The 55392-nt window shown below is 70.3% G+C and carries 55 protein-coding genes and 3 pseudogenes (2 of these 58 running past the window's edge); 30 read left to right on the top strand and 28 right to left on the bottom strand.

Annotated features, from left to right (window positions below; translation table 11 throughout):
- Positions 1–1126, bottom strand: the 5' portion of a protein-coding gene (locus IEY89_RS01115) for an acyclic terpene utilization AtuA family protein (protein WP_229695025.1). It extends 518 nt beyond the left edge of the window; only the first 1126 of its 1644 coding nucleotides appear in the window; the start codon lies at positions 1124–1126; its stop codon lies off the left edge, out of view.
- A 65-nt stretch (positions 1127–1191) separates the two neighbouring features.
- Positions 1192–1986 (bottom strand): TIGR03084 family metal-binding protein, encoded by a 795-nt coding sequence (locus IEY89_RS01110; RefSeq protein ID WP_189145292.1) that lies wholly within the window; start codon positions 1984–1986, stop codon positions 1192–1194.
- A gap of 205 nt (positions 1987–2191) precedes the next feature.
- Here IEY89_RS01110 and IEY89_RS01105 point away from each other — a divergent pair, with 205 nt between their 5' ends.
- Positions 2192–2995, top strand: coding sequence for a class I SAM-dependent DNA methyltransferase (locus IEY89_RS01105; RefSeq protein WP_229694984.1), 804 nt, complete (start codon positions 2192–2194; stop codon positions 2993–2995).
- A gap of 81 nt (positions 2996–3076) precedes the next feature.
- Here the strand turns inward: IEY89_RS01105 and IEY89_RS01100 are convergent, their stop codons facing one another.
- Entirely contained in the window at positions 3077–3259 is a 183-nt protein-coding gene (locus IEY89_RS01100) for a hypothetical protein (RefSeq protein ID WP_189145290.1), read from the bottom strand.
- A 14-nt stretch (positions 3260–3273) separates the two neighbouring features.
- Complete coding sequence (locus tag IEY89_RS01095) at positions 3274–3813, bottom strand: hypothetical protein (protein WP_189145289.1); 540 nt, start codon at positions 3811–3813, stop codon at positions 3274–3276.
- Positions 3814–3982: 169 nt separating this feature from the next.
- On the opposite strand from IEY89_RS01095, the gene IEY89_RS01090 reads away from it, so the two are divergent.
- From IEY89_RS01090 to IEY89_RS40295, 3 genes and pseudogenes are all read left to right on the top strand, one after another.
- Positions 3983–4441, top strand: a complete 459-nt coding sequence (locus tag IEY89_RS01090; protein ID WP_189145288.1) for a TIGR03618 family F420-dependent PPOX class oxidoreductase — start codon at positions 3983–3985, stop codon at positions 4439–4441.
- Between the two features lie 54 nt (positions 4442–4495).
- Positions 4496–4723: pseudogene (locus IEY89_RS40300) on the top strand (transposase); the annotation flags it as partial.
- Between the two features lie 150 nt (positions 4724–4873).
- Entirely contained in the window at positions 4874–5137 is a 264-nt protein-coding gene (locus IEY89_RS40295) for a hypothetical protein (RefSeq protein ID WP_229695036.1), read from the top strand.
- 267 nt (positions 5138–5404) lie between these two features.
- On the opposite strand, the gene IEY89_RS01080 is transcribed toward IEY89_RS40295, so the two are convergent.
- Positions 5405–6478: an EamA family transporter gene (locus tag IEY89_RS01080; protein ID WP_189145286.1), complete on the bottom strand. Its 1074-nt coding sequence runs from the start codon at positions 6476–6478 to the stop codon at positions 5405–5407.
- Positions 6479–6650: 172 nt separating this feature from the next.
- Here IEY89_RS01080 and IEY89_RS01075 point away from each other — a divergent pair, with 172 nt between their 5' ends.
- The 3 genes from IEY89_RS01075 (at position 6651) to IEY89_RS01065 (ending at position 8213) form a co-directional block, all read left to right on the top strand.
- Entirely contained in the window at positions 6651–6983 is a 333-nt protein-coding gene (locus tag IEY89_RS01075; RefSeq protein WP_189145706.1) for a hypothetical protein, read from the top strand.
- The gene (locus tag IEY89_RS01070; protein WP_189145285.1) at positions 6980–7480 is read left to right on the top strand and encodes a hypothetical protein; all 501 of its coding nucleotides are present in this window, start codon (positions 6980–6982) and stop codon (positions 7478–7480) included. The genes IEY89_RS01075 and IEY89_RS01070 overlap by 4 nt, the downstream gene beginning before the upstream one ends.
- A gap of 76 nt (positions 7481–7556) precedes the next feature.
- On the top strand, positions 7557–8213 hold the full coding sequence (locus tag IEY89_RS01065; RefSeq protein WP_189145284.1) for a class I SAM-dependent DNA methyltransferase: 657 nt from the start codon (positions 7557–7559) through the stop codon (positions 8211–8213).
- Positions 8214–8313: 100 nt separating this feature from the next.
- Here IEY89_RS01065 and IEY89_RS01060 read toward each other — a convergent pair whose 3' ends face one another.
- The gene (locus IEY89_RS01060) at positions 8314–11148 is read right to left on the bottom strand and encodes an FAD-binding and (Fe-S)-binding domain-containing protein (RefSeq protein ID WP_189145283.1); all 2835 of its coding nucleotides are present in this window, start codon (positions 11146–11148) and stop codon (positions 8314–8316) included.
- Positions 11149–11402: 254 nt separating this feature from the next.
- On the opposite strand from IEY89_RS01060, the gene IEY89_RS01055 reads away from it, so the two are divergent.
- From IEY89_RS01055 to serC, 6 genes are all read left to right on the top strand, one after another.
- On the top strand, positions 11403–13385 hold the full coding sequence (locus IEY89_RS01055) for a sensor histidine kinase (protein ID WP_189145282.1): 1983 nt from the start codon (positions 11403–11405) through the stop codon (positions 13383–13385).
- Positions 13382–13837: a roadblock/LC7 domain-containing protein gene (locus tag IEY89_RS01050; protein WP_189145281.1), complete on the top strand. Its 456-nt coding sequence runs from the start codon at positions 13382–13384 to the stop codon at positions 13835–13837. The genes IEY89_RS01055 and IEY89_RS01050 overlap by 4 nt, the downstream gene beginning before the upstream one ends.
- Positions 13834–14205 carry a DUF742 domain-containing protein gene (locus IEY89_RS01045; RefSeq protein WP_189145280.1) on the top strand — a complete coding sequence of 124 codons (372 nt, stop codon included), beginning with the start codon at positions 13834–13836 and terminating at the stop codon, positions 14203–14205. The genes IEY89_RS01050 and IEY89_RS01045 overlap by 4 nt, the downstream gene beginning before the upstream one ends.
- Positions 14186–14848, top strand: coding sequence for a GTP-binding protein (locus IEY89_RS01040; protein ID WP_373287168.1), 663 nt, complete (start codon positions 14186–14188; stop codon positions 14846–14848). Before IEY89_RS01045 ends, IEY89_RS01040 begins: the two co-directional genes overlap by 20 nt.
- A complete protein-coding gene (locus IEY89_RS01035; protein ID WP_189145279.1) occupies positions 14845–16053 on the top strand; it encodes a cytochrome P450 in 1209 nt (402 codons plus the stop codon). The genes IEY89_RS01040 and IEY89_RS01035 overlap by 4 nt, the downstream gene beginning before the upstream one ends.
- A gap of 173 nt (positions 16054–16226) precedes the next feature.
- Entirely contained in the window at positions 16227–17345 is a 1119-nt protein-coding gene (serC, locus tag IEY89_RS01030; RefSeq protein WP_189145278.1) for a phosphoserine transaminase, read from the top strand.
- A 63-nt stretch (positions 17346–17408) separates the two neighbouring features.
- Here the strand turns inward: serC and IEY89_RS01025 are convergent, their stop codons facing one another.
- Positions 17409–17798 (bottom strand): VOC family protein, encoded by a 390-nt coding sequence (locus tag IEY89_RS01025; RefSeq protein ID WP_189145277.1) that lies wholly within the window; start codon positions 17796–17798, stop codon positions 17409–17411.
- Between the two features lie 381 nt (positions 17799–18179).
- On the opposite strand from IEY89_RS01025, the pseudogene IEY89_RS41810 reads away from it, so the two are divergent.
- Positions 18180–18272: pseudogene (locus IEY89_RS41810) on the top strand (LuxR C-terminal-related transcriptional regulator); the annotation flags it as partial.
- Positions 18273–18364: 92 nt separating this feature from the next.
- Positions 18365–18652, top strand: a complete 288-nt coding sequence (locus IEY89_RS40290; RefSeq protein ID WP_229694983.1) for a hypothetical protein — start codon at positions 18365–18367, stop codon at positions 18650–18652.
- Positions 18653–20165: 1513 nt separating this feature from the next.
- Here the strand turns inward: IEY89_RS40290 and IEY89_RS01015 are convergent.
- The 3 genes from IEY89_RS01015 to IEY89_RS01005 form a co-directional block, all read right to left on the bottom strand.
- Complete coding sequence (locus IEY89_RS01015; RefSeq protein ID WP_189145275.1) at positions 20166–21737, bottom strand: cellulase family glycosylhydrolase; 1572 nt, start codon at positions 21735–21737, stop codon at positions 20166–20168.
- A gap of 156 nt (positions 21738–21893) precedes the next feature.
- Positions 21894–22727, bottom strand: coding sequence for an ABC transporter permease (locus IEY89_RS01010; protein WP_189145274.1), 834 nt, complete (start codon positions 22725–22727; stop codon positions 21894–21896).
- Positions 22724–23716: an ATP-binding cassette domain-containing protein gene (locus IEY89_RS01005; RefSeq protein ID WP_189145273.1), complete on the bottom strand. Its 993-nt coding sequence runs from the start codon at positions 23714–23716 to the stop codon at positions 22724–22726. The genes IEY89_RS01010 and IEY89_RS01005 overlap by 4 nt, the downstream gene beginning before the upstream one ends.
- Before the next feature lie 98 nt (positions 23717–23814).
- Between IEY89_RS01005 and IEY89_RS01000 the strand changes: the two genes are divergently transcribed.
- Positions 23815–24591 carry a TetR/AcrR family transcriptional regulator gene (locus IEY89_RS01000; protein ID WP_189145272.1) on the top strand — a complete coding sequence of 259 codons (777 nt, stop codon included), beginning with the start codon at positions 23815–23817 and terminating at the stop codon, positions 24589–24591.
- Positions 24592–24729: 138 nt separating this feature from the next.
- Here IEY89_RS01000 and IEY89_RS00995 read toward each other — a convergent pair whose 3' ends face one another.
- On the bottom strand, positions 24730–25716 hold the full coding sequence (locus IEY89_RS00995) for a WD40 repeat domain-containing protein (RefSeq protein WP_189145271.1): 987 nt from the start codon (positions 25714–25716) through the stop codon (positions 24730–24732).
- 210 nt (positions 25717–25926) lie between these two features.
- Here IEY89_RS00995 and IEY89_RS00990 point away from each other — a divergent pair, with 210 nt between their 5' ends.
- Positions 25927–26610 (top strand): GDSL-type esterase/lipase family protein, encoded by a 684-nt coding sequence (locus IEY89_RS00990; protein ID WP_189145270.1) that lies wholly within the window; start codon positions 25927–25929, stop codon positions 26608–26610.
- 113 nt (positions 26611–26723) lie between these two features.
- The gene (locus IEY89_RS00985; protein ID WP_189145269.1) at positions 26724–27293 is read left to right on the top strand and encodes a Uma2 family endonuclease; all 570 of its coding nucleotides are present in this window, start codon (positions 26724–26726) and stop codon (positions 27291–27293) included.
- A gap of 3 nt (positions 27294–27296) precedes the next feature.
- Here IEY89_RS00985 and IEY89_RS00980 read toward each other — a convergent pair whose 3' ends face one another.
- Complete coding sequence (locus IEY89_RS00980) at positions 27297–27920, bottom strand: dihydrofolate reductase family protein (protein ID WP_189145665.1); 624 nt, start codon at positions 27918–27920, stop codon at positions 27297–27299.
- Positions 27921–28160: 240 nt separating this feature from the next.
- On the opposite strand from IEY89_RS00980, the gene IEY89_RS00975 reads away from it, so the two are divergent.
- Complete coding sequence (locus IEY89_RS00975) at positions 28161–28640, top strand: carboxymuconolactone decarboxylase family protein (protein WP_189145268.1); 480 nt, start codon at positions 28161–28163, stop codon at positions 28638–28640.
- Positions 28641–28779: 139 nt separating this feature from the next.
- Positions 28780–29772, top strand: a complete 993-nt coding sequence (locus IEY89_RS00970) for an aldo/keto reductase (RefSeq protein ID WP_189145267.1) — start codon at positions 28780–28782, stop codon at positions 29770–29772.
- Positions 29773–29959: 187 nt separating this feature from the next.
- Here IEY89_RS00970 and thpR read toward each other — a convergent pair whose 3' ends face one another.
- The 3 genes from thpR to IEY89_RS00955 all read right to left on the bottom strand — a co-directional run bounded on the left by thpR (position 29960) and on the right by IEY89_RS00955 (position 32620).
- Complete coding sequence (thpR, locus tag IEY89_RS00965) at positions 29960–30550, bottom strand: RNA 2',3'-cyclic phosphodiesterase (RefSeq protein ID WP_189145266.1); 591 nt, start codon at positions 30548–30550, stop codon at positions 29960–29962.
- Between the two features lie 14 nt (positions 30551–30564).
- A complete protein-coding gene (locus IEY89_RS00960) occupies positions 30565–31890 on the bottom strand; it encodes an MFS transporter (protein ID WP_189145265.1) in 1326 nt (441 codons plus the stop codon).
- A gap of 292 nt (positions 31891–32182) precedes the next feature.
- Complete coding sequence (locus IEY89_RS00955) at positions 32183–32620, bottom strand: MarR family winged helix-turn-helix transcriptional regulator (protein WP_189145264.1); 438 nt, start codon at positions 32618–32620, stop codon at positions 32183–32185.
- Positions 32621–32775: 155 nt separating this feature from the next.
- Between IEY89_RS00955 and IEY89_RS00950 the strand changes: the two genes are divergently transcribed.
- A complete protein-coding gene (locus tag IEY89_RS00950; protein ID WP_164317481.1) occupies positions 32776–32958 on the top strand; it encodes a ribbon-helix-helix protein, CopG family in 183 nt (60 codons plus the stop codon).
- Positions 32959–33044: 86 nt separating this feature from the next.
- Here the strand turns inward: IEY89_RS00950 and IEY89_RS00945 are convergent, their stop codons facing one another.
- Entirely contained in the window at positions 33045–34475 is a 1431-nt protein-coding gene (locus IEY89_RS00945) for an NCS2 family permease (RefSeq protein WP_189145263.1), read from the bottom strand.
- A 171-nt stretch (positions 34476–34646) separates the two neighbouring features.
- Between IEY89_RS00945 and IEY89_RS00940 the strand changes: the two genes are divergently transcribed.
- Entirely contained in the window at positions 34647–34895 is a 249-nt protein-coding gene (locus IEY89_RS00940) for a DUF2530 domain-containing protein (protein WP_189145262.1), read from the top strand.
- Between the two features lie 278 nt (positions 34896–35173).
- A complete protein-coding gene (locus tag IEY89_RS00935; RefSeq protein ID WP_189145261.1) occupies positions 35174–37615 on the top strand; it encodes an HAD-IC family P-type ATPase in 2442 nt (813 codons plus the stop codon).
- A 22-nt stretch (positions 37616–37637) separates the two neighbouring features.
- Here IEY89_RS00935 and IEY89_RS00930 read toward each other — a convergent pair whose 3' ends face one another.
- The 8 genes and pseudogenes from IEY89_RS00930 to IEY89_RS00895 form a co-directional block, all read right to left on the bottom strand.
- Complete coding sequence (locus IEY89_RS00930) at positions 37638–38561, bottom strand: hypothetical protein (RefSeq protein WP_189145260.1); 924 nt, start codon at positions 38559–38561, stop codon at positions 37638–37640.
- Between the two features lie 225 nt (positions 38562–38786).
- The gene (locus IEY89_RS00925; protein ID WP_189145259.1) at positions 38787–39626 is read right to left on the bottom strand and encodes a hypothetical protein; all 840 of its coding nucleotides are present in this window, start codon (positions 39624–39626) and stop codon (positions 38787–38789) included.
- 188 nt (positions 39627–39814) lie between these two features.
- The gene (locus tag IEY89_RS00920) at positions 39815–39961 is read right to left on the bottom strand and encodes a hypothetical protein (protein WP_189145258.1); all 147 of its coding nucleotides are present in this window, start codon (positions 39959–39961) and stop codon (positions 39815–39817) included.
- A 296-nt stretch (positions 39962–40257) separates the two neighbouring features.
- Positions 40258–41052 (bottom strand): hypothetical protein, encoded by a 795-nt coding sequence (locus IEY89_RS00915; RefSeq protein WP_189145257.1) that lies wholly within the window; start codon positions 41050–41052, stop codon positions 40258–40260.
- A gap of 228 nt (positions 41053–41280) precedes the next feature.
- Positions 41281–44433, bottom strand: coding sequence for a sacsin N-terminal ATP-binding-like domain-containing protein (locus IEY89_RS00910; RefSeq protein WP_189145256.1), 3153 nt, complete (start codon positions 44431–44433; stop codon positions 41281–41283).
- Positions 44434–44519: 86 nt separating this feature from the next.
- On the bottom strand, positions 44520–44726 hold the full coding sequence (locus IEY89_RS00905) for a DUF397 domain-containing protein (RefSeq protein WP_189145255.1): 207 nt from the start codon (positions 44724–44726) through the stop codon (positions 44520–44522).
- Between the two features lie 13 nt (positions 44727–44739).
- Entirely contained in the window at positions 44740–45456 is a 717-nt protein-coding gene (locus tag IEY89_RS40285; RefSeq protein WP_229694981.1) for a DUF5753 domain-containing protein, read from the bottom strand.
- 50 nt (positions 45457–45506) lie between these two features.
- Positions 45507–46038: pseudogene (locus IEY89_RS00895) on the bottom strand (transcriptional regulator); the annotation flags it as partial.
- A gap of 50 nt (positions 46039–46088) precedes the next feature.
- Between IEY89_RS00895 and IEY89_RS00890 the strand changes: the two are divergent.
- Entirely contained in the window at positions 46089–46763 is a 675-nt protein-coding gene (locus tag IEY89_RS00890; RefSeq protein WP_189145253.1) for a class I SAM-dependent methyltransferase, read from the top strand.
- Positions 46764–46876: 113 nt separating this feature from the next.
- A complete protein-coding gene (locus tag IEY89_RS00885; protein ID WP_189145252.1) occupies positions 46877–47764 on the top strand; it encodes a prohibitin family protein in 888 nt (295 codons plus the stop codon).
- Between the two features lie 86 nt (positions 47765–47850).
- Here the strand turns inward: IEY89_RS00885 and IEY89_RS00880 are convergent, their stop codons facing one another.
- Complete coding sequence (locus IEY89_RS00880; protein WP_189145251.1) at positions 47851–48816, bottom strand: DUF3027 domain-containing protein; 966 nt, start codon at positions 48814–48816, stop codon at positions 47851–47853.
- 539 nt (positions 48817–49355) lie between these two features.
- On the opposite strand from IEY89_RS00880, the gene IEY89_RS00875 reads away from it, so the two are divergent.
- The 4 genes from IEY89_RS00875 to IEY89_RS00860 all read left to right on the top strand — a co-directional run bounded on the left by IEY89_RS00875 (position 49356) and on the right by IEY89_RS00860 (position 52974).
- Positions 49356–50810: an MFS transporter gene (locus IEY89_RS00875; RefSeq protein WP_189145250.1), complete on the top strand. Its 1455-nt coding sequence runs from the start codon at positions 49356–49358 to the stop codon at positions 50808–50810.
- A 115-nt stretch (positions 50811–50925) separates the two neighbouring features.
- Positions 50926–51426: a DUF2771 domain-containing protein gene (locus IEY89_RS00870; protein ID WP_189145249.1), complete on the top strand. Its 501-nt coding sequence runs from the start codon at positions 50926–50928 to the stop codon at positions 51424–51426.
- On the top strand, positions 51396–52133 hold the full coding sequence (locus IEY89_RS00865) for a futalosine hydrolase (RefSeq protein WP_189145248.1): 738 nt from the start codon (positions 51396–51398) through the stop codon (positions 52131–52133). Before IEY89_RS00870 ends, IEY89_RS00865 begins: the two co-directional genes overlap by 31 nt.
- Positions 52117–52974 (top strand): 1,4-dihydroxy-6-naphtoate synthase, encoded by an 858-nt coding sequence (locus IEY89_RS00860; protein WP_189145247.1) that lies wholly within the window; start codon positions 52117–52119, stop codon positions 52972–52974. Before IEY89_RS00865 ends, IEY89_RS00860 begins: the two co-directional genes overlap by 17 nt.
- Positions 52975–53017: 43 nt before the next feature.
- Here IEY89_RS00860 and IEY89_RS41635 read toward each other — a convergent pair whose 3' ends face one another.
- Positions 53018–53401 (bottom strand): cold-shock protein, encoded by a 384-nt coding sequence (locus IEY89_RS41635; RefSeq protein WP_189145246.1) that lies wholly within the window; start codon positions 53399–53401, stop codon positions 53018–53020.
- A gap of 216 nt (positions 53402–53617) precedes the next feature.
- Here IEY89_RS41635 and IEY89_RS00850 point away from each other — a divergent pair, with 216 nt between their 5' ends.
- The gene (locus tag IEY89_RS00850) at positions 53618–53875 is read left to right on the top strand and encodes a hypothetical protein (protein WP_189145245.1); all 258 of its coding nucleotides are present in this window, start codon (positions 53618–53620) and stop codon (positions 53873–53875) included.
- On the opposite strand, the gene IEY89_RS00845 is transcribed toward IEY89_RS00850, so the two are convergent.
- Both IEY89_RS00845 and IEY89_RS00840 read right to left on the bottom strand, forming a co-directional pair.
- A complete protein-coding gene (locus IEY89_RS00845) occupies positions 53845–54543 on the bottom strand; it encodes an HAD family hydrolase (RefSeq protein ID WP_229694980.1) in 699 nt (232 codons plus the stop codon). The two genes, IEY89_RS00850 and IEY89_RS00845, sit on opposite strands and share 31 nt — an antisense overlap.
- 384 nt (positions 54544–54927) lie before the next feature.
- Positions 54928–55392, bottom strand: partial view of a hypothetical protein gene (locus tag IEY89_RS00840; protein WP_189145244.1) — the final stretch only. 576 nt of this gene lie beyond the right edge of the window; only the last 465 of its 1041 coding nucleotides appear in the window; its start codon lies beyond the right edge, outside the window — the gene reads right to left on this strand; its stop codon occupies positions 54928–54930.

Below are 55392 nucleotides of genomic sequence, written 5' to 3'. Positions count from 1 at the left end.
CGTGGAACCCGGGGTAGCTGGCGAGGGCGAGTTCGACGGCGGCGCCGCTGAGGGTGCGGCCCACGGTGTTCCGGTCGGGGTCGCGGACGACGAGCCGGAGGAGGGCACTGGCGGTCTCCTCGGTGGGGGCGTCGGGGTGGTCGGTGCGGGCGAGGGTCCAACTGACCTCGGCGGGGCGGGACGTGGCCGTGTAGAGCACGCTCTCCAGCTGGTCCCGGACGAGCGCGGCCTTGTGTTCGATGTCGAGCCCGGTGAGGACGAAGGTGACCTCGTTGCGGAAACCGCCGAGCCGGTTGAGGCCGACCTTGAGGGTGGGCGGGGGCGATTCCCCTCTCACCCCGTGGATACGTACCCGGTCGGGGCCCTCCTGGGTGAGGCGGACGGTGTCGAGGCGGGCGGTGACGTCGGGGCCGGCGTACCGGGCGCCCTGTGTCTCGTACAGGAGTTGGGCGGTGACCGTGCCGATGTCGACGACGCCACCGGTGCCGGGGTGCTTGGTGATGACGCTCGTGCCGTCGGGGTGGATCTCGGCGAGGGGGAAGCCGGGGTGGCGGAGGGTGCCTCGGTCGCGGCGTGCGTGCTCGGCGAAGAAGGCGTAGTTGCCGCCCGTGGCCTGCGCTCCGCACTCCAGCACGTGCCCGGCGACCACCGCGCCCGCGAGTCGGTCGTGGTCCTCAGGTCCCCAGCCGAAGTGGGCGGCGGCCGGTCCGACGACGAGGGCGGCGTCGGTGACCCGGCCGGTGACGACGATGTCCGCGCCCTCGCGCAGACAGGCGGCTATGCCGAAGGCACCCAGGTAGGCGTGCGCGGCAAGGCTGTTGGGGTGGCCGGCGGTGAGGTCGTCGCCCTCGACGTGGGCGACGCGGACGGGGATGCCGAGTCGGTCGGCGAGTTTCCTGACGTTCTCCGCGAGGCCCGCCGGGTTGAGGCCACCGGCGTTGGCGACGATCCGTACCCCGCGCTCATGGGCGAGCCCGAGGCACTCCTCCAACTGCCGCAGGAAGGTGCGGGCATACCCGGCCGACGGATCCTTGAGGCGGTCGCGGCCGAGGATGAGCATGGTCAGCTCGGCCAGGTAGTCCCCGGTGAGGACGTCGAGTCGGCCGCCGGTGAGCATCTCGCGCATGGCGTCGAAACGGTCGCCGTAGAAGCCGGAGGCGTTGCCTATGCGGAGGGGGATTCCCGGGGCCGTCACCGTGCGTTCCCCTCCGGTGCGCGCCCGCTGCCCGGCGGTCCCGCGAAGGCCTGGGCGATGTCGAGCCACCGGTCGGCGTCGGGGCCTTCGGCGCGCAGGGCGAGGTCGGTGCGGTGGGCGCGCTGGGTGACGAGGAGGCAGAAGTCGAGGGCGGGGCCGGTGACGCGCTGGGGTGCGTCGGACGGGCCGTACGTCCACAACTCACCTGTCGGGCTGGCCAGTTCGACGCGGAATTCACCGGCGGGCGGGGTGAGACCTCGTACGGCGAACGCGAAGTCCCGGGTGCGTACGCCGATGCGTACGACATGCCGGAGCCGGTCGGTGGGGGCGCGCTCGACGCCGAGCGCGTCGGCGATGTCCTGGCCGTGGGCCCAGGTCTCCATCAGGCGGCCGGTGGCCATGGAGGCGGCGGACATGGGTGGGCCGTACCAGGGGAAGCGGGCACCGGCGGGGGCCGCGCGCAGGGCCGCCTCCAGCGCGCCGCGGCCCGCACGCCACTCGGCGAGCAGTCGCGCGGGGGGCTGTGCGGCGCCCTGCGCGGCCCCCTCGTCGACGAAGCCCTCGGGCGACGCGAGCGCCTTCTCGACCTCGCCCACGAAGGCGCCGGCATCCGTGACGGCGAGCAGCGCGGAACGGTCCGTCCAGACGAGGTGGGCGATCTGGTGGGCGACGGTCCAGGCGGGGGCGGGGGTGTCGAGGGCCCACTGCTCGGCGCCCAACTCGGCGACCAGCTCGTCGAGTTGGGCGCCCTCCTGACGCAGGTCGTCGATGACGGCCGACGGGTCGGACACGAGGCGCTTCCTTTCGGGCACGACGACGTGCCGGGCGATGCGGCGTGGTGCGGTCCGTCCTCGAAGGATGGCAGCGCGACCAGAAACAAGCAAGCATGCTTGCATTGAACGAGGGTTGTGGGAGTGGGTGGGCCTTCGTTTCAGTCGGTCGTCCCGCTGCCAAATTCGGATGCACCGCGATGGCACCCCGCAGTACGGTCCCCCGGTGACTGACTCAGACGCCGGAACCGCCCAAGGCCGAGCCGCAGACGACGATGACCATGACGGTGACGGCTACTTCGGGGAAGCGGTGGCCGCGGAGTACGACGACCCCTCCTCCCCCATGTTCACGCCCGCCGCCATCGAACCGGCGGCCGATTTCCTGGCTGGGCTGGCCGGTGACGGTCGGGCCCTCGAACTCGGGATCGGGACGGGACGTATCGCGTTGCCGTTGGCGCGGCGCGGGGTCGAGGTGCACGGGATCGACATGTCCCGGGCGATGGTGGCCCGGCTGCGGGCCAAGCCGGGCGGGGACGCGGTCGGGGTGACGATCGGGGACTTCTCGGCGACGAGGGCGAGTACGACGGGCGGGGACTTCTCCGTCGCCTACCTCGTCTACAACACGATCATGAACCTGACCTCGCAGGAGGCGCAGGTGGCGTGCTTCCGCAATGTCGCGGAGCATCTGGCGCCCGGCGGGACCTTCGTCGTCGAGGTCAGCGTGCCTCGGCTGCGCGGCCTGGCGCCCGGCCAGAACGTCGTACCTTTCCACACGAGCCCGACGCGCTGGGCCTTCGACATGTACGACGTCGCAACCCAGGCGACCAGCTCGAACTACGTCGAGGTGGTGGACGGCCGCGGATCGTACCGCTCGATTCCGTTCCGGTACGTGTGGCCGTCCGAGCTCGACCTGATGGCCCAGCTGGCCGGAATGCGGCTGCGTGAGCGGTGGGACGGGTGGACGCGGGAGCCGTTCACGAGCGAGAGCACGAAGCACGTGTCGGTGTGGGAGAAGCCGACGACCGGCTGAGGCACCGCACCGGACACGGCTCAGCACTCGCCGGTCGCCGGTCGCCGGTCGCCGGTCGCCGGTCGCCGCCAGCTTGCCGGGTCAGTCGCCCGAGTAACCGAAGATGCCCAGGTGGGTCGGCTCGTCGCCGGTGTACAGGATGACGTACACACCCGTCCATCGCATGTGGCACTCGTCGATCAGGTTCCCCTTGGGGTCCGTATGGCCGCCCATCGCCCCGTACGCCTCGTCGAGCCGTGCCTGGAACCGCTCCGGCGTCAGCACTCCACCACGGGCGCTCAGTCTTCGTCGACCGACCTGGACAGAGCCTCGCTGATCATGCGGGTGGCGAAGTCGGGGTCTTCGGTGATGCGGTTGATGTGCTCCGCGAGCAGGAAGGCGGTGGCCTCCAGGGGAGTCATCTCCTTCTCGGTCCAGTCGCCGTACTGCTTGCGCCACAGGTTGGGGCTCAGGCCGGTACCGGCGGCGATGACCAGTCCGGCCATGGTGGGGATCGCCTCGGGGCGGACGCTCTTGGGCATCATGCGCATCGAGGCCACGAGACTGGGGACCACGTACTCGATGACGTCCTTGCCGTGTTCCTCGTGGGCCTTCCGCAGCCACGTCATGAACATGTAGATGAGGGTGCACGCGCCGTCGAGCAGGTCATGGGCCCCCTTGGGGCCCAACGACGCGGTGAACTGGTCGATCAGCTTCTGCTGTTCGGGGTCCCTCCCGGTCTTGCCGCTGTGGACGCTCCTGAGTTGGGAGTCGATGACCAGGAGCGCCGCGCCCACATCACCGACGGGAGCGTGCTGGGGATCGCAGGGCGATGACACAGAGTTCCTCCTCGGACGGCTGCGCTGCGCAGCGCGGCACGTACGTACAGTAAACGGCCGAGGGAACGGGCACCGGCGGTTTGTCACCTTTACGGAGACAGGCCGTTTACGGCTTCCGCGTTCCGGCTGCCGGGGAATGCCGTTCTCCGGGTGGGCAGTTACCCGGTTCATGACCCAACGCCCCGCACCTCGCCCCCTGTCCGACGAGGCCCTCTCCGACCTGCTGGGCAAGCAGCGGTTCGGCACCCTTGCCACCAACAGGCGCAGCGGCCATGCCCACTTGACGACCATGGTCTACAGCTGGGATGCGGAGTCCCGCATCGCCCGGTTCTCCACCACGGCCGACCGCGTCAAGGTCAGGCATCTGCGACACGACCCGCGGGCGGCGCTGCATGTGTCGGGCGACGACGTGTGGTCGTTCGCTGTCGCGGAGGGCGAGGCGGAGGCGTCCGAGGTCACGACGGTCCCGGGCGACGCGGTCGGGCGGGAGTTGCTCGCGATGATCCCGGCGGCGGCCCGGCCGGAGGACGAACAGGCGTTTCTGGAGGAGTTGGTGGCCGAACGCCGCCTGGTGATCCGCCTGAAGGCGGATCGGCTGTACGGAACGGCACTGGACGTCGAGGGCTAGCAGCGTTTCGTTATTCCTGCTGGTCAGGGGCCTGATTTTGAGCGTAGGGTCCTGATGTTCCGTCAGTGGCGGGCTGGGTGGATCTCGTGGGTTGTCGGGCAGGACGCTCGCAGGGTGCGGCGACACGAGCTCACGGTCGCGCGGGGGCAGAGGATCGAGCCCCTGCTGCCCGGCAAGGGCAGGCCAGGCGGACCGTGGGCGGAGCACCGCAGGGTAATGAACGGGGCACTGTTCCGGGCCCGGACGGGGGTGCCCTTGCCGGATCTGCCCGAGCGGTACGGGCTCGACCTTCGCGGCCGCCTCCGACATGCCGGCGACCCGCAGCATGGTGGCGATTTCGGTGAGCTGAACGGGTATGGGCGGGTTTGCGACCCATACCTGAGGGCCATTGCTGAGGACGACCCTTCAACTCATCGATCAGGGAGTCTTTTCATGCGCATGCGTACCATTGTGGCGGCCGCGGTTCTGTCGGCCGGTCTTGTTCTGGGCGGTTCGGCCTCGGCGCTGGCGCACGGCGGGAACGGACAGGGCTACGACGACGGCCACTCGTCGAGCGCGTGCTGGATCGTGGCTGGTGCGGGTCACGGCCAGGGCTACTACGCCCAGGGATGTCAGCGCTCCGACGACAAGGGCGATGAGCGCGAGGGACACGACGGCTTCCTGTCCGGCCCGGACTTCGGCGACCGTCAGCACTGATCGTCCCGCCGCGCCTCCCACCTTGGCGGCCAGCGCCGGGCAGCGGGTGCCACCCCTGGACCAAGCCCGCTGCGAAGCAGCGTGCCAGGGTGGGTAGGCGCACAGGACATCCGCTCCCCGCGGAGGCACAGCACCGGTCCCGTCGCCAGACCGAGGTGCTGCCGGTCACCCGTAGCCGCCTGAAGACCAAGGCGCCTCTTGTGCCTCATCCGGCTCGGGCTGGCTCGGATACGAGCCAGCCCGAGCCGACGCGCCACGACACGGCCTCTACGCCTCCAACTCCATTGGTTTCCTGGCCACTTGAGCCGACCCACCCGCACCCTCGACAGCAACGACCGGATCCTTCTTCCCGCCCACCTGCGTCCGTACCGCCCCCATGCTCGCCACGATGACGAGGGAGATCGCGAGGGCCTCGGGGGCGGAGAGCACCTGGTCGAGGATCAGGAACCCGGCGGTCGCGGCGACAGCGGGCTCCAGGCTCATCAGGATCGCGAAGGTGGAGGAGGGCAGGCGCCGCAGCGCGAGAAGCTCCAGGGTGTACGGCAGCACGGAGGACAGGACGCCCACCGCCGAACCAAGGGCCACGGTGGTCGGGTCGAGCAGCTTCTCGCCGGACTCGACGACCCCCAACGGCAGAAACACCACCGCGGCGACCACCATGGCGAGCGCCAGCCCGTCGGCCTGCGGAAACCGTTGTCCCGTACGGGAACTGAGGACGATGTACAGCGCCCACATGGCACCGGCACCGAGGGCGAAGGCGACCCCTACGGGATCAAGGGTGCCGAAGCCGCCACCACCGAGCAGGAAAACCCCCGCGAGGGCGAGACCGGCCCAGGCGAGATTGAGAGCCCGCCGGGAGACGATGACGGACAGCACGAGCGGCCCGAGCACCTCCAGCGTGACAGCGGGACCGAGCGGGATCCGTCCGATGGCCTGATAGAACAGCCCGTTCATGGCGGCCATGGTCACGCCGAACAGAACGACCACTCCCCAGTCCCCCCGCGAGTACCCGCGCACCCTGGGACGGCACACCAGCAGCATGATCACGGCCGCTGCCACCAGCCTGAGCGTCACGATCCCGAAGGCCCCGGCCCTGGGCAGCAACGTCACGGCAAGCGCCCCACCGAACTGCACGGATATCCCCCCGGACAGCACGAGCCCCACGGCCCCCAGGGTCCCCCACCCCTTGCGCGCCCCCCGGTGCCGCCCTCGAGAGCCCCCGGGGGTGGGAGCGACGAGAGCGGGCAGGTTGACGGAGGGCAGCACGACGTCACCCGCACCGGCGGGCACAACCGGTCCGGCCACGGCGGCCCACGCGGGCAGACGCTCGGCACTGGGCATCTTTACAGGGCCTTCCCAGGATCTACGCGCGATCTCCGTACAATGAGATGCACTCCGCCGTCCAGAGTAATGGACCAGGGAGGGCGTGCGAACCCAGGTATACCCGAGGCACCCCGGCCCACACCCCGGCGGCCGGACAAAGTCATGGCGCAGCGACAGGATCGGCTACGTCATGGGCCACGAAGGTCCCTACATCCAGCTCCGCCCACCCGGCGGCGGTACGGAATGGGATGCAAGCCCTGACCGACTCCGCCCGGCCACCGCCACGGAAGCACTACGCGCCCGGGTCACCGAGCGGAACCGTGAGGGAAACCTCGCGGCGGCTCCACCCGCCGCCGACCGCTCGCCGTCCCCCGAGTGCACGCTCGCCAACCGTCCCGGCTACGAGCACCTGCACACCAACTGCCGCCAGACCACCGACGTGCCGCTGCCCCACGCCGTCGGCATCCTCCTGCAACCGCGCTGCGGCTGCACGTGCCACTCCCAGAGAAAGGACCAGTCATGACCATCGCTCTCGACCGCCCGGTGGGTACCCGCACGCGGGATCCGAAGGAACTGCTCAACGCCGTCCAGCCCCATGTCAGGCACCTGACCGTCAACGTGCTGGACGGCGGCATGACCCTGTGGGACCGCGAGATCGCGTTACTGCTCCGCGACCACACCATGGTCCGGGGCATGGCTGAACGCATCCTCGGCAACGCCGTCATGTACACCATCGGCTGCATCGAGCACCCCGAGGTACATCTCGGAGTCGGCAAGCTCGTGGACATCGGAGTCCATCAGCTCATCCTCGACACCCCCGTGTGGTGGGCTCTGTGCGACGCGTACAACGAGGGCCGTTACAAGCACCACGCCCCGTTCGTCGAACGCCGCCGCGACGGACTGTGCCTGCGCACCGCGGACTTCCTGCGGTCCATCGGGTTCGACGTGGACGAGGAGCTGTGGGCGATCGACGGCACCGACTGCTCGCCGTGCGACAACAAGGTCCCCGACAGCCATTGAACCGCCCTACCCTGGCCCCTGTCCTCGCCCCCCGGAGGGCAGGGGCACGGACCAGACCCTGGGATGAGGGACCGCCTTGCCCGCACAACACGACATCGTCGCCGAGACCGAACTGTGGGATGCCTACGCCGCGTCCGCGTTCCGGGAGGATGCCGAGCCGGTGTTCCGCTGGACCCAGTATGCCGGGCATGGCCCCGGCGCCGAACTGCTCGGCAACCCGCGCTCAGTGCTGGAAATCGGCTGCGGAACCGGGCGGGCCCTCGCTCACCTCGCCCGGCACGGCGTCCGGGCGCACGGAGTCGACCTCTCGCCGGTCATGGTCGAGAAGACGGCCGAGAAGTGGCGGGACACCGGGGCCGTGTTCAGGTGCGCCGAAGTCCTGGCGCACCTCGCGGAGTGCGCGGACACGTACGACGCCGTCTACTCGGTCTTCGGCGCGGCCTGGTTCACCGACCCCGGCCGTCTCTTCCCGCTCGTACGGCAGCGGTTGAACGCCGGCGGTGTCTTCGTGTTCTCGCATCCCCCGGCCATTCCCGGCGCGTACGGGCCGCAGGGCATGTACAAGGGGGGCTTCGCGGGCAAGGCTCTGTTCACCTACCGCTACAGCTACCGCCCCGCCGTGTGGGAACGGCTCCTGACCCGGGCCGGCTTCGCCGAAGCGACGGCCCGGGTGCTCGATGCCCCGACGCCCGGCCACATCGGGACGCTGATCGTCCGCGCCGAGGCGCCCTGAGCCGCCTTTGGTCACCCCGCCAGGTACGGCCCCGCCCTCACCAGCGACGACACCGTGTGGATGTCGGAGAGGACGGCCGACCGCCGCGACTCGGCCCCGCTCATGCCTCGTCCCCCTCCAACCCCTCCGCCAGCACCTCCGCCAGATGCCGCCCCCGCACCCCCGCCAGATGCTGAAGCTGCGTCCGGCAGGAGAACCCGTCCGCCAGTACCACCGACCCCTCGCCCGCCTCCCGTACCGCCGGCAGCAGGCGTTCCTCCGCGCAGGCCGTGGACACCTCGAAGTGGCCCTTCTCGAAGCCGAAGTTGCCGGCCAGGCCGCAGCAGCCGCCCGCCAGTTCTCCTGTCAGGCCCGCGGCCTCGCGCAGGCGGCGGTCCGCCGCGTCGCCCAGGACCGCGTGCTGGTGGCAGTGGGTCTGGCCGGTGGCCGGGCGGTTCACGTGGGGCGGGGTCCAGTCGGGGGCGTGGTGTTCCAGGGTCTCCGCGAAGGTGAGGACCGTGTCCGCGAGGCGCCGCGCGCGTGGGTCGTCGTGCAGCAGCTCCGGCAGGTCCGCGCGGAGGGCCGCCGCGCAGCTCGGCTCCAGGACCACCACCGGGGTGCCCGCGTCCAGCACCGGCTCCATGGCGTCGAGCGTGCGGCGCAGCACCGCGCGGGCCCGGTCCAGTTGGCCGGTCGAGACGTACGTCAGGCCGCAGCAGACCCGGGCGCGGGTACGGGTCCGCCCGGTCGCTGGCAGCGTCACCTCCAGGCCCGCCGCCTCCAGTACGCGCACCGCCGCCCGCCCCACCGACGGCGTCAGGTGCTCCGTGAAGGTGTCGGGCCAGAGGACCACCGGCGGACGTTTCCCGCTGTCAGGCGCGGGCGCCCTCCTCCCCCACCACCGGCTGAACGTCTGACTCGCCACCGCCGGGATCTCCCGCTCGGGCGCGATTCCGCCCAGCCGTTTCGCCAGTGCCGCCAACGCACCCAACGAGGCGAGGGAGTTGAGCACGCGGGCCGTGCGCGTACGGGCGACGGCCGCCAGCCACAGCGGGAGCCACCCCATCACGTAGTGGGCCGCCGGGCGCAGTCGGCCGGCCCAGTGGTGGTGGAGGAACTCCGCCTTGTACGTGGCCATGTCGACCTCGACCGGGCAGTCCGAGCGGCAGCCCTTGCAGGAGAGGCACAGGTCCAGCGCGTCGCGGACCTCCGCCGACCGCCAGCCGTCCGTGATCACCTCACCCGCGAGCATCTCGTGCAGCAGCCGGGCCCGCCCGCGCGTGGAGTGCGCCTCCTCGCCCGTCACCCGGAAGGACGGGCACATGACGTCCGAGCCCTTCGCGCTCCCCGAAGCCTGCGTACGGCACTTGGCCACCCCCACGCATCTGCTGACCGCCGCCGAGAAGTTCCCGCCGTCCGCCGGGTAGCCGAAGGCCACGTCCACCGGCTCGCGGGGCAGGACGGCGAACCGGAGGTTCTCGTCCAGGCGGGCGGGGCGGACCAGCATGCCGGGGTTCAGGAGGTCGTCCGGGTCCCAGAGGGCCTTCGTACGCTCGAAGAGGGCGATCACCTCGGGGGCGTACATCTTCGGGAGGAGTTCCGCGCGGGCCTGGCCGTCGCCGTGTTCGCCCGACAGGGAACCGCCGTGCGACACCACCAGCTCCGCCAGCTCCTCCGAGAAGCGGCGGAAGCGGGCCACGCCCGGTGCCGTCAGCAGGTCGAAGTCGATGCGTACGTGGATGCAGCCGTCGCCGAAGTGGCCGTACGGCGTGCCGCGCAGGCCGTGGTCGCGCAACAGTCCTCTGAAGTCCCGCAGGTACACGCCCAGTCGGTGCGGCGGTACCGCGCAGTCCTCCCAGCCGGGCCAGGCCTCCGTGCCGTCCGGCATTCTCGTCGCCGTGCCGCTCGCGTCCTCGCGGATGCGCCACAGGGCGCGTTGGCCGGCCGGGTCGGACACCACGAGGGCGTTCCTGACGTCCGCCGCACGCACGATCGCGTCCGCACGCGCACGTGCCTCCGCCGGGGTCTCGCCGCCCGTCTCCACGAACAGCCAGGCGCCGCCCCGGGGCAGGTCCGTGGCGGTACGGACCAGGTCGGCGGCCATGCCCTCGACCGTCAGCGGACCGTACGGCAGCAGCCCTGCCGCCGCCTCCGCCGCGGCGCTCTCGTCCCCGTACGCCAGCACGGCCAGCGCACGCGCGCGCGGGGCCTCGACCAGGCGGACGACCGCCTCCGTGACAATCCCCAGGGTGCCTTCCGAGCCGCAGAAGGAGCGGGCGACGTCCGCGCCCTTCTCGGGGAGCAGGGCGTCCAGCGCGTACCCGGAAATGCGGCGGGGGAGGTCCGGGAAGCCGGTGCGCAGGCGTGCCGTGTCGCCCTCCGCCAGCTGTCGCAGGCCGTCCGGGGCGCCCGCCCAGTTCCGGCCCAGGCGGAGCCGGTCGCCGCGCGCGCGGATCACCGTCAGCTCGCGCACGCTGTCCGCGGTGGTGCCCCAGGCGACGGAGTGCGCACCGCAGGAGTTGTTGCCGATCATGCCGCCGAGCGTGCAGCGGCCGTGGGTCGACGGATCGGGGCCGAAACGCAGGCCGTGCGGGGCGGCGGCCTCCTGAAGACGGTCGAGAACCAGCCCTGGCTGAACAACAGCCGTCTGTTCCTCGTGGTTGAGGGAGAGGAGGTGGTCCATATGCCGGGTGAAGTCCAGAACGACCCCCGTACCCGTCGCCTGACCCGCGATCGACGTGCCCCCGCCGCGCGCCACGACCGGGACGCCGTGCGCCCCGCAGACAGCGAGGACCGCCGCCACGTCGTCCGCGTCGCGCGGGGCGACGACGCCCAGCGGGACGCGCCGGTAGTTCGACGCGTCCATGGTGGTCAGCGCCCGGGACGTCACGTCGAAACCGACCTCGCCCCGGACCGCCTCCCGCAGTTCCGCCTCCAGCGGTCGAAGATCCGTCATGCCCCCAGCATGCATCCCACCACTGACAGTGACCGTCCGGGCAAGCCGGGAAACGTGGACGGTTTGTGTGGACCGAACCGAAACACCGTCAATTCGTTCACTAACTCCCCTATAGTTACCGCGAGTTGAGCACCATCAGTAACATCTCGCTCACAAACCGATTGCACAGGCGCCCCGCAGGGCCCGCCGGCCCAGGCGGCAGCACCGAGGACACAGCCGAGGAACCGACCCAGGAACCGACCGAGGACCCCTTCATGACCGCGCCCCGCCAACCCGGCGAACGCCCCGCCTACCGCGCCCTCCTGCCCGCCCCACTGCTCACCGCCGCGCTCGCCGCCGTCGCGGTGGCCGGCGGCGTCGCCCGGGCGCCGGACGAGGCGCGCGTCCCGCTCGTTCTGGGCGGGGCGGTCGCCGCGCTGCTGCTGTGCGCGGCCGTCACCGTGGCCGTCCACGGCATCAGGTCCGCCCGTCTGTCGGGCCGGCGGCTGGCGGTCGCCACCGACGACGCCGGCCGTCTGCTGCACGACCGCGCCCGCCTCGCCGAGGAACTGAACCATGTACGGGCGGGAACGGCCGCCGACCTGGAGCGGGAACGCGCACGCGTGTCCGCCGATCTCGCCCGGGAGCGCGCCCGCCTCACCGAGGCCTCCGCCCAGGAGTTCAGCCGCCTCCAGCGGGAGAAGGCCTACGAGATCACCCGGCTCACCGAGGACAGCCTCCGCCTGACCGAAGAGCTGCGCCGGGCCAACCAGGAGCGGGCGGCGGCCCTCGCGGCCACCGCCAACGCGGCCGGCCGGATGCAGGCGCTGGCCACGAGCACCCTGGCCGACCTGCGCGCCATGGAGGACCGGCACACGGACGAGGACGTCCTCGCCGACCTTCTCCACCTCGACCACCGCACCGCCCAGGCGGGCCGCCTCGCCGACTCGATCGCCGTCCTCTCGGGCGCCCGTTCGGGCCGCCGCTGGGCCCGCCCGATCGTCATGGAGTCGATCCTGCGCGGTGCCATGGGCCGTATCAGCGGGTACCAACGCGTGCGCGTGCACTCCGCCAGCGACGCGGCCGTCGCCGGACACGCCGCCGAGGGTGTCATGCACGCGCTGGCCGAACTCCTCGACAACGCCGCGAACTTCTCGCCGCCGACCGCCGAGGTCCACGTGTACGTCGAGGAGGTCCCCGGCGGGGTCATCGTGTCCGTGGAGGACAGCGGCCTGGTCATGAGCGACGTGCAGTTGCACCGCGCCGAACGGGCCGTCTCCGGGGAGGACGGCAGGAGCGACGCCAAGGGCAGCGGGAGGAACTCCGAAGGCGCGGGGCTCGGCGGCCTCACCGGCACCCGCCTCGGCCTCACCGTCGTCGGCCGGCTCGCCCGCAAGTACGGCCTCACGGTCTCCTTCCGCCCCTCCGCGCGCGGCGGCACCGGCGTCCTGGTGCTGATCCCGCAGGACATCCTCGCCGGGAGCACGGTGGCGGCCGAGCCGCTGCCCATGCCGATGCCACCACCGCCGACACCGACACCGTCGGCACAACCGGTACCGGAGGCGCCCGCGGCCCCGGCGCCCACACCCGGCGAACCCTGGGAAGCCCGTTCCGGGGAGCGGGAACAGGAACGGCACCCCCAGGCGTCGTACCCGGAAGAGGGCCACGTGGAGTGGCCGTACCCGGAGGAGCTGTACACGAACGCTCCCTCCGCGCGGGAACCGTACGCGCAGGAGCAGCCGAACGCGCGGGAACCGTACGGGGAGCAGCCCCACGCGGAACAGCCGTACGCGGAACAGTCCTACGCAGCCGCCCGCGCCGCCGTCGGTGACCTGGACCCGGACCCCGTACCGACCCACGAGTCCCCCGACCCCGCACCGCAGCCCCCGGAGAGCCACCGCGCGGAGGTGCCCCCCGGCGAGCTGCCGCAACGGCGCCGGGGCCGTACGCTCGCCGAGGCCGAGCGCTCCCGAGGGGGCGCGCAGGCCGACGAGTCGGGGTTCTCGATCCCCCTCGCGCCGCCCGACCCCGACGACACGCGCGAGCGTGTGGCCCGTTTCGGGAGTTTCCGGCAGGCCGTGCGCGGCACCGTGCCGGATCAGGCGGTCCTCCAGGGCAGCGCCGCCGGCCCGGAGCCGACCCCCGCACCCTCCGCCGCCCCCGCGCAGGCTCCCTTGATCCCGACGGAAGCCGCACCCGCACCGCCCACCACCACACCCCCCACCACCTCCCACCCGGAAGGCGACCCCACCCCATGACCGGCACTGGCCTCGGCCCCGGACCGACGACCGCCGACGACAAGCTGACCTGGCTCATCGAGGGACTGCTGGAGCGCACCCCGGGTGCCCGGCACGCGCTCGTGCTCTCCCGGGACGGCCTGAAGCTGTGCCGTACGCCGGAGCTGTCCGTCGACCAGGCGGACCAGCTCGCCGCGATCGCCGCCGGCATCCAGTCGCTGTCGCACGGCGCGTCCGTGGAGTTCGGGGACGGCAGCGGAGGAGTGCGTACCGCGATGACCGAGTTCTACGGCGGGGTGCTGTTCATCGTCGAGGCCGGCCAGGGCGCGCACCTCGCCGTCGTCACCGCCGAGGACGCGGACGCCGGGCTCGTCGGCCACAACATGAGCGAACTCGTCGAGCAGCTCGGGGAGCACCTGCGCGCACAGCCCCGAACGACACAGCACCATGCGGCCCAGCCCCGTACGGCATGAATGGACAGGGGGGACAACCGGGGAACCGTCCGGGAAGGGACGATTCCCCGGACCGGCTCTACACCCTCACCGGAGGACGCAGCCGCTCCGCGCCCGACAACCCGTTCGACCTGGTGACGCTGGTCGTCGCCGAGTGTGATCCGGTGCCGGGGATGCAGTCCGAGCACGCGGCGATCCTGCGGCTCGCCGAGCGTCCCACGGCGGTGGTGGAGGTCGCCGCCGTGCTGCGGCTGCCGGTGGGCATCACCAAGGTCCTGCTCGCCGACCTCCTCGCCGCGGGCCGCGTCAGCGCCCGCCATCCGCGCCGGACCGCCGTTACCGACCCCGACATCCTGGAGCAGGTGCTCGTTGGACTCCGTAACCTCTGATCCGGCCGAAAGCGTCGGCGCCGAAGCCGACCCACGGCCACCCCTGCGCGCCTCCGCCGACAACGGGCTGAAGATCGTGGTCGTCGGCGGCTTCGGCGCCGGCAAGACGACGCTCGTCCGTTCGGTCAGCGAGATACGTCCGCTCAGTACCGAGGAGACGATGACGCGGGCCGGCGAGGCCGTCGACGACGTCAGCGCGGTGCGCGACAAGAACGCCACGACCGTCGCCTTCGACTTCGGCCGCATCACGCTCGACGCCCGCAACGTGCTGTACCTGTTCGGGGCGCCGGGCCAGGAACGCTTCTGGTTCCTCTGGGACCGGCTGTTCACCGGCGCGCTCGGCGCGGTCGTCCTAGTCGACACCCGCCGTCTCGACGACTCCTGGTACGCCATCGACCGCCTCGAACGGCACGGCACACCGTTCGTCGTCGCCCGCAACGACTTCGGCGGCCCCGACTTCGCCCCGCAGGCCATCCGCGACGCGCTCGACCTCGACCCCGACGTACCCCTCGTCCACTGCGACGCGCGCGCCCGGAATTCCAGCAAGCGGGTGCTGATCGCGCTCGTGGAACACGCCAAGCACCGCTACCGGCGTTCATACGATGCCCAAGTGCCCGCACTCACAGAGGAGTCGCCCCGGTGACCGCCGCCCATGTCCCCCTCGACAGCTCCCTGTTGCGGATCGAACCCGACCGGCTCTACCGGGAGATGCGGCGCGAACACGGTCCGGTGACACCGGTGCTGCTCGACGGGGACGTACCCGCCTGGCTGGTGCTCGGCTACCGCGAACTGCACCAAGTCACCGGAGATTCCGTGCTGTTCAGCCGGGACTCGGAGCTGTGGAACCAGTGGGAGAGGATCCCCGCCGACTGGCCGCACCTGCCGATGATCGGCCGCGGACAGCCCTCGATCCTCTACACCGTCGGCGAACGCCACCGCGAGCGCGCCACGATGATCGGCAACGCCCTGGAGGGGGCCGATCCGGTCGAACTGCGGTCGTACACCGAGAAGTTCGCGGACGAGCTGATCGACGCGATCTGCGTCCGGGGCGAGGCGGACCTCGTCCAGGAGTACGCGATGCTGCTTCCGGTACGCGTCCTGGCCCACCTCTTCGGTTTCGCCGACGAGGACGGGCCGGCCCTGGTCTCCGCGGCGCTCGCCATGACCGACGGCCTGGAGACCGGCCTGGCGGGCCAGCAGCACCTGGTCGCTTCGATGGGCCGGCTGCTGGCCGCCCGCAGGCTGCGGCCCTCGGACGACGTGGTCTCGCGGATGCTCGCGAACCCGTACGGCTTCACGGACGAGGAGATCGCCCACGACCTGATGATCATGATCGCGGCGGGGAACGACCCGACCGCCGACTGGATGGGCAACTCGCTGCGCCTGATGCTCACGGACGAGCGGTTCGCGGCCTCCCTCTTCGGTGGCCGCAGCAGTGTCGCCGAGGCGATGAACGAGGTCCTGTGGGAGGACGCGCCCGTGCAGACCATGCCGGGCCGCTGGGCGTCCCGCGACACCCGCCTGGGCGGCCGGCACATCCGTACGGGTGACCTGCTCCTCCTCGGCCTCCAGGGCGCCAACTCCGACCCCCAGGTCCGCACCCACGGCTCTGCCCTCACCGGCGGCAACAACGCCCACTTCTCCTTCGGACACGGCGAACACCGGTGCCCGTTCCCGGCGCAGGAGGTCGCGGAGGTCATCGCGAGGACGGGCATCGAGGTCGTCCTGGACCGCCTCCCGGACATCGACCTGGCGGTCCCGGCCGAGACTTTGACCCGCCGCGCATCCCCCTGGCTACGGGGCCTGACGGAACTCCCGGTCCGCTTCACTCCGACGCTGAGGGGCTGATCTTCAGCCCGTCCGGCGTTTGAGGACGAGGCCCCTTCAGGGCCGAAGCGGGGGTCTGGGGGCGGCAGCCCCCAGGGACGGGCGCCCCCCCAACCCCCGTCAAACCCGCGGAGCGCGTCTCACCGGACGGACCACGTTGCGTCCACGTTTCCCAAAACGGCTACGCTCCCCCCGTGGCTGAGATCCAGATTCCCGCTGACATCAAGCCCGCCGACGGACGTTTCGGCGCGGGCCCCTCCAAGGTGCGGACGGAAGCGCTGGACGCGCTGGCCGCCACCGGTAGCTCCCTCCTCGGTACCTCCCACCGCCAGGCCCCGGTCAAGAACCTGGTCGGCAAGGTGCGCGAGGGCATTTCTTCGCTGTTCCAGCTCCCCGACGGCTACGAGGTCGTCCTCGGCAACGGCGGCTCGACGGCGTTCTGGGACGTCGCGACGCACGGCCTGATCGAGAACAAGTCGCAGCACCTCACCTTCGGTGAGTTCAGCTCGAAGTTCGCGAAGGCCGCCAAGCTCGCCCCCTGGCTCGCCGACCCGACCGTCCTCTCCTCGGACCCGGGCACCCACCCGGACCCGGAGGCCGAGGCGGGCGTCGACGTCTACGCCTTCACCCACAACGAGACGTCCACCGGTGTCGCCGCTCCCATCAAGCGCGTACCGGGTGCCGACGAGGGCTCCCTCGTCCTCGTGGACGCCACGTCCGGCGCCGGCGGTCTGCCGGTCGACGTCGCCGAGACCGACGTCTACTACTTCGCCCCGCAGAAGTCCTTCGCGGCGGACGGCGGCCTCTGGCTCGCCGCGTTCTCCCCGGCCGCGATCGAGCGTGCCGAGCGCATCCACGCGAGCGGGCGCCACGTACCGGAGTTCTTCTCGCTCCCCACGGCGATCGACAACTCGCGCAAGAACCAGACGTACAACACCCCGGCCCTCGCCACCCTGTTCCTCCTCAACGAGCAGCTGGAGTGGATCAACGGCCAGGGCGGCCTGGACTGGGCGGTCCGCCGCACCGCCACCTCCGCCCGCACGCTGTACGGCTGGGCCGAGGACGTCAAGTACGCGAACCCGTTCGTCACCGACCCGGCCAAGCGCTCGCAGGTCATCGGCACGATCGACTTCACGGACGAGATCGACGCCGCCGCCGTCGCCAAGGTCCTGCGCGCCAACGGCATCGTCGACACGGAGCCCTACCGCAAGCTCGGCCGCAACCAGCTCCGCGTGGCGATGTTCCCGGCGATCGACCCGGCGGACGTCGAAGCGCTGACGAAGTGCATCGACTACGTGATCGAGAAGCTGTAACCCCGTACAAGCAGTGACCGAGGGCCGCTCTCCACTGTGGAGTGCGGCCCTCGGCGCATCCGCCTACGAGGCCCAGCCGCCGTACGGCACCGTGATGAGCTCCATGGCGTGACCCGCCGGGTCCATGAAGTACACGCCGTGGCCACCGTCGTTGTGGTTGATCGTGCCGGGCTGCTTCCGGTGGGGGTCGGCGTAGTGCTCGATACCGCGCCGCCTGATCAGCGCGTACGCCGCGTGGAACTCCTCCTCCGAGACCAGGAAGGCGTAGTGCTGGGGGGTGATCCTGTCCGCGGGGACCGTGGCGAAGTCCAGGGTGACGCCGTTGTTCAGTTCGACCGCGCTGAACGGGCCCCACTCGGCGGTGATCTCGAGACCGAGCAGGTTCGCGAAGAATTCCGCGGACTCCCGGTTGTCCCGTGCGTGGACGATCGTGTGGTTCAACTCGACTGACAAGGAATGCCTCCGAAGGGCATGTCCCGACACCTCCATGCCTCACCCGGCCGGTGACCGACACGCGATGTCACCACAAAGCCTAGCTGCCGTACGGGCCGACCGGGGGTGATCACGTGACTGATCGCGACTGGGACGACGACCGTGAGCACCGTGACGGGGTCCAGCGCGCCGAGCGGGCAACGCGGTTCGGCTGGGCAGCGGTCGCCGGCACAACAGGGGTGCTGGGCTGCGTACCGATCGTCCTGACCGTGGCCTGTGCGGTCGCGGCCGTGGCGGGTCTGTACGTGACTACCGACGGCTCAATAGCAATCGGTGATCAGAGGCGGGGAATCCTTCTGGTAGGGCCGGTGGAGCCAGGGGGTTGCATGCCGCCGTGGGGACCGCAGGGAGCGGGAAGTGGCCGCGCTGGTGGCCCAGGGCATGACCAACCGCCAGGCCGCTTCCGCACTCGACCTGTCACCGCGTACCGCCGACCCTGACACGTTCTGGTGGGGCCGGCAGCTGTGTGTGAGCGGGCAGACGACCTTCAACCACTGCGGCCACCCGGTCTCCTACACCAACTACGGATGGTGCTACACGCCGAGCTGGTCCGGCGCCCAGTTCTGCGTCAACAGAGCGATGGCTACGCCATGGACCGCGGCGGGAGAAACGACCCCTGCTGGTGCGACGGGAAATTCACCACGCCCGGTGACTCGGGCGCACCCGTCTACGTAGAAGGGCAGTATGGCGACGCCTGGATCGCGGGCATTCACAACGGTTCCGCCTGGATCGACGGCAAGGATCGCATGGTCAACACTAGGGCCTGGTCGATCCTTGAGCAGACGAACTCCAATCTCGTCTTTGGCGACTCATAAGAAGCCGAAGGGCCTCGGATCACGGCGAGGCACCGTCGCCCCCCGTCGCCCCTCCCTTCCAGCCGACGCAATGGTGAGACTGCCATGGATGTCCGCCGGCCGTAGCTAGCGCGTCCGGGCCTCGTCACCTTCTGCTCGGACGCGACTGGCCCGGGGGCCGCCCCGTGAACGGCGGCGCCCGGGCCGGGCCTCGATTCTCCTGGTGACATCGCACCCCGGCGGCCCGTCACACTCCCAGCCGGTCGACACGACCGCCGCCCCTTCAGCCGGCCCCTCACCCGCAGCCATGTCAACACCCCGAGCCGCCGCCCTCAGGCGGCGCCCCACGCCCCGGAGTTCCCACCATGAACCACACCGGCAACCGGACCACCACCCTGTCGGCCGCCCCCAAGGGGCACGGCCTCGACCACAGCGGCCATACCGGCATCAGGTTCGGCAGATTGCTGGCTTCCAGCACGCCGTACATCGCTTCCCTCACCGCGGTCGGCGGTCTGCTGACCGTCCTCGGCTTCGCCATCGGCGGCCCCGGCATCATCGCGACGATGTCCACCCTCCTGAACGACGGTTCCTGGACCCAGCCCGACACTTGGGCCGCGCTGCTGCTGCAGACCGGTGTCACCGCGCTGGCTCTCTTCGCACCGATCGTCGGCGGGTATGTCGCCTACAGCATGGCCGGCCTGCCCGCGCTGGTTCCCGGCCTCATCGGCGGCATGGTCGCCATGAACTTCCAAGGCGGCTTCCTCGGCGGGCTGGTCGCCGGTGCGATCGCCGGTGCGGTCTCCATGCTGGGTCTGATGGTCTCCTCCGACCTCAGCGGGACGATCAGCCGGACCGCCATCGCCTTCGCTGTCACGGGCGTGGAGACCGCAGCGAACAGCCTCAACTTCACCATCATGGCCACGGTGGTGGCGGCCGCCATGGTTCCGCCGCTGGCCCTGTCACTGGCCACCGTGGTGCGTGGCTCGTTGTTCACTCCCGCCGAGCGAACCTATGGAAAGGTCGCCTGGCTGTTCGGCCTGGCCTTCGTCCCCGAGAGCGCCATCCCGTTCGCACTGGCCGCCCCTTTGCGGGTGATCCCGGCCTCCATGGCGGGCGGCGCCGTCACCGGTGCCCTGACCATGACCTTCGGCAGCACCCTGACCGTCTCGTACGGCGGCGTCTTCGCCGCCGGACACTGCTGTTCGTCGCCGCCGTCGCCGCGGGCGTCCTCACCACCGCCGCCCTCACCATCGGCCTCAAGAGCCTGCGGCGCACCGCCCCGGCCAAGACCACCGCCCGTGCAGCCACGGCCGTTGGCCGCGAGAAGGCCGTGGCAGCCGCCTGAGGCGATCACTCCGCCCGCCCGGGGAAGGCAGCGTATCGGCAGCCTGAGCAGGAAGACGCGACTTCAGCGCTCGACTCCCTCGGCCGGCAACCGGGCCAAGGCCAATGGAGATGAGCTGCAAATACGTCGATGGGGGTGCCCGGTGACGCGCCAGTCACCCGGCACCCCCCATCCCACGTCCTCAGAGCCTCACGTGGCCGTACAACTCACCGTAGGCACGCCCCCGCCCCCCGGCGCTCCCCCGAACCCGAAGCTCGCCGAACCCCCCACCGCCACGCTCCCGTTGTGGGCCGCGTTCCCAGCGGTGACCGTCGCCCCGGACTGCGTGTACGAGGCGTTCCACATGCTCGTGATCGACTGCGATCCGCCCCAAGTCCACGTCACCTTCCAGGACTTGAGCGCCACCGTCCCCGAATTGGTCACCTTCACCTCGGCGTTGAACCCGCCGCCCCAGTCGCTGCTGACGGCGTAGGAGGCAGCGCAGGCCGCCGTACTGCCGCCACCGCCACCACCGCCGCCCCCTCCCCCGCCGCCACCGCTCCCCGGGAAGCCCGGCGCCTTGACGCTCGCCAGGTATCCGTCCTTCACGGTGTCCACGGTCGACCAGTCGTCCTTCAGGATCCCGCCCGTGTCACCGGAGTTGGGGTTCCACGACCAGAAGGTCCAGTGGAAGGAGTCCGAGCCGTAGGTCGCTGTCGGGCGCAGATAGTCGACCAGTGCGGCCAGCCACCGCTGGTCCACGGTCGACTGGAGGGTCGTGCCGAACTCCCCCACCCACACCGGCGCGATGTTCTGCTTGAAGATGTAGCCCCAGTACTTGTCCCAGATCCCCGGCATGTTGGCGGGGAACGAGGGGTCGCTGAACCAGCTCTGCTGGGCGACGCTCGTCGCGTAGTCGTGGGCCGAGTACACCACCCGGTTCGCCACATCCAGCTGCACCGGATACTGCGCGACCCCCATCAGGTTGCCGCCCCACCAGCCGGAGACCCCGTTGAACGTCTGCACCCCCTCCACGAACACGAGCAGCTGCGGATTGACCGACAGCACCGCGTTGCCCGCCCGCTGCGCCGCCAGCCGCCAGTCCCTCGTCGTGTCACCGCAGCCCCAACAGGCCGGATCGTGCGGCTCGTTGTGCAGGTCGATGCCGATGACCGCGTCCTGACCGGAGTAACGCGCCGCCAGCGCCTTCAGGTTGGCGATCCATGTCGACTCGGGCACCGCCGAGGTGTACCAGAGCGCCGACTGCCCGGCCGCGTCCGGCCGATGCCGGTCCAGGACGACCTTGAGGCCGGTCTGACCGGCGTACGCGACCAGCTTGTCCATGATCTGGAGGGAGCCCAGACCCTGAAGGTCGGCGTTCTTGCCGCCGCTGAAGTCGATGCTGTTGGGGACGGCCGAGGACTTGAAGATGTCATCGCTGTACGGCAGTCGGATGGTGTTGTAGCCGAGCGTCCTCATCTGGTCGATCATGCTCTTGTAGTCGCGGGACCAGAGTCCGTGCACCACGTTGTTGCTGGTCTCGAAGCCGAACCAGTTGATGCCGGCGATCCGGACCGGCTGCCCGGCCGCGTCCAGGATCTGACGCCCGCTGGTGTGCCAGTAGCCGGCGCCGGCGGCTGCCGCACGGACGTCCGCCGCATCGGCGTCCGCCGCGTGGGCGGCCTGCACACCGGCTCCCAGCGGGAGCAGGAGCACGGCGGCAACAGAACACATCGCTCGTCGCCAGCTGCGGGAGCCGCGGAAATTGGAGAAGCGGAACATGTCGCTCGTTCCTCTCGGGAGGCGCGGCCCCGGAATCGATGGGAGCGCTCCCACATACCGCGCACCTCCCAGGAAACTGACACAACATGCCCACGTCAATACTCGCGGCAGCCCGGGATGTGCACGGCGTCCAGCAGCCGTCCGCCACTCAGCGGCTCAGCGGCTCAGCTTCTGGAACCTCCGTACCGCCAGGGGAAGAAAGATCAGCGTCAGTACGGCCGGCCACACGCCCGCCATCAGCAGCGCATGCCCTTCCACCCACGAGTCGCCGTCGCCGACCGGTGTCCCGAACAGGTCGCGTGCCGCCGCGGCGGTGGACGAGATCGGGTTCCACGCGGCCACGAACCCCAGCCAATCGGGCATGAGTTGGGGGGCCACGAAGATGCTGGAGATCATGGTCAGGGGGAAGGCGACCGCGAACAGGCCGCCCGCCGCCTCCGGATTGGGCGCGATGAGGCCGAGCCACACGCCGAGCCAGATCAGCGAGAACCGCAGCCACAGCAGCAGCCCGAACGCGGCCACGAAGCCGGGCCCGCCCTCCGGACGCCAGCCCATCGCGAACGCGGTGAGCATCATGATGCCCAACTCCGCGCAGGCGACGACCAGATCGGTGATCCCGCGCCCGGCGACGACCGCCGAGGGCGCCATCGGCATCGAGCGGAAGCGGTCGATGACACCCTTCGTGGAGTCGTACACCACGACGGTCGCCGTGTTGATGAACCCGAACGCCATCGTCATCACGAACATGCCCGGCATCAGGAAGTCCTTGTAGTCGCCTCCCCCCGGTACCGTCATGGCGCTGCCGAAGACATACCCGTACAACAGCACGGAGAGGATCGGGAAGCCCAACTGCCAAGCGATGTTGATGGGTTGGCGCTGGTAGTGGGTCAGGCCGCGCCGGACCACGTTCCAGCAGTCGGAGAGCAGCCAGTACACCCGGCCTCGGTCGGCCACCGCCCCGCCCGCGTCCGCCACATCCACCACGCTCATGCTGCCGTCCCCTTCGCGCTCTCGGCGTTCTTCTCGTCCTTCGTCTCCGTGCGGTGTCCCGTCAGCCGCAGGAACACATCGTCGAGGCTCGGCCTGCGCAGCCCGATGTCCTCGACCGGGACACCCTCGTCCTGGAGGGTGCGGGCGACCTCGGTGAGCGCCGACACCCGGTCGGTCACCGAGGCGTGCACCCTCGACTCGGCCTCGTCCACATCGGGTTCGCCGTCCGAGACGCGGGCGACCACCTTCACCACCCTCGGGATGTCGGCCCGCTCGGTGACGACCACCTCGATCCGGTCGCCCCCGATCGTGTTCTTCAGCCCGTCCGGGGTGTCGTCCGCGATGGCCCGCCCCTGGTCGATCACGGTGATCCGGGACGCCAGCTTGTCGGCCTCCTCCAGATACTGCGTCGTGAGCAGAACCGTCGTACCGCTCGCCACCAACTCCCGCACGGATTGCCAGACTTCGCCCCGGCTGCGGGGGTCGAGCCCGGTCGTCGGCTCATCGAGGAAGAGCACGGACGGGGCCAGGATCATGGAGGCGGCGAGGTCGAGGCGGCGCCGCATGCCTCCGCTGTACTTGTCGACACCCTTGCCCGCCGCGTCGGCCAGGTCGAACTGCTCCAGCAGCTCGGTGGCCCGCTGCCGGGCCCGCCGCCCGCCCAGATGGAACAACCGGCCGAACATCTCCAGGTTCTGACGCCCCGTCAACACCTCGTCCACAGCCGCGTACTGCCCGGTCAGGCCGATCCGCGCCCGCACCTCCCGCGGCTGCCGGGCGATGTCGATGCCCGCCACCTGGGCCTGCCCGCCGTCCAGCCGTACGAGCGTGGACAGAATGCGTACGGCCGTGGTCTTGCCCGCGCCGTTCGGTCCGAGCAGTCCGTGCACCGTCCCCTCCCGCACGGCCAGGTCGAAGCCGTCCAGGGCGCGCTTCTCGCCGTACCGCTTCTCCAGCGCCTCGGCTCGCACCGCGAATCCGCCGGTCATAGAACCCTCCACCCGTCACCGACCCAACAACTGTGTACACCGTACTCGATTCAGCGTACGACGTATGCAGTTTTCGCGCGGGGAATTAAGCTGCACCCATGAAGAACGGCGGCGGCGGTACGCAGACCAGTGGCAGCGGCGATGTCACCCGCACGCTCCACCTGCTGTGGGAAACGGGCCGGCGCCCCAGCCGTGGCCCCAAGCCGGGCCTCTCCGTCGACCGGATCGTGGAGGCGGCCGTCCGGATCGCGGACGAGGAGGGGCTCGACGCGGTCTCCATGCGCCGTGTGGCCACCGCCCTCGGCACCGCCACCATGTCGCTGTACCGGTACGTCCCCGGCAAGGGCGAGCTGCTCGACCTCATGCTCGACCGCGTCCAGCGCCCCGACCACAACCCGGCCGCCCTGGGCGACGACGGCTGGCGCGCGACCCTGGAGGCGATGGCCCGCGCCACCCTCGGCCTGTACCGCCGCCACCCCTGGTTGCTCCAGGTCAACCAGTCCCGCCCGATCCTGGGCCCCAGCGCGCTCGACGGCATGGAGGCGATCCTGTCGCGCATCAAACCGATGGGCCTGTCCGACCCCGAACTGGTGTCGGCGGTCATCATGGTCGACGGGTACGTCGTCGGCGCCGCGCGCACCCAGGTCTACCAGCAGGAGGCCGAACGCCGTACGGGCCTCACCGACACCGAGTTCTGGGAGGCCCACCTCCCGGTCCTCACGGAGATCATGGCCACCGGCCGCTACCCGGTCCTCGCCAACCTGGCCGACGACGCGTGGAGCCCCGCCTTCGACCACTTCGAGTTCGGCCTGCAACGCATCCTGGACGGCCTGGAGGTCTGGGTCGAACGGCACGCGCGAGAGCAACGAGGGTGACGGACCAGAGCCGGCACAGCACTACCGGGGCCGCCTCGACGAACCCCGGAACCACCGCGAACGCGACTGCCCGAATGACCGAATGACCGGAGTCCCCGACACCCTGATACCTGGGTACCCGGATACCCACCGGGACGATCACGACGACGGCCGCCGCCGCAGCCTCTTCACCCCGAGATAGACGACGAAGAGCACACCGACAGCGATGGCCCCGGTCCTGACGTTCCCCTCCGAGCCCCCGCCCTCCTCGGCACCCGAGGCCGAACTCCCGTTGCCGGAAGCCGAGTCGGAGCCACCGGACGCGCCGTACGAAGGAGCGTCCTCGGCCGTGACCCCGCTCTCGGCGCCCTCGCTCCCGTACATGACCTTGGAACCGTCACGGCTGTACGTGACCGACTCCCCCTGCCCCTGCAGGGGCACGTCGAGCTGCCCCTGCCGCTTGAGCCTTCCGCCGTTCCAGGCGTAGGAGACGCCTCCGAAGTACCCGCGTACGGCCAGCTGTTGCCCGTCGGGCGAGAAGGCGGCGTCGGTGGCCCACATGTCGACGGCGGCGACGGGCTTGAAGACATTGGTGCCGGCGGAGGAGAGCTTTGCCGGGCCGGCGTACAGATGGCCGCCGTCCTCCTGCTTGTCGATGATGTAGACGCGCCCCGTCTTCGGGTGCACGACGAGGGACTCCGCGTCGCGCGAACCGTCCGAGTACTTCACGACGTACTGCGTGGCGCGGATCGTCTCGTTCTTCAGCACCTTGGGCTCGGCGAGCTGGTAGATCCAGACATAGTCCCAGGTCACACCATCGTTGTCGCCGATGTCGCCGACGTAGATCTGGTTGTTCGGCCCGATGGAGATGGCCTCGATGTCACGGGGCGTGCCCACGCCGGTCATGGTGACGGTGGCGACGGTCTGCCCGGTCGCGCTGTCGATCGCGTACAGGAAGGCGCCGTCGTCACTGTCGTTGTGGGTCCAGTAGACGCCGGGGTGCTGGCGGGAGGCGGCGAGACCGCTGGACTCGGTGATCCGCGGGTCCTTGATGGTGAAGTCCTCATCACCGTCGGCAGCGGAGGCGGGCGCGGCGAGCGCCCCGACGAGTAGGCCCCCGGCGAGGAGGGCGAGCGATCGGCGCATGCCCTCAAGCGTGCCATCCCGGCGATCGATACGAGGCCCATGACCCTGAGCGCCCGCCGAATCAGCCGCCGGGTCCGTGGGGATCGGTGCCGGATCGCCCGCTCACCGACGTACAACTGCCCGCAAGCCGACATACACCTGACACCGGGTGGCCCGACTCACACACCGCACGCGTCCCACGCCCCTCCCCGTATCCCTCATCATGAGCGGATGCTCAGGTTGATGCCCGTAGGCGACTCCATGACCATCGGCAGTGCCGGCGAACACACCTGGCGCTACCGGTTGTGGCAGCACCTGCGGGAGACGTACGGCGGCCCGTTCCGGATCGTCGGCCCGCGCGAGGCGCTGTACGACAAGGCGACGGACTCCGCCGACTCGTACGAGTACGCCGACCCGGACTTCCCCCGCGCCCACCTGGCCGGCTGGGGCGAGGGCTGGCACCACCTGACCCCGCTCATCGCGGACGCGGTACGCGTCCACAAGCCGGACGTCCTGCTGGTCTCCCTGGGCCTGATCGACCTCGGCTTCTACACGGACGCGGAGCAGACGGCGGAGAACGTCCGCCTCTTCGTGGCCGAGGCACGACGCTCCAGCCCGCGCGTCGCCATCGCCCTGCTCCCGGTGATCCCGAACGTCCGCGCGGAGACGGACCCGCCCTTCGCCGCCCAGGTCATCCGCTTCAACGAACTCCTGGCGAAAACGGTGGCCGACCTCGACGAGCCCCGCTCCCCCCTGCTCCTGACGTCGCCCCCGGCGTCGTACGACATCCACCACGACACGTACGACGGCACGCATCCCAACGCGAACGGCGAGCACAAGATCGCGGGGGCCTTCGCGGACTCGCTGTACGAGGCCTGGGATCTGGGGGAGCGGTACGGGGCTGAAACCGACTGACCGAATCCGGGCGCGCCATGGTCACCGTGCGTATCGTTGTACTGCACGGCTGCGCTCGTCCGGCACAGCCGGGGAGGAGTGCCACGGTGACCGTCCCTTAAGACAGGATCGAGATGGCCGACATCGACGACAACAGCGACAAGCTGACGCTCGACACGATGTTCGAGTGGCTTGAGAAGAGCCCCATCCCCGATGGATACAAGGTAGAGATCGTCGGGGGGAACATCTTCATGTCGCCGCAGCGGGACACCCACTGGGAGATCATCCTGGACATCGTCGAGCAGTTGCGCACGAAGTACTCGCGCAAGCGGCTGAAGTCCGACGTCCGCATCGACTACCCAGGCGACCTCAACGGCTTCGCCACCGACGTCACGCTCATGGCCGACGGCGCAACCAAGGACGACAAGGGCCGCTGGCGTTATCAGGACGTCGAGTTCGTCGCCGAGGTGATCTCGAAGAAGACGGCCGCGAACGACTACGGCCCCAAGAAGTCCGCCTACGCCGAGGCCGAAGTCCCCGTCTACCTCATCGCCGATCCCTACCAGGGCAGGTGCTTCCTCTACACCCACCCCAAGAACGGCGAGTACGCGACCGAGACGAAGCTCCCCTTCGGCGACGACGTGGACCTTGGCGACACCGTCGTCGACCTCACCCTCAAGACGGACGAGTTCCCGCGCGACTAGCATCTAGCAACCAACTGCCACGAAGCGGTACTTCAGGTGGGTGGCGAGAGGCGTGCCGACCACCCTGACCTGCTCAAGGGTCCGCCGCCCGGGGCCCAGCCCCTCGAAGAGCCGCAGGCCGTCGCCGAGGAGCGCGGGTACGACGTGCAGTTGCAGTTCGTCGACGAGCCCCTCCGCGAGGTACTGCCGCACCGTGTTCGCCCCGCCCGCGATGTCGACGTTCCGGCCCCCGGCCGCCTCCTTCGCCCGGTCGAGGGCGCTGTGGATGCCGTCGGTGACGAAGGTGAAGGTGGTGCCGCCCTCCTTGACCAGGCTGGGCCGAGGGCGGTGGGTGAGCACGAACACCGGGGTCCGGAACGGGGGGTTGTCTCCCCAGAACTTCTCGCCGGTGTCGTACATCATCCGGCCCATGACCACCGCTCCGGTGGCGTCGAACCACTCGCGCATCAGCTCGGAGTCGCGGTTCTCCTCCCCGCCGGTCATGCCCTGGCGCTCCCGCCAGCTCGCCAGGTTGTGGATCCACTCAAAGAGCGGCTCGGCGCCGTCACCTCCCGGGTTGTCGAGGGTGACACCGGTGCCGGCGATGAAGCCGTCGAGGGAGATGGCCAGGTCCGCGGTCACGGTCACGCTGTCGGTCACGGTGGTGTGCTCCTGGGTTCTGAGGTCTGAAGTCCTGGGATGTGCTTCCTTCACTCCCACGTCGATCGGGAACCGACGCATTCGACACCCCGGCGACACGAAACCTCACCCACGGGCGCCGACGAGACCCACATCACATTCTCTCTCGCATGTCACATCCCGCCGCTCCGTCCCGTCATTCGTGTGTAACGCCCGACAAAGGCAGCAGCAAAGACGGAGGAGCCCACCATGGAAGCCCGTTTGAACCTCTTCGCCAGCCCCCTCGCCGCCAAGGCCACGAAGCACCTCGTCGCGGCGGGCAGGGCGGCGGCGGACTCGGCCCTGCCGGAAGCGACGCAGGAGCTGGTGCGGCTCCGCGCCAGCCAGATCAACGGCTGTGGCTTCTGCACCGACATGCACACCAAGGACGCCGCCGCCGCGGGCGAGACCGCACAGCGCCTCCACCTGGTCGCGGCCTGGCGCGAGGCCAAGGTCTTCACCGACGCCGAACGCGCCGCACTGGAACTGACCGAGCAGGGCACCCGCATCGCGGACGCGGCCGGAGGTGTCACGGACGAGGCCTGGGCGAACGCCGCCAAGTACTACGACGAGGAGCAGCTCACCGCACTGGTCCTCACCATCACCCTCATCAACGCCTTCAACCGGATGAACGTCATCGTCCAGCAGCCCGCCGGCGACTACGAGCCCGGCATGTTCGCCCAGCTCTGACGACAGCCACGCCCCTGCCGGGCGGCCCCGGGTGGGACCGCCCGGCAGCAGGCACCGACCACAGGGCGGCGTCAATGCCCGACGCCGCCCCCCGCCCCCCCTTGCCTAGAGCGCACTCCACGACGTTGGCTGAACAGTCATGAAGTACACGCAGCTCGGACGCACGGGACTCAAGGTCAGCCGACTCGTCCTCGGCACCATGAACTTCGGACCTCAGACCGACGAACCCACCAGTCACAAGATCCTGGACTCGGCGCTGGACGCGGGGCTGAATTTCGTGGACACCGCCAACGTCTACGGCTGGGCCGAGAACAAGGGCCGTACGGAATCGATCATCGGGAACTGGTTCGCCCAGGGCGGTGAGCGGCGCGACAAGGTGGTCCTCGCCACCAAGGTGTACGGCAACATGGCCGCCGAGGGCGAGGCGTGGCCCAACCACGACAAGCTCTCCGCGCTCAACATCCGCCGTGCGGTGGACGCGTCGCTGAAGCGCCTCCAGACCGACTACATCGACGTCTACCAGTTCCACCACATCGACCGCTCGACTCCGTTCGAGGAGATCTGGCAGGCGGTCGACGTGCTCGTACAGCAGGGGAAGATCCTCTACGCGGGTTCGAGCAACTTCCCGGGGTACAAGATCGCCCAGGCCAACGAGATCGCCGCCCGGCGCGGCGGCACCATCGGGCTCGTCAGCGAGCAGTGCCTCTACAACCTCGCGGAACGGCGCGCCGAGATGGAGGTCATCCCGGCCGCGCAGGAGTACGGGCTCGGCGTCATCCCCTGGTCGCCGCTGCACGGCGGGCTGCTCGGAGGCGTCATCAAGAAGGAGGTCCAGGGCGGCCGGCGTGCCAGTGGCCGCGCGGCCGACACCCTCGCCGATCCCACCTCACGCGCCCGGATCCAGGCGTACGAGGACCTGCTCGACAAGCACGGCATCGAGCCCGGCGAGGCGGCTCTGGCCTGGCTGCTCACCCGCCCCGGTGTCACCGGCCCGATCGTCGGCCCGCGCACCGCGGAGCAGTTGGAGTCGGCGGTACGGGCGTCCGAGCTGGAGCTGAGCGAGGAGCTGCTGGCCTCGCTCGACGAGATCTTCCCGGGCCCCGGCCCGTCACCGGAGGCCTTCGCCTGGTGAGCGGGCAGCAGCCCTAGCAGGTGGGCGGCGGTCGGAAGGCGACGTGCGCGAGGCCCTGCCTACGCCACTTCCCGCGCTGCTTCCGCGTCACTTCCCGACCGCCGCCGCCACCGCCACCACCATGAACATCAGTACGAGCACACCGGCCATCACCCGGTTCCGGATTTTCGGATTCACGCCGCCGAGCCTAACCGGCCGCGCCGAGGGACCAACGGGCGGCCACCTCGTACCGGGGCTGCTCCCCCGGCACCCCCGACTTCGGCAGATTGCTGCGTACGAGCGCCAGGTCGTCCACCGTCCACGTGCGGCTGGTGAAGGCGTCCAGGGCCTCGGCGTACGGCCGCACCTCGAAGGCCTCGCGGCTGCGCGCCACGGTGAGGTGGGGCTTGTAGTGCCGGTGCTCCCCCATGTCGACGCCCGCCTTCCGCCCCGCCGCCTCCGCGCGGTCCGCCAGCAGACGCAGCGCGTCCACCTCACCGGCGGCGCCCGCCCACAGCGCCCGCCCGTGCCCGAACTGCCCGCCGCCGCGCACCGCCAGTGCGAACGCGTCCGTACGCCGCGCGGCCCGCGCCAGCCGCTCCGACAGGTCCGGTACGACGCCCTCGGCCACCTCGCCGTAGAAGGCGAGGGTGAAGTGCCAGCCGGGTACGCCGGTCCACCGCAGCCCGTCCGCACCCGGCAGGCCCCTCAACCCGGCCACCGCGTAGGCGAGTTGCTCGGAGACGTCCGCTGGCGGCAGTACGGCGGCGAACAGTCTGACGGTGTTCGTGGCACTCATGGCGCTCACCGTACTCACGCCCCGGAAGTCACGGGCTCCCGCCGTTCCCCGTCCCGCACCTCTTGCACGTCTTGCTCTGCTCGCTCTGCCTGTTCCTCCCGCTTGACGAAGCTGACGCGCGGGTGTCCGGAGTTCCAGACGGCGGAGACCTTCAGACCGCCCACCCGGGCCAGAACCAGGCCGACAGCCAGAGCGGCGGCCGTCGCGACGACGCCGCCGAAAGCGAGGCCGACCTGGGGGCCGTACGCGTCGGTGATCCAGCCGACCACCGGTGCGCCCAGCGGCGTACCGCCCATGAAGACCATCATGAACAGGGCCATGACCCGGCCGCGCATGGCCGGGTCGGTGGCCATCTGGACCGAGGTGTTCGCCGTGACGTTGACCGTGAGGCCGGCGATGCCGATCGGGATCATCAGCAGCGCGAACAGCCACAGGGACGGGGCGAACGCGGCCACGACCTCCAGCGCGCCGAAGGCCACGGCCGCCGCGACGAGGACGCGCAGCCTGGCCGTACCGCGCCGGGCGGCGAGCAGGGCGCCGGTCAGGGAGCCGACCGCCATCAGGGTGTTGAAGAGGCTGTACGCGCCGGCTCCCGCGTGGAAGACGTCGTCCGCGTAGGCCGAGAGGACGACCGGGAAGTTGAAGCCGAAGGTACCGATGAACCCGATGAGTACGATCGGCCAGATCAGCTCGGGTCGCCCGGCGACATAGTGCAGGCCCTCGCGCAACTGCCCCTTGGCACGCGGCGCCCGTTCCACGGCGCGCAGTTCACGGCCGCGCATGAGGAGCAGGGCGGCCATGGGGGCGACGAAGGACAGACCGTTGAAGAAAAAGGCCCAGCCCGTGCCGACGCCGGTGATCATCACACCGGCGACGGCGGGTCCGACGAGGCGCGCGGACTGGAAGTTCGCGGAGTTGAGGCTGACGGCGTTCTGGAGCTGGTCGGGCTCGACCAACTCGGACACGAAGGACTGCCGGGCCGGGTTGTCGACGACCGTGGCGAGACCGACGGCGAAGGCGGCGAGGTAGACGTGCCAGACCTCGACCCCACCCGTGAGGGTCAGGGCGGCGAGCGCGAGGCCGGTGACGGCCATCATCGCCTGTGTGACGAGCAGCGTGGGGCGCTTGGGCAGCCGGTCGACGAGGACACCGCCGTACAGGCCGAAGAGCAGCATCGGCAGGAACTGCAGCGCGGTCGTGATGCCGACGGCGGTCGAGGAGCCGGTGAGGCTGAGGACCAGCCAGTCCTGGGCGATGCGCTGCATCCAGGTCCCGATGTTGGAGACGACCTGGCCGAGGAAGAAGAGGCGGTAGTTCCGGACCTTCAGGGAACTGAACATCGCGCCGCGGGAGCCTGGGCGGGGGGACTCCACCTCGCCGGAAGGCGCGGGGGGACCGGCGGACGGCTCCGGGCGATCGACAGCCGCGGAGGAAGTCACCGGCGCGGCAGAAACCACGGCCGAGGCGGGAGTCGCGGGTGCGGCGGGAGCCGCAGGCGCGGCGGGATGGGGAGCTGTGGGACGGGGAGCTGTGGGATAGGGAGCGGGCTGGGAGTCGTGGGCGGCTGGTGCGGGTGCGGAGTCTGCTCCGGTTCCCGAACTCAAAGGTAATCGCCTCCTTGCGGGGTCCTGCTTACAGATGTGCGAGCTTCTCCAGTACGGGGGCGGCGGCGCGCAGTTTGGCCCACTCGTCCTCGTCCAGGTCCTCGACCAGACCGGCCAGCCAGGCGTTCCGTCTGCGGCGGCTCTCTTCGAGCATGGCTTCGGCGGTCTCGGTCGGGGTGACGACCTTCTGACGCCGGTCCTCGGGATGCGGCTCCAGCCGGACCAGGCCCTTGCCCTCCAGCAACGCGACGATACGAGTCATGGAGGGCGGCTGCACATGCTCCTTGCGGGCCAGCTCGCCCGGCGTGGCCGAGCCGCAGCGGGCAAGGGTGCCCAGCACCGACATCTCGGTGGGGCTCAGTGACTCGTCGACCCTCTGGTGCTTGAGTCGGCGCGACAGGCGCATCACGGCGGAGCGCAGGGAGTTCACGGCGGCAGCGTCGTCGCCATGGGTTAGGTCCGGCATGTTCTTTAGCGTAACTCATTACTCTGACTAAAGACCACTCGAAACACGCCGAGGTGCCCGTGATGAGGGCCACGGAACCTCCACATCACCCATACGAGTGAACCGAACGCAAAAAGCCCCCCGCCGTCCCGTACCGGCCCGCGACCCTCGTCTCCATGGGGACCAGCGTGCTCAGCCTGCGGATAGACGGGGAGCTGCTCGACCGGCTCCGGGACCATGCGGCGAAAAGGGGGATGAGCGTGCAGGACTACGTGGTCCGGACGCTCGTTCGTGACGACTTCGACGAGCGGTTCCAGACCGCCGTCGAGGAGACGGAGAAGTTCTACGGGGTGCCGTAAAACACCCCGCGACCAGGCCCGACGGGATGGGATGGGTCAGGTCAGGTCAGGTCAGGTCAGGTCAGGTCAGGTCAGGTCAGGTCAGGTCAGGTCAGACCCAACGCCGGCATCAGGTAGTAGAACCCGAAGACGGCGGCGACGACGTACATGGCGACCGGGATCTCCCGCCCGCGCCCCGCCGCCAGCCGCAGCACCACGAAGGTGATGAAGCCCATGCCGATGCCGTTGGTGATCGAGTAGGTGAACGGCATCATCACCATCGTCACGAAGGCCGGGACGGCGATCGTGTGGTCGGCCCAGTCGATCTCTTTGACCGAACCGGCCAGGATCAGGAAGCCGACGGCGAGCAGGGCCGGGGTGGCGACCTGCGACGGGACCATCGTAGCCACAGGGGTCAGGAACAGCGCGACGGCGAAGAGCGAACCGGTGACGACGTTCGCGAACCCGGTCCGCGCCCCCTCCCCCACACCGGCGGTGGACTCGACGAAGCAGGTGGTGGCGGAGGAGGAACTGGCGCCGCCGGCGGCGACGGCGATGCCGTCCACGAACAGCACCTTGTTGATGCCGGGCATGTTGCCCTGGGCGTCGGTCAGCCTGGCCTCGTCGCTGACGCCCATGATCGTGCCCATCGCGTCGAAGAAGCACGAGAGCAGGACGGTGAAGACGAAGAGCGTGCCGGTCAGCACGCCGACCTTGTCGAACCCGCCGAAGAGGCTGACCTTGCCGATGAGCCCGAAGTCGGGGCTGGCGACCGGATTGCCGGGCCACTTGGGCGTGGTGAGTCCCCAGGAGGGCACGGTCGCGACCGCGTTGATGACCACGGCCAGCACGGTCATGGCGACGATCGAGATCAGAATCGCGCCGGGCACCTTGCGGGTGATGAGCGCGAGGGTGAGCAGGGCCCCCAGGACGAAGACGAGCACCGGCCAGCCATTGAGGTGACCGTCACCGCCGAGTTGCAGCGGCACGGTGGTCTGCGCGGCGTCCGGGATCCGGGTCACGAACCCGGAGTCGACGAGCCCGATCAGCATGATGAACAGCCCGATACCGATCGCGATGCCCTTGCGCAGCCCGAGCGGCACGGCGTTCATGACCCGCTCACGAAGCCCCGTGGCGACGAGCAGCATCACGATGAACCCGGCGAGTACGACCATCCCCATGGCGTCCGGCCAGGACATACGCGGCGCGAGCTGGAGCGCGACGACGGTGTTGACCCCGAGTCCCGCCGCGAGCGCGATGGGCACGTTGCCGACGACGCCCATGAGCAGCGTGGTGAAGGCGGCGGTCACGGCGGTGGCGGTGACCAGCTGGCCGTTGTCGAGCTGGTGGCCGTACATGTCCTTGGCGCTGCCGAGGATGATCGGGTTCAGCACGATGATGTAGGCCATCGCGAAGAAGGTGGCGAAACCGCCGCGAACCTCCCGGGACAGGGTGCTGCCCCGCTCCGAGATTTTGAAATGGCGGTCAAGGGCACCGGGGGCCCGGGAGGGAGCCTTGGCAGGGGCCGAGGTGGACATGTGCACTCGTGTTTCTGTTGGCGTTTCATACGAAAGAAAAGAGCCAGGCTCAAGTCGTTTCAGTATGAACATATGGGGTCGGAATGGCCATCTCCGCGCGTAGACCCTTGCCGCACAAGGGCAGCCATGGGCCTGCGGAGCACCCGCGGGGCAGCCTCGTAAGCTGTGCGCATGGCGAAGTGGACACCGAAGCACGAGGCGCCGGAGCCCTTGGAGGGCCCGGTCGTCGCCACCATCACGGGCCTCACCCTCCTCTGGTTCGTCCTCTTCCTGGCCCAGCTCCCGTTCTACGGCTGGTACGAGGACCACAACCACGAGTGGTGGGTCTGGACATGCCTCGCGGGCACGGGCCTGGGCCTGATCGGCATCTGGTACGTCCGGGGTCGGGAGGCGGCGATCAAGAGGACGCAGTCGGAGTAGGCATTCCCATCCGGGCCGGGCATTTCAGCCCGTCCGGCGTTTGAGGACGAGGCCCCTTCAGGGCGAAGCGGGGGTCTGGGGGCGGCAGCCCCCAGGAACAGGATGGGGCGGGTAAGAGCGGCAGGGGCGAACCCGCCCCACCACCACCCCCACCCGCCGACCCCTACGCACCCCCGACTACAACCACCGCACCACTCCTCACCCCACTCTCCTCCCCAGGTCGGATCTTTGCCCCACTCACCGGGTGAAGCCCCAAATCCGCACGTACCGTCGAACGCATGACGCACATCGACGCCGGCGCCGAACTCGATCCTGTGCACCCGGTCCCCCTCCCCGGCACCCCGCCGGGCAAGGCGCCCGGCGGAGGCGCACCCGGCGAGGGCGCCCGCGCCCCGGGCCTCAGCGCCGCCGAAGTCGCCGACCGCGTCGCCCGCGGCGAGGTCAACGACATCCCCGTACGCAGCAGCCGCAGCATCGCCGAGATCGTCCGCGCCAACGTCTTCACCCGGTTCAACGCGATCATCGGCGTGCTCTGGCTGATCATGATGTTCGTCGCCCCGTTCCAGGACACCCTGTTCGGCTACGTCATCCTCGCCAACACGGGCATCGGCATCATCCAGGAGTGGCGGGCGAAGAAGACCCTGGACTCCCTCGCGGTGATCGGCGAGGCCAAGCCCACGGTCCGCCGCGACGGCGTCGCCTGCGAGGTGAGCACCTCCGACATCGTCCTCGGGGACGTCATCGAGATCGGCCCCGGCGACAGGATCGTCGTGGACGGCGAGTGCATCGAGGCCGACGGGCTGGAAATCGACGAGTCGCTGCTCACCGGCGAGGCGGATCCCGTCGTCAAGCAGCCCGGCGACCCGGTCATGTCGGGCAGTTTCGTCGTCGCGGGCGGCGGTGCCTTCACGGCCACGAAGGTCGGCCGCGAGGCGTACGCCGCCCAACTCGCCGAAGAGGCCTCCCGTTTCACTCTCGTCCACTCGGAACTCCGTACCGGCATCTCGACGATCCTCAAGTACGTGACCTGGATGATGGTTCCGGCCGCGATCGGCCTGGTGATCACCCAACTGGTCGTCAAGGACAACGACTTGAAGGACTCGATCGCCCGTACGGTCGGCGGCATCGTCCCGATGGTCCCGGAGGGCCTGGTCCTCCTCACTTCCGTCGCGTTCGCGATCGGTGTCATCCGGCTCGGGCGACAGCAGTGCCTCGTCCAGGAGTTGCCCGCGATCGAGGGCCTCGCGCGCGTCGACACGGTCTGCCTGGACAAGACGGGCACGCTGACCGAGGGCGGCATGGACGTGACCGAGCTACGCTCCCTGGGCGGCAGCGACGAGACGTACGTACGGCGGGTCCTGGGCGCGCTCGGCGAGTCCGACCCCCGTCCGAACGCCTCCCTCCAGGCCATCATCGACGCCTACCCGGACAGCGAGGAGTGGCGCTGCACCGAGTCGCTGCCGTTTTCCTCGGCGCGCAAGTACAGCGGGGCGTCGTTCAGCGAGGGCAACGGGGAGACGAGCACCTGGCTGCTGGGCGCCCCGGACGTACTGCTCTCCTCCGCGGACCCGGCCCTCGCCGAGACGGACCGCCTCAACCAGGCCGGCCTGCGCGTGCTCCTCCTCACCCGCACCACCCGCGAACTCGACCACCCGGAGGTGGCCACCGGCACGACCCCCACCGCCCTGGTCGTCCTGGATCAGCGACTGCGCCCCGACGCGTCGGACACGCTCCGATACTTCGCCGAGCAGGACGTCGACGCGAAGGTGATCTCGGGCGACAACGCGGTGTCCGTGGGCGCGGTGGCCGACAAACTGGGCCTGACCGGCACGACGGTGGACGCCCGCCAACTCCCCACATCCCAGAGCGATATGGCGAAGGCGCTCGACGAGGGGACGATCTTCGGCCGGGTCACCCCGCAGCAGAAGCGGGACATGGTGGGCGCGTTGCAGTCACGTGGCCACACGGTGGCGATGACGGGCGACGGCGTGAACGACGTACTGGCCCTGAAGGACGCCGACATCGGCGTGGCCATGGGATCGGGCTCAGAGGCGACACGGGCCGTGGCCCAGATCGTCCTCCTCAACAACAGCTTCGCGACGCTGCCTTCGGTGGTCGCGGAGGGCCGCAGGGTCATCGGCAACATCACGCGAGTGGCGACGCTGTTCCTCGTGAAGACGGTCTACTCGGTCCTCCTGGCCGTCCTGGTGGTCTGCTTCCAGGTCGAATATCCCTTCCTCCCCCGCCACTTGACGCTGCTCTCCACCCTGACGATCGGCGTCCCGGCCTTCTTCCTGGCCCTGGCCCCCAACAAGGAACGCGCGAAACCCCACTTCGTACGCCGGGTCATGCGCTACTCGATCCCCGGCGGCGTACTGGCGGCCGTGGCAACCTTCGCGACGTACCTGATCGCCCGTCATCACTACACGGGCGAGGGCGCGTTGGACGCGGAGACGAGCGCGGCGACCCTCACCCTGTTCCTGATCTCGATGTGGGTACTGGCGATCGTCGCCCGCCCCTACACCTGGTGGCGTATCGCCCTGGTCGCGTCGATGGGCGCGGGCTTCCTGCTGGTACTCGTCGTACCGCCGCTCCAGGAGTTCTTCGCCCTGAAGCTGGTGGGCGTGACGATGCCGTGGATCGCGGTGGGCATCGCGGCGGTGGCGGCGGCCACCCTGGAGGTGCTGTGGAGGTGGGTGGACCGCCGCTTCCCGGCGTAAGGCGTACGGGGTCGGTTCCGGCCTACTTCACGTCGATGAAGTCCGCGGCGGCGCTGGCGCCCACGGTGGTCGCGGTCCCTGCGAAGACGTACCGGAAGTACCCGTCGGCGGTCGCCTTGACGGTGGTCTTCAGGTCGCCCTGAGTGGTCGTCCTGATGGTCTTGACGACGGTGTAGGCGCTGGTCCCGTTCTTCCGGAACTGCAACTGCACCGGCTGACTTGCGTACCCGGTGTAGTTGGGCCCGTCCCAGTTGGCGCGGGTCAGCTTGCCGGTGACGGTGATGGTCTTGTCCTTGACGACCGGCTCCGGCGTGGCGTTGACCGTCAGCTTGGAGAGGCGGCGCACGGTGGTGGTGCCGAGGTCGCTTTGCTGGGCGACGCCGACCTTGGAGGGGTCGAAGTCCTCACCCTCGGGGTCCTGCCCGTTGAAGGCGATGGCCCTGCCGCCGGCCTTCCAGACGGCACCGGCGTCGGTGTTGGTCAGGTCGCCCCCGGCCGGGTAGATGTCGAGGTTGGCCTTGCAGTTGGCGGTCGTGGTCGAGGTGGCGGTGCAGGTGCCGGCCTTCTCGCCGAGGATCACGTCGTCCGGCTTCGCGAAGGCGCCCTTGTACAGGTACGGGGTGCTGTCGAAGTCGGACGCCTTGATGTTGACCTCGGTGCCGTGGGTCAGCTTGTAGGTGACCGGGACGACGACATGGCCACTGGCACCGACGTTGATCGACTTGGCAACCTTGAAGTCGGAGAAGGTGACGTTCAACGGATACGGGCCGTCATCGACGGGCGACGTGATGAACGCGGTCTTGCCACCCCCCAGCCCTCTAGCGACGCTCGCGCCATAGTTGAAGTCACCGCCGGAAGCGTGGATATCGGCCTGCGCGGCAGGCACGGCAAGGGCGGAGAGAGCCAGGGCGCCGGAAACGGCCGCCACAGTGGCACGTATACGCATGCGTGTTCCCCACATGGAAAAGGGACCCGACGGCGATCGTCCGCATGGCGCGAGCTCACCCCGGGGCCCGGGTGATCGTGGAGCCTGATGGCCCCCAAGATCAGATTCGTTGCGGGAGTGGTTGGTTGCGCGGAGGGGACGTAATTTTGCACACGCCTTACACACAACCGCCGCCGACCCCGCGACCGTGGAGGGGCCGACGGCGGTACACGCACTACGCGGCGGCTACTTCACATCGACGAAGTCGGGCACGGCACCGAGGGCGGCGGTGGTCGCGGTCCCTGCGAAGACGTACCGGAAGTACCCGTCGGCAGTCGCCTTGACGGTGGTCTTCAGGTCGCCCTTGGTCGTCGTCCTGATGGTCTTGACGACGGTGTAGGCGCTGGTCCCGTTCTTCCGGAACTGCAACTGCACCGGCTGACTGGCGTACCCGGTGTAGTTGGCGCCGTCCCAGTTGGCACGGGTCAGCTTGCCGGTGACGGTGATGGTCTTGCCCTTGACGACGGGCTCGGGGGTGGCGTTGACGGAGAGCTTGGAGTGACGCAGGAGGCTGGGCCCGGCGATGCCGTCCTTCTCGACGTACCCGACCTTCGTGGCGCCGAAGTCGTCGCTGCTCATGTCCTGGCCGTTCCAGGCCACCGCGTACGCGTACGCCTTCCACTTCCCGGCGGTCTCGTTGAACAGGTCGAGAGCCGGGTGGATCGCGATGGACTGGGTGCAGTTGGCGACGGTCGCCGAGGTGGCCGCGCAGTGAGCCCAGTTGTCGCCGTACAGGGTGTAGTCGGAGTCGTTGTACGAGTCGTCCTGCGACGCGCCGTAGTACAGCTCGACGTCGGTGAAGAAGTCCTCGGCGGTGATGTCGACATCGGCGCCGTGGGTCAGCGTGTAGGTGATCGGCACGGTCAGCGTGCCGGTGGTGCCCGCCACGATCGACTTGCCCTTGTTGATCTTGATGTTGGAGAAGGAGGCGTTCAGGGCATACGGCTCCCCTGTAGCCGTGACGTCGGCGTGCGCGGCCGGGACGGCAAGGGTGGAGAGGGCCAGGGCGCCGGTGACGGCGGCCACGGTGGCACGTATGCGCGTGCGTTTTTCCCATTGGAGAAGGGGTCCGACAGTGGTCGAGCAGGGCCTCGGCGCCGGCCACGTTCCGACGGGCGCCGGTGATGTCCATGCGGTCATTCGGCAGCGAAGGGGCGTGCACGGCGCTGAGGGCGCCCCCTGCGACAGGGGGCGCCCTCAGTGTGTCATCCGCGTCAGCCGACGCTGCCGTACTCCACGGGGAAGCCCGGCGGCCAGGGCTGAGCGAAGTCGAACAGGGACGGGTCCTCGAACTTGCGGTCCGCCTCGCGCCACGAGGGCGCGCCGGAGACTACGAAGCTCTCCCCGCCTGGTTCGATCATCCGTGAAGGCCGCATCCTCCGTGGAGAGGTCATGACGCTCCTTCAGCACCGCGAACTCCGCCTCCGACGCCGGGCGGACGTGGATCCTCTTCTGATGGATGGGCGCACACGCGGACGCGTTCCGGCTGCTGACCGGTATCGGCCTCGGCCTGGACCGCTACGAGTATTTCCTCGAAGTCGAGGCGGACTGAGCAGAATCCGAAGCACAAAGGCCGGTGCCGCCCTGGCTGGGTGGCACCGGCCTCTGTCCGTTGTTCTCGTCATGCGTCGTACGAGCCCCGCGGCTCGCACTCCGCCTACTTCACGTCGATGACATCCCCGACCGCGTTGATCGGCGCCGTCGTCGACGAGCCCGCGAAGGCGAAGCGGTACGTGCCGTCGACAGACGCCTTCACCGTGGTCTTCAGGGCGCCTGCGGCACCCGCCTTGACCGTCTTGACGGTGGTGAAGGCGGTGGCGCCCTTCTTCTTGAACTGGAGCGTCACGGGGGCGTTGACGTAGCCCGTGTACTTGCCGGTGTTCCAGTTGGCGCGGGTCAGGGTGCCCTTGACCGTGATGGTCGCGCCCTTCCTGACCGGCTCCGGGGTGGCGTCGGTGGTGAGCTTCGAGTGGAACTTGATCTGGGTGGTGCCGAGGCCGCTCTGGATCTTGATGTCGCCTTCGTCCGTGACGGCGATGGCGGCCACCTTCCACGTACGGGCGTCGGTGTTCCGGAGGCTGCCTTCGGCGCCGGGGTGCAGGTCGAAGAAGCCCTTGCAGCTGGCGGTGGTCGACGAGGTGGCCGCGCAGGTGCCCGGCTCGTCGCCGATCAGGCGGACGTTCTCCTCGGTGAGGGAAGCGCCGACGTAGAGGGCCGGACCAGTGAAGAGCTTGTCCGGGCCGATGTCGAGGCCCGCGGCGTGCTTGAAGGTGTACGTCACCGGCACGGAGGTCTTCCCCGCGGCGCGGGCGACGATCGGCTTGCCGTTGTTGATCGTCACCTTGGTGAAGGTGACGTCGGGCGCCGCCGGTGCGGCCTGCGCGGCAGGCACGGCGAAGGCGGAGAGGGCCAGGGCGCCGGTGACGGCGGCCACGGTGGCACGTATGCGCATGCGTTCCCCAAGTGGAGAAAGAGGGCCCGGCGGTGCTCGTCCCGCACGGAGTCCATCCGCACGGCGCGCAGTCGCGCCCGGGCCCAAATGATCTGGGAGTCTCTTGACTCGCTCGCTCAGATCCGTGACGAATGGGAATGGTTGTACGGAAGTTGCGGAATGTGGCGTGGAACACAGAGATCCACACGGAGGATCCGTGCAGGGATCCCCGTGTGGATCTCTCCCTTCTCAGTCGAACCAGCGATCCCGCCCCAGCTCCGTCGTCCTCGACGGGTCCTCCATCAGCACCGCCACCTCGAACCGCCGCGGCCACTGCCCGGCCGCCCAGGCGAGGCCCGCCGCGACACCCTCCAGGGTGGCTGCGTGCACGACGCCGTCCCGTGTCCTGCGCCAGTCCAGTTCCACGCCGTCGACGACGAGCTCCTCGTGCTCGACGTACGTGGCCGGCGTCGCCGGACCGAGGAGTACCCGTACCGACTCCGGTACGTCGTGCTCCGAGCCCTCCGATGTCACCTCGCCCGTCACCGACTCGCTCAGCCGCCGCACCTGGAACAACTCGGCCAGTTCGGCCGCCCGTGCCGGGCGTACGGGGAGCAGCGGCACCCCCGCCGTGAAGGGCAGCAGGTCGGGTGAGTCGACGACCACGGCATCCGCCGCGTCCACCACCTCCACGTGCCCGTCGACCACGGCCCGCAAGTCGTCGGGCAGCGTGACCTGTTCCGGGTCGAGGTCGGCCAACGCGCCGTAGAGGGCGTGCAGTTGGGCGCCGCTCACCTCCCGGTCGGGGTCGGCGAGGCGGTCCAGCAGTTCGGCGGCGCCGCCCGGCTCGTCGAGGAGGGCGGCCACCGACGTCCGTACGCCCAGCGCCCGGAGCACCTGCTCGTCGTCGAACCCGGTGGCGTCGGCCTCCTCGTACAGGCCGCGCAGGAGCGGGTCGCCGCCCGCCGCCAGGAGACCGGCGGGCCTGCGTCCGTCCAGCACCGGGTTTCCGCGCAACCACCAAGCGGTGTACGGCCGTACGAGTTCATGCGTGCCGTCGGGCAGCAGGACGCGCACCGGCTGGACGATCGCGTCCCGCAGGGGCGGCCGGGCCAGGAGGGCGAGGGCCTGGGGCCAGTGGTCGTCGTCGACGAGGTCCAGGTCGCGTACGGCGACCAGTTCCGTGGCGACGGGAGGCACGGGTGAGTCGGGGAAGCGGTCGAGGATGTCCTCGCTCCACACGTCCACGGCGTCGAGCAGGCCGGGATCGTCGGGTTCGGCGAAGTCGCTGTCCCGGGGATCCAGTTCGTCCGGGTCGAGGACGACATCGGTGGCGCGGACCAGGGCGAAGGTCGCCAGGACTCCGCACGCGGCCAGCGGCTGCTCGCCCCACCTCTCCGCCAACTCGCCGTCCACCGTCGCCAGTTCGTCTTCTCTGATCACCTGGGCGAACGGGCTGCCGGGCAGGACGAGTTCACCGGCGGGGGACAGCTCGCCGTCCTCGTCGGGGAGGGCGAGGGCGCCCAGCCACGGCTCGTCGCCGGGTTCGAGGCCCGCGTCCCGTACGAGGGTGAGGACCGTGTCGGCCAACTCCTCGGCGTCCGGGGTGCCTTCGTCGTCCCATGACAGGCCGGCCGCCTCCTCGTCGAGGGAGGCGGCGACGGCGGCCCGTACCTGTGGAGTGGTGAGGACGGCTCGCGGGGTGGCCGGGAGGGCGCCGAGCTTCTCCAACAAGGGGTGGGCGGCGTCCGGGTGGGCGACCTTGAGGCCGAGGCGGGCCAGGGTCTCGGGCGCGGCGGCGCTCTGCGCCTCGCCGCCGGTGGGGAGCAGGACCTGGCGGGGGCCGATGGTCGTACGCCCGTCGGCGAGCGGCACAGGCAGTCCGGTCAGCCGGTCGGGGTCGACGCCGGCCAGGCTGTCGTACAGCCGGTACCACCACTCGGGCGCCTTCTCCAGGCCGGCGAGCCGGTCGACGGCCTCGGTCAGGGGGACCCGGGCGACCCCCAACGTCCTTAGCTCCACCCGGCGTTCGAGCCCGGCGGGCAGCAGAGTGGGCAGCACCTCGGCGAGGACACGCACGGTGTCCGCCCCCGCACCCTCGACGACCTCCGCGTCCCGGGGGCGCAGGGCGGAGGGCAGTTCGTCGTCGTCCCCCGGGTCAAGGGCGGGCGGGAGGAAGGCGGTTCGCGGCAGTCGTTCGAGGATCGCCTGACGCAACTGGCCGTCCAGCTCGCTCTTCCCCAGCGGGCCGGGTACGAGCGCGATGATGCCCTCCCCCACCGGGTGCCAGTCGGCGAGGAGTTCGGTGTACGCGTCGGCGGCGCGCTGCACCAGGAAGTCGGTGAGCGGACCGGACGCGGCATGCCGGCGTGCGGTGTCCAGCGGGAGGGAGGCGATGAGCAACGCCGGTACGCCCAGCGGCTCGTCGCTCGGCGTGGGCGCGTGCACGACGGGGCTGGTCCGGGGCGGTACGGGAGTCCCGTCGGCGTCGACGGGCACGGCCCAGGTGACCGACCAGTGCGGACGCAGCCGCTCCTCGACCGGCCGCCCCACCAACAGGGCGGCATCCAGGGGCCCGTGCGCGGAGACGGTACGCCAACGGCTCGTACCGTCCCGGGAGTCCTCCACGAGGGTCAGGGCGCCGTCGGTGCGGCGGCTGAGGGTACGCGTCCGCTCCCCCACCTCGATGACGACCTCTTCCAGCCCGGGCAACGTCAGCAGAAGCGCGTCGTCGACGCCGCTCAGCAGCCGCTCGGCGAGATCCTCGGCGGCGGTGTCGCGCAACGGCAGGATGACAGCAGTGTCGTACGGGGTCGGCGCGGTGCCCTCGGCGGCGAACGGCAGCCGGAGGAGGGGCACATGGCCGTCGCGGCGCCGGATCTCGTCGCCGAGTCCGGGGCTGTGCCGGGCGGTCTCGGCGGCCAGCTCGCGGGCCTCGGCGAGCGCCCACCGCACACCCCCGTGCCGCCCGACGACGGCGGGCTCGTCGCTCACGGCGAGGACGGCGGCGAAGCCGACCCCGAACCGCCCGACGGCGCCCGTCTCCTTGCCGTCCTGCCCGCCCTGGGCATCCCGCTTGGCGGAGGCGCGCAGCGTGGACAGGGACTCGACGCCGGTGGCGTCCAGCGGGGCGCCGGTGTTGGCGGCGACAAGGACGCCCTCGCGGAGGGTGAGCCGGAACCTGCCCGGCACCCCGGCCCGCGCGGCGGCGTCGGCGGCGTTCTGGGCGAGCTCGACGACGAGCCGGTCCCGGTAGCCACCGAGGACGAGATCCTCCTCGGCGTTGGCGTCCTCACGGAACCGGGCGGGGCTGGTGGCCCACGCGTCCAGAACCCCCCGGCGCAGACGGGCCGTACCGAAAGGATCCGAGCCCTCGGCTGCCGGTCGCACGAACTTGCTCACGGACGTTCACTCTCCTCATCGGCGTGAGCAAGAAGGTACCCCGCGCCGGACAGAGCACCCGCCACCCGCCGGTGAGGGCTGAGCAATCAGAGGGAGGGGAGTACTCCGGTCTTCACTGTCCTCAAGAACGAGTTCCACGCATCCGTCTCGAACACGAGGCGGGGGCCTGTGAGGTCCTTGCTGTCACGTACGGGCACGATGCCCGAGAAGCCGTCGGCTATCTCGACGCACTGGGTCTCACCACCGCTGTAACTGCTCTTCCGCCACACAGCCCCGGAAAGGTCGTGCTTCACTCCACGCCTTCTCTCAGTCTCTTGCCTCTGCGACCTTGGTCAGCAGGTCAGCGCTGTCGTTCGGCCCCATCGCCACTGCTTGCAGGTGCTCGAACATCGACTTGCAGTGTCGAAGCTCAGGCTCGGACTCCAGGAAGACATCGCCGGCCCGGGTGTCCACGTACACCGCTTCCGGGTCCGAGGGATCCGGGAAGTCCATGCGCACGAAGCTACCGGACAGTCCCACATGGGCCCCTTTGTCGAAGGGGATCACCTGGAACGTGATGTGGGGCTCCTCCACCAGCCGGAGCGCCTGCTCACGCATCACCTCGCGGCTTCCCACCGTGCGCCGGACGGCGGCCTCGTCGACGATGGCCCACAGCCGTAGCGGATCCTCTTTGGAGAGCAACGCCTGACGTTCCATGCGCACTCGGACTCGCTGCCCGATCGCCTTCTGGCCGGCGGTGGGCAACACACCCTTGATCACGGTGCGGGCGTAGGACTCGGTCTGAGCGAGGCCCGGGATGAAGAGCGACTCGTAGTTCCGTACCGTTCGAGCCTCGGGTTGGAAACATGCCGTGACGGCGACCGCAGCCACGCCCCCGGACCGGTGCGGGACGGTACGCGCCTCCCTGTTCCACGGCGCCCCGATACTCAGCGATGTAGGCGCGTGCGTACGGGAGTCCGGGCACCCCGGGGACCACCGCGACGCCCGCGGAGGCACCTGGTACCTGATCCCGCTCGTCCCCATCCTGCCCCTGCCCGGCGACGAGACACGGGAGGGTTTAGCGGGGCGTCCCGTCAGCCGCGAACACCCGACGCCGCAGCCAGCTCCCGCACACCACTCACCCTCGGGTGCCGCGCGGCCAGGTCTCCGACGATCTTCCTGATGGCCGGACGGTCACGGACCTCGCCCGGCGAGACGCGCAGGGCGCAGGGCGCAGAGCAGTTCGTGGGCGGTCTGCTCCGGCTTGCCCCACTGCCACCACGCGCACCCCAGGTCAGTGTGCATACGCCCCTTGCGCTCGGCCGTGGAGAACTGATCCGCGCTCAGCGCGCGGCCCGCCTTGAGGGCCGCCCCGGCATCGCCCAGCGCCCAGCGCACCCCGACCTCGAACAGGCCGACGGCCGCAGAGGTGGTGGGGAACAGGCGTCCTGGCGGCGCCTGCTGCGGGAGCTTGCGGGCGGCCTTGCCGGCCTCACGAATCATGGCCTGTGCCTGATCGCGGTCTCCGGCCCTGGCCGCCGTATAGGAAGTGGTGCACAGCATCTGCGCGTACGCCGCCGACTGGGCAGGGGTGGTCAGGCCGGTGGCTTCGATCTTGGCCGCCGCGTCCAGAGAGCCGCCAACCGCTTCGCCCTCCGAGGAGCTTCATGCCGGACATGTCCCACACGCCCCTGACACCGGCCGAGTACTGGGACAAGTACAAGCCCTACCGGCGCGAGGGCGCCCAACCGGCCCCGCAGGCCGACCGGTTCGAATGGACCCAGTACCCGGGTCACGGGCCGGGTGCCGAAGTCCTCGGCCGCCCCCGCCGCGCGCTGGAACTCGGGCCGGCGGAGGGCAAGGAGGCCGCCCACCTGGCTCGGCGGGGTGTCGAGGTGACGGGAGTCGACTTCTCCCCCGTCCAGGTCGAGCGGGCTCGCGCCTGGTGGCAGGACACCCCCGGGCTGTCCTTCGTCCAGGGCGAGGCCTGCGCCTATCTCACGTCGGGCCCTGGGGAGTTCGACGCGATCTATTCCGTCTGGGGAGCTGTGTGGTTCACAGACCCCGAGGACCTGTTCCCGTGTGTCCTCCAGCGGCTCGCTCCTGGCGGGGTCTTCGCGTTCTCGCAGGCCGAGCCGGTCGCGGGCGCCTACGGACCTCAGCGGATGCGAGGCAAGTGGCTCGAAGGGCGTGAACGCGAACTGACGGTACGGCGCTGGCAGTACGCCCCTGAAATGTGGGCGGACATGCTCAAGCGGCACGGCTTCACCGACGTCGAAGCCCACGTCCTCAAGGCCCCGGAACCGGGGAACCTGGGCACACTCATGGTGCGCGCCCACACCCCGGCGTAGGACACCTGGGCAGCGCGAGACCGGCGCCCCTTACCATTCCCTGCGGATCGCGTCCGAGGCGGCGCCGGTCCACGAAGCAGGTACGCGGTACCTGTTCCTGAGGGGGGATCTCTGTGTTCGCGCTGTCCATACTGCTGCTCATAGCGGCGGTCGTGCTTTTTCTCGTCGGCCGTGGCCGGGACACCGGCGGCTGGAAGATCGGGGCGGCACTCAGCGCCGTCGCGGCCGTGCTGGCCGGTGTCTTCGCGTGCGTCCATGTCGTGAGCGCCTACGAGGTCGGGGTCCCGGTGACCTTCGGCAAGGTCGGGAAGCCCATCACGTCGGGCGTCCAGTTCAAGTCGCCGTTCACCGACGTCACGTCCTTCACCACTCGTCCCGTGGACCTCGACCTCTACGGCAAGGACGTCGTCGAGGTCCGCTCGGCGCAGGGCGGGGTGCTGTACGCGGACGTCACCATCAAGTGGGCGGTCATCCCGGCCAAGGCGGTCCAGCTGTACCGGCTGGCTGGCAGTGAGGAGGCCGTCCAGGAGCGGCTGGTGGTGCCGGACAGCCGCGAGATCATCCGTAACGTCTTCGCGAAGCACACCAGCGAGGAGGGCTACGCCTCCGCCCGCGAGCAGATCGGTTCGGAGATCGCCGCCCTCATCAAGGAGCGGCTGGCGCCGCGCGGGATCGACGTCACCAACGTCAATCTGCGCAATGTGAAGCCGTCGGAGAAGCTCCAGGACCAGATCGACAAGAAGATCCAGCAGGAGCAGGCCACCGAGCGGGCCGTCGAGGCGGCGCGTACCGCCAAGGCGGAGGCCGAGCGCAGGCGGATCGAGGCGGAGGGCATCGCCCGCGCCAACCAGATCCTCTCGAAGTCGCTGAGCGACAAGGTCCTGTACAACCAGTGCCTGGAGGCCTACAGGGAAGCCGCCAAGGCCAACCCGGTGTACGCGGTGCCGTGCGGCACGAACGCGAACGGCACCCCGGTCATCGTGGACAGCACCAAGAACTAGCCGGAACCACCCGGTGCGGTGGGCAACGATCCCGCCGAGCAGCAGGGCTCGGCGGGGTCGCGCACCCTCTGTCTAAGAACCACCCACTACGAGTGCCCGAGGTCCGCCGCATCCGCATCCTCGTCGGTCCCGCCCACCGACACGGATCCGGAGTCCGCCGCGGGCCGCAGCGGGAACGGGTCCACGATCGTCTCGTCGATCACGTGCGGCGGCGGAACCGGCGGCTTCGGCATCACCGCTGCCTCCGAGTGCCCCCCGCAGCCGTACGCCAGGGACACCACACGCCCGTCCGCCGGGGCGAACTCGTTCGTGCACACGCCGAAGGCCTGCCCGAGCGACCCGCCGATCGCCACGAGGAACCCGCAGCTCACGCACGTCGCCGGCGCGGCCTGGGCCATGGGCGTCGTGGGGCCGTACGCGTCCTCCCAGCGGTCGGCGGCGGTGTGGAGGCCGTACCGCGACAGGACGCGCGCCCGGCGCATGCCCAGTTCCTCCGCCACCGCGGCGATCGAGCCGCGAGCCGGTACGACCGTGAAGTCCGCCGGTGAGCCCTCCGTGATGTCCGCGTCCTCGGCGTCCGCCAGATCCGCGGCCAGTGCCACCGAAGCCGAAACCGCCACGGACCCCGACGCCAGCACGGAGTTCGGCAGGGGCTCGTCCTCGCCCGAGTAACCCGGCTCCAGACGCAGATCCTCCGCGTCCGTCGGGAGCAGGTCGCCGGGGCCCATGTCCCCGGGGCGCAGACGCTCGCTCCAGGGCACCCACTCCGGGGCCTGGAGGGCGTCGGGGCCCGGGAGGAGCACCACCTCGTTCAGGGTGACCAGCTTCGCCCGGGACGCCCGGGCGACCGTCACCGCCCAGCGCCAGCCCCGGTAGCCGAACTCCTTGCACTCGAAGAAGTGCGTGACGACACGGTCCCCTTCTGACACCAGGCCCGCGTGTTCACCCACCACGCCTGGCGCCGCCGCCTCCTCCGCCGCCGAAAGGGCGAGGTCGACGGCCTCGGCGCACAGGCGGTCGGGGGTGCGGCTTCGCGTTGTCGCTGCGCTCACAGGTATCGCTTCTCTCCTACGCCGTCTCACGAGTGCGCTCGTCCCGACGGGGTGCGAACGGGTGCGAACGGAGCGGACCGGAGGACCGCGTCAACGTTCACGCCCGATCACGCTCGGGCGCACCTACGTCATCCATTCTGCGGGATGGCCGAGAGGCGCGCGGCCGAGAACAACCGCCACTGCGCGCTACGCACGCTACCTTCTCCAGCGCCCGGGGCCCACACCGACGGGACGGTTCGTGGCGTCCGACATCCAACCGTGGCAACTCCGGCCCCCTCTCCGCTGGTCCTTCTCCCGCCTCTCACCTCACTCTTCCCAACCCTCAATGGCCGGAAAACACCCCACGGAAACCGTCCGAGAGATCTCCGGGAGACCTCCGGGAAGATCCCCGAGGGACACCTGAGAGACACCTGAGAGACCCCTGCGGGGCCTTCGCACAGACCCCGAGGGCCCGCCCAACCCCGCCCTCTCCCGCCCCACTCGGCCCCATACGCGCGGTAACCGCACTAGGTACGCCGTTCTCGGGGCACTATGGCGGGGTGGCAACCGAGCAGTCGCCCCACGGCACCACCGGGACCGGTGGGACAGAGGGGCACAACCGGAGCGGCACCGGCACCAAGAGAGGCCGGCGTGGCGTACGGGACCGGATGAACGGGTCCGTACGTGCGGTCGGGCGTGCCCTGCACTTTCCGGTGACCGGCACCGCCCGGGGCATCCGCAAGGCCACCCACGCGCACGGGGCCGGGGAGTCCGGGCTCGGCAAGCTCATCGAACTGCACGCGGTGAACGGCGCCGGCGACGTCATGATCACCGTCGCCCTGGCCTCCACCGTGTTCTTCTCCGTCCCCACCGACGAGGCACGCGGGCGCGTGGCCATCTATCTCGGCATCACCATGGCGCCCTTCACGCTCCTCGCCCCCGTGATCGGCCCCCTCCTCGACCGCCTCCCGCACGGCCGCCGCGCCGCGATGGCCGGCGCCATGCTCGCCCGCGCGCTCCTCGCCCTGCTGCTCGCCGGCGCGGTCGCCACCGGCAGCATCGAGCTGTACCCGGCCGCACTGGGCGTCCTGGTCGCCTCGAAGGCGTACGGCGTGGTCCGCAGCGCTGTCGTACCCCGCCTCCTGCCACCCGGGTTCTCCCTGGTGAAGGCCAATTCGCGGGTCACGCTGAGCGGGCTGCTCGCCACCGGTGTGGCCGCGCCCATCGGCGCCGGGCTCCAGGCCATAGGGCCGCGCTGGCCGCTCTACGGCGCCTTCGTGATCTTCATCGCGGGTACGTTCCTGTCCTTCTCGCTCCCCCACAAGGTGGACTCCGCCAAGGGCGAGGACACCGCCCTGCTGGCGGCGGACGCGGAGCATCTGCACGGCCCGCACCGCCGCGAGACCCTGCGCCGCCCGGGCCTGCGCACGGTCGGCACGGCCGTCACGCACGCCCTGGCCGCCAACGCCGCCCTGCGCTGTCTGTCCGGCTTCCTGATCTTCTTCCTCGCCTTCCTGCTCCGCGAGCACCCGCTGACCGGGGAGAGCGCCGCGTGGTCGCTGGGCATGGTCGCCGTCGCCGCGGGTGTGGGCAACGCGCTCGGTACGGCGGTCGGGGCGGCCGTGAAGCAACGCGCGCCGGAGCTGATCGTCGTGACCGTCGTCGCCGTGGTCCTCGGCGCGGCGATCGTCGCCGCGATCTTCTTCGGCGCCGCCCTGGTCGCCTGTCTGGCCGCGGTCGCCGGGTTCTGCCAGGCCCTCGCCAAGCTGTCCCTGGACGCGCTGATCCAGCGGGACGTCCCCGAGCACGTCCGCTCCTCCGCGTTCGCCCGCTCCGAGACGCTGCTCCAGATGGCCTGGGTGCTCGGCGGCGCGATCGGTATCGCGCTGCCGCTGGTGGGCGAACTGGGCCTCGGGGTGGCCGCCGCGATCGTCGCCACGGGCTGGCTGACCACCGTCAAGGGCCTGATCGGCTCGGCCCGCCACGGGAGCCGGGCCCAGCCCCGCGTCGCCTGACACCACTCGGCGGGGCCGGGGACACCGCGTACGGAGGCCCGGACACCACGCACCGGTGCCCGGCACGCCGTACCCACGTGACAACCGTGTCGCGGGTGCCCGATAGCCTTCGGCCATGACCTCGTTGCGTTCCGCTTCCACTGCGCGCCGTCGCCGCGCTGTTGCCGCCGTCGGCGCCGTTGGTGCCGGACTGCTCGTCCTGTCCGCCTGCGACAAGCCGACGCCGATCTCCACCGTCACCGTCGGCACGTCCTCGGTGAGCTCGGAGGCCTCCTGCTACGCCGACGGCGACGCCAAGGAGCTGAAGACGGCCGAGGTGGCCGAGTGCCTCAAGAAGGACACCGCCAAGGACGCGGACGTCAAGAGCATCAAGGTCGACCCGGACGAGAACGTGCGCTTCGGTGTCGACCCGAAGATCGCCGACAAGGGCTGGACGATCCTGCTGAACGGCAACCCGCTGACCGACTCCAGCAGCAAGACGTACCGCACGATCCCGGGCAGCGTGTTCTTCAACGAGCAGTACGGCGCCCAGGGAGACTCGACGCTCGTCTCCATCAAGGAGGGCGAGAACGACGTCACGGGCGTGTGGTCGTTCCGGCTGAAGAAGGACTCCTGACGATCTCGGGAGTACGCGTCCTCGTCGCCACCGCGGTCTCCGTCGAACGGGCCGCGGTGGCACAGGCGTTCGGCGCCGCTGACGGCGAGGTCACGGGACCGTTCGACGTCATCGCCGCGGGAGTCGGCCCCGCCGCCTCCGCCGCGTCCGTCGCCTCCGCGCTCACCGCCGCCGCCCTCCGCGGCGCCCCGTACGACCTGGTCGTCTCGGCGGGCATCGCCGGCGGTTTCCAGCCGGAGGCACCGGTCGGCTCGCTGGTCGTCGCCGACGAGATCACCGTCGCGGACCTGGGCGCCGAGACCCCGGACGGGTTCGTTCCGGTCACCGCACTCGGCTTCGGCGCCGTCACCCACCGTCCGCCGGAAGCACTCGTACGAGATGTCGCAGCAGTGACAAACGCCCGCGCCGGCGCCGTACTGACCGTCTCCACCGTCACCGGCAGCGCCGAACGCGCCACCGAGCTGCGCGCCCGGCATCCGAGTGCGCTGGCCGAGGCGATGGAGGGCTTCGGGGTCGCCGAGGCCGCCGCCGCGCACGGAGTGCCGGTGCTGGAGATCCGGGCCGTGTCCAACCCCGTCGGCCCCCGCGACCGCGCCGCCTGGCGCATCGGCGACGCGCTCACGGCCCTGACGGAGGCCTTCGGGAAGCTCACGCCGGTACTGGAGAGTTGGAACCCACATGAACACCCACATGAGCGCGCAGGCTGAACAGCCACTCCAGATCGCGTACTCGCCCTGCCCGAACGACACCTTCGTCTTCGACGCCTGGGCCCACGGCCGGGTGCCGGGCGCGCCCGCGCTGGACGTGACCTTCGCGGACATCGACATCACCAACGGGATGGCCGAGCGCGGCGAGTTCGACGTACTGAAGGTGTCGTACGCCGTGCTGCCGTACGTCCTCGACGAGTACGCGCTGCTGCCCTGCGGGGGCGCGCTGGGGCGGGGCTGCGGCCCCCTGGTGCTCACGCGGGAGGCGGGGGCCGATCTGACCGGACGTACGGTCGCGGTGCCGAGCGAGCGGTCGACGGCGTACCTGCTGTTCCGGCTGTGGGCGGCCGACACGGTCCCCGGCGGGGTCGGGGAGGTCGTCGTGATGCCGTTCCACGAGATCATGCCCGCCGTGCGGGACGGGAAGGTCGACGCCGGGCTGGTCATCCACGAGGCGCGCTTCACGTACCGGAACTACGGGCTGCACAAGCTCGCGGACATGGGTGAGCACTGGGAGGCGACGACCGGGCTGCCGATCCCGCTCGGCGCGATCATCGCCAAGCGGTCGCTGGGAGCCCGGACGCTGGAGCTGCTGGCCCGGGCGGCCCGGACGTCCGTACGCGCCGCCTGGGACGACCCGGAGGCCTCCAGGGCCTATGTCCTGGAGCACGCGCAGGAGATGGACCCGAAGGTCGCCGACCAGCACATCGGGCTGTACGTCAACGAGTTCACCGCCGACCTCGGCGAGGACGGCTATGCGGCGGTCAGGGGGCTGCTGACCCGCGCGGCGGCCGAGGGGCTGGTGCCGCCCCTCGGCCCGAACGCACTCGATTTCCCCTAGGCCTCTCCGGAATCTCCGGAGTCCTTGGAGTCCCTGGAAACGCCTACACGTCCAACTGGTCGGCGACCGCCCGCAGCAGGCCCGCGATCTTCGCGCCCGAGGCCTTCTCGGGGTAACGGCCCCTTTCCAGCATCGGCGTGATGTTCTCCAGGACGGTCGTCAAGTCCTGGACGATGGAGGCCAGTTCGTCGGGCTTCTTGCGCTGTGCCGCCGCGACCGACGGGGTCGGGTCCAGGATCACGACGGAAAGTGCCTGGTCACCGCGTTGGCCGGCGACAACTCCGAACTCCACGCGCTGGCCCGGCTTGAGGGAATCGACTCCGGCGGGCAGGACCGAGGAATGGACGAAGACGTCACCGCCGTCATCGCGGGAGAGAAAGCCGAAACCCTTCTCACTGTTGAACCACTTGACCTTGCCGGTGGGCACGTCTGTTCCTCGTCCTCATACTCGTCGGAAAACTGCTTCGGGCTGCTTGAATCTGCTACGAAGTGCTTCGAAGCGCTTCGAACTGCTGGCGGGAAAACGGGTCTTGATAGCACTGGGGCGGGTCGTGTGACCCGCCGGTTCCAAGGCTAGTGGTCTGCAGACCGGTGACAAGACGTCGCCGGGTTGTTCCTTCGGGCAGGGAACTACCCTGGTGGAGTGCGTGACAAAACCCAAACGAATTCCGCCGCGGCCGGAGATCGGCTGATCCGTGTCGGTGCCATCGTGTTCTTCGTCGGTGCGGTGGCCACTTTGGTCACCGTGGCCCCATTCCTCCTCGGGACGGAGCCATTCCCGACGTTCATGTTCGGCTTGAGCATGCTGATGGGCGTCGGCTTCCTTCTCGCGGGCGCCGGCGTGCTGCAGTCGGTGGCCGAGGGCCGCCGTCAGGCGCGGGCGGCCGTCGCGTCCGAGTAGCCGGGGTCGCCCGGGTCTCGCGGGTCTCGCGGGTCTCGCGGGTAGGAGGCCAGCCAGGCGGGGAAGTGGGTGAGGTCGTCGAGGACGACGTCAGCGCCTGCCGCGCGCAGCTCAGCGGCGTCACAGGGCCCGGTGGGTACGGCCACCGACAGGGCACCGGCGGCCCTGGCGCCGCGTACGTCCCCGACGTGGTCGCCGACGTACACGCCCGCGCCCTGCTCGCGCAGCGCCACCGCCTTCTGCTCGGCCCACAGGTTTCCGATGAGCGCGTCGGGCTCGATGCCGAGGTGTTCGAGGTGCAGCTTGGCGTTGGGCTCGTACTTGGCGGTGACGACGATCGCCCGCCCGCCGAACTCCCGTACGGCCGCGATCGCCTCGCGGGCGCCGGTCATCGCGGGGGTCGCGGTGATGGCGATGGCCGGATACATCGCGCGGTAGAGATCGCTCATGGCCGCGACCCGATCGGCCGGAAACCAGTGCACCAGCTCGTCCGCGAGGGGCGGACCGAGCCGGGTGACGGCCAGGTCGGCGTCGATGTACGTGCCCGTCCGCTCGGCGAGCGCCAGATAACAGGCGTGGATGCCGGGGCGGGAGTCGATGAGGGTCATATCGAGATCGAACCCGACGGTGAGCGCGCCGGAGGACGTCGGCGAGGGCATGGCTGTCATATGCACCATTGTGCGGGAGCAGGCGGAGGGGCGGCGGGGGCGGTCAGCGCGAGGACGGCCGGGGCGGGGGCAGCCGGTGCGGGGGCTGGGAGCGCGGGGCCGGGAACGCGGGAGCGGTCAGTGCGGGGGCGGTCAGTGCGGGGACTGGGACACGAGGGCAGCCAGTGCGCAGGCAGTCAGCGCGAGCGCTGGAGGCGCGCGGGCTGGAGACGCGAGGGCACCAGCGCGCAGGCTGAGAACGCGGGGACTGGGAGCGCCAAGGCAGCCAGCCCGAGGACAGCCAGCGCGAGGGCTGAGAACGCGAGGACAGCCAGCGCGAGGGCGGTCAGCGTGGGGCAGCCAGCGCGCAGGCCGAGAACGCGAAGGCAGCCAGTGCGAGGGCGGTCAGCGTCGGCGTTGGGAGCGCCAGGCGAGGAACAGGGCGGAGACGATCGCGGCGCCCTTCACCACCCACGGCCAGGTCTGGCTGAGGGCCTCGTTCATGTGGCCCTCGGCGATGGGGTCGCCCCAGCGGCCCTGCGTACGCCCCCACAGCCACCCGACACCGGCGGCGACCGCCGCTCCGGGCAGGTACACGACCGCCCACTTCGTCTCGGCCTGGGAGAGCCGGCGGGAGGCGTAGGCGATGGCCCAGCCGACGAGGAGGGCGTAGACGTTGCCGAGGACCGCTCCCGCGACGAGCAGGCCGGCGGCGAGGAGCAGCAGCGGGTTGCTCCAGCTGCCGGAGGGGAGGCGGAGGCGCAGCCGGGGCCGCCGACGGGGTGCCTCGGCGATCTGCTCCTCGGCATCCCCTTCCGAGGCCGAATCGGTCGCGTCGGGCTCGACGGCCTCGTCCGCCGGCTTCGGCTG

The sequence above is a fragment of the Streptomyces lacrimifluminis genome, from assembly GCF_014646095.1.
Lineage (GTDB): Bacteria > Actinomycetota > Actinomycetes > Streptomycetales > Streptomycetaceae > Streptomyces > Streptomyces lacrimifluminis.
This window is presented reverse-complemented; position numbering and strand designations above follow the sequence as displayed.

Excerpts from the sequence above, each read along its gene's own strand:
- IEY89_RS01090 (WP_189145288.1), top strand. The coding sequence starts at position 3,983 with ATGACCCAACGCCCCGCACCTCGCCCCCTGTCCGACGAGGCCCTCTCC.
- IEY89_RS40295 (WP_229695036.1), top strand. The coding sequence starts at position 4,874 with ATGCGCATGCGTACCATTGTGGCGGCCGCGGTTCTGTCGGCCGGTCTT.
- IEY89_RS01080 (WP_189145286.1), bottom strand. The coding sequence starts at position 6,478 with ATGCCCAGTGCCGAGCGTCTGCCCGCGTGGGCCGCCGTGGCCGGACCG.
- IEY89_RS01075 (WP_189145706.1), top strand. The coding sequence starts at position 6,651 with ATGGGCCACGAAGGTCCCTACATCCAGCTCCGCCCACCCGGCGGCGGT.
- IEY89_RS01070 (WP_189145285.1), top strand. The coding sequence starts at position 6,980 with ATGACCATCGCTCTCGACCGCCCGGTGGGTACCCGCACGCGGGATCCG.
- IEY89_RS01060 (WP_189145283.1), bottom strand. The coding sequence starts at position 11,148 with ATGACGGATCTTCGACCGCTGGAGGCGGAACTGCGGGAGGCGGTCCGG.
- IEY89_RS01055 (WP_189145282.1), top strand. The coding sequence starts at position 11,403 with ATGACCGCGCCCCGCCAACCCGGCGAACGCCCCGCCTACCGCGCCCTC.
- IEY89_RS01050 (WP_189145281.1), top strand. The coding sequence starts at position 13,382 with ATGACCGGCACTGGCCTCGGCCCCGGACCGACGACCGCCGACGACAAG.
- IEY89_RS01045 (WP_189145280.1), top strand. The coding sequence starts at position 13,834 with ATGAATGGACAGGGGGGACAACCGGGGAACCGTCCGGGAAGGGACGAT.
- IEY89_RS40290 (WP_229694983.1), top strand. The coding sequence starts at position 18,365 with ATGGTGCTACACGCCGAGCTGGTCCGGCGCCCAGTTCTGCGTCAACAG.
- IEY89_RS01015 (WP_189145275.1), bottom strand. The coding sequence starts at position 21,737 with ATGTTCCGCTTCTCCAATTTCCGCGGCTCCCGCAGCTGGCGACGAGCG.
- IEY89_RS01010 (WP_189145274.1), bottom strand. The coding sequence starts at position 22,727 with ATGAGCGTGGTGGATGTGGCGGACGCGGGCGGGGCGGTGGCCGACCGA.
- IEY89_RS01005 (WP_189145273.1), bottom strand. The coding sequence starts at position 23,716 with ATGACCGGCGGATTCGCGGTGCGAGCCGAGGCGCTGGAGAAGCGGTAC.
- IEY89_RS01000 (WP_189145272.1), top strand. The coding sequence starts at position 23,815 with ATGAAGAACGGCGGCGGCGGTACGCAGACCAGTGGCAGCGGCGATGTC.
- IEY89_RS00995 (WP_189145271.1), bottom strand. The coding sequence starts at position 25,716 with ATGCGCCGATCGCTCGCCCTCCTCGCCGGGGGCCTACTCGTCGGGGCG.
- IEY89_RS00990 (WP_189145270.1), top strand. The coding sequence starts at position 25,927 with ATGCTCAGGTTGATGCCCGTAGGCGACTCCATGACCATCGGCAGTGCC.
- IEY89_RS00985 (WP_189145269.1), top strand. The coding sequence starts at position 26,724 with ATGGCCGACATCGACGACAACAGCGACAAGCTGACGCTCGACACGATG.
- IEY89_RS00975 (WP_189145268.1), top strand. The coding sequence starts at position 28,161 with ATGGAAGCCCGTTTGAACCTCTTCGCCAGCCCCCTCGCCGCCAAGGCC.
- IEY89_RS00970 (WP_189145267.1), top strand. The coding sequence starts at position 28,780 with ATGAAGTACACGCAGCTCGGACGCACGGGACTCAAGGTCAGCCGACTC.
- thpR (WP_189145266.1), bottom strand. The coding sequence starts at position 30,550 with ATGAGTGCCACGAACACCGTCAGACTGTTCGCCGCCGTACTGCCGCCA.
- IEY89_RS00960 (WP_189145265.1), bottom strand. The coding sequence starts at position 31,890 with ATGTTCAGTTCCCTGAAGGTCCGGAACTACCGCCTCTTCTTCCTCGGC.
- IEY89_RS00955 (WP_189145264.1), bottom strand. The coding sequence starts at position 32,620 with ATGCCGGACCTAACCCATGGCGACGACGCTGCCGCCGTGAACTCCCTG.
- IEY89_RS00950 (WP_164317481.1), top strand. The coding sequence starts at position 32,776 with ATGGGGACCAGCGTGCTCAGCCTGCGGATAGACGGGGAGCTGCTCGAC.
- IEY89_RS00945 (WP_189145263.1), bottom strand. The coding sequence starts at position 34,475 with ATGTCCACCTCGGCCCCTGCCAAGGCTCCCTCCCGGGCCCCCGGTGCC.
- IEY89_RS00940 (WP_189145262.1), top strand. The coding sequence starts at position 34,647 with ATGGCGAAGTGGACACCGAAGCACGAGGCGCCGGAGCCCTTGGAGGGC.
- IEY89_RS00935 (WP_189145261.1), top strand. The coding sequence starts at position 35,174 with ATGACGCACATCGACGCCGGCGCCGAACTCGATCCTGTGCACCCGGTC.
- IEY89_RS00930 (WP_189145260.1), bottom strand. The coding sequence starts at position 38,561 with ATGCGTATACGTGCCACTGTGGCGGCCGTTTCCGGCGCCCTGGCTCTC.
- IEY89_RS00920 (WP_189145258.1), bottom strand. The coding sequence starts at position 39,961 with ATGATCGAACCAGGCGGGGAGAGCTTCGTAGTCTCCGGCGCGCCCTCG.
- IEY89_RS00915 (WP_189145257.1), bottom strand. The coding sequence starts at position 41,052 with ATGCGCATACGTGCCACCGTGGCCGCCGTCACCGGCGCCCTGGCCCTC.
- IEY89_RS40285 (WP_229694981.1), bottom strand. The coding sequence starts at position 45,456 with ATGGGGACGAGCGGGATCAGGTACCAGGTGCCTCCGCGGGCGTCGCGG.
- IEY89_RS00890 (WP_189145253.1), top strand. The coding sequence starts at position 46,089 with ATGTCCCACACGCCCCTGACACCGGCCGAGTACTGGGACAAGTACAAG.
- IEY89_RS00870 (WP_189145249.1), top strand. The coding sequence starts at position 50,926 with ATGACCTCGTTGCGTTCCGCTTCCACTGCGCGCCGTCGCCGCGCTGTT.
- IEY89_RS00860 (WP_189145247.1), top strand. The coding sequence starts at position 52,117 with ATGAGCGCGCAGGCTGAACAGCCACTCCAGATCGCGTACTCGCCCTGC.
- IEY89_RS00845 (WP_229694980.1), bottom strand. The coding sequence starts at position 54,543 with ATGACAGCCATGCCCTCGCCGACGTCCTCCGGCGCGCTCACCGTCGGG.